Source organism: Nostoc sp. NMS8, assembly GCF_017115045.1.
In the GTDB taxonomy this organism is placed as follows: domain Bacteria; phylum Cyanobacteriota; class Cyanobacteriia; order Cyanobacteriales; family Nostocaceae; genus Nostoc.
Genome location: NZ_JABXKK010000030.1, coordinates 1 through 57,671, shown reverse-complemented (window position 1 = coordinate 57,671; position 57,671 = coordinate 1). Strand labels below are relative to the sequence as shown.

The following is a 57,671-nucleotide window of genomic DNA, read 5'->3' as shown; positions in this document are numbered from 1 at the left end:
TTACGTGCAGAAGAACCTTCGAGAAATTTATATTTAGCTGTACCATTGGTAACTTATAATGATTTTTTTAATTTGCCTTTTATTCAAACTGTAGTCAACGAAAACAAATTGAAATTAATTATTTATAACCTTGAGACTGAGGAAATAGAGCAATGGATAAGTTAAATGAATACCGCACAAAAGTTAGGCAATTATTAACTAAGTATATCGAGTACAAGCCTAGTTATGGAGATGTAGAGGTCGAACAGATTTTTGACGTAGAGTATGACCATTATCAAATTATTAGCATTGGATGGAACAATCAAAAACGGATCTATGGCCCAATAATGCACCTAGATATCAAAAATAATAAAATTTGGATTCAACAAAATACAACGGAAGTAGATATTGCTTTAGAATTGATAGAAATGGGTGTACCTAAACAAGATATTGTCATCGGTTTTCATACTCCTAAAATGCGTCAATTATCGGGATTTGCTGTGGAATAAACATGATACAAAACGCAGAATCTTTGCCACCATTCCGATTGAGGATGTATTAGTTAATAGAGAGCTATGAGGTAGTAAAAGGACTACTTTATTTTGTATAAATTCGGGTAAAATTTTGTTGTGATAGCCACAAGTTGTTAATCATGCGTTATTATTACAAACTCGTAGGACATACCCCTGTTGCTGTTAATTCATTGTCAGAGTGGCGAGATTATTTACACTCAGTACAAGATTCAGGACAACATCTAGTTGCCGAAACTATAGTTGGGGATGCCAAAGTATCAACTAGTTTTTCAGGATTCGATCTCACTTTTGGAGATCCCCCGTTGCTTTTTGAAACGATGGTTTTAGGCGGGCCTCATCACGGGAGAATGCAGCGTTATTCTACATGGGAGCAGGCACTAACCGGTCACGATCGTACCGTCGTAGAAGTCATGACTACCTCACCACCAGATAAGTAGTCTCAAATAAATACAGGGTTATATTTAATACTTAATAACTAATAATTTACACAAAACTGGATGAACTACAGCGCAGATTCTCTACCTGAGATCAAACTCATTCCCCTTGATCGTGAAGCTCTACATTTCACACAGCCAGGAGAAACTAGAAGACCACCAACCGATATTCGGTGGGTAAAAGTTCTGGAATTTTTACGCAGCAACAATCTCGCACCAAACAGCCGCAAGCTTTACGAACGAGAACTGAAGCGATTTTTGGCTTGGAGTGAGCTGCACTATCATGAACTGCGTCCACGTCATCTTGCGCTATATAAAGAATATCTCCGTGATGAAATACGGACTGATGCAGGTAAACCGCTTTCAAAAAGCAGCATTAATGCGGGAATTGCGGCACTCAAAAGCTTTTTCAAATGGATGTCTTACACATATCCTGAAATTATTGCTACTAATCCCACACTGGGGATAAAACTGGAAAAAGTGCCACTACCACCAGCCCAGAGTTTAACCCCTGAAGAAATGGAACAGGTTTGGTCAGCGTTGGAGTTATTGGGAGAAACAAAGCAACGAGATACAGCACTCGTCCACATTCTCAGTCATGGACTACGGGCTGGGGAAGTTGTACAGCTAAATGTTGGCTCATTTGATGGCAAGCTGCTATTTTTACCAGACACCAAAACCAATGAACCACGCTTAGTTCCACTGCGAAAAGAGAGCCGGGAAGTTTTAGCAGAGTATTTGCGATCGCGCCAACAAAGGAGTGAGGTGTTAAACAGCCTTAGCCCACTGATGATTTCACACCATGCTTCATACAAAGGTGAACGCTTGAGTTATCACGGCATTTACTTCGCTGTGGAAAAAATCGGTGAAATAGCTCACATTGAGGATTTGCACCCTCACTCCTTTCGCCACACCTATGCCACTGACTTATTGCTATTGGGAGTTGACCCCAGCCATGCACGAAAACTAACAGGACATCAAAGCGAGAAAGCGTTTCGGCGCTATACGCTTCGCAGCGAACAAGAAGCGGCGGTCGCTGCTTACTATCGTGCAATCGGAGAGGAAGTGGAGTAAAGTATGCCCAAGCCACTCGATCCCAAGTGTCAGTTATGTTCCAAACTACCAACTGCCCAAGCCAAGGTTTTACATGGAACAGCAGGGGACGGGTGTTGGAATCCCAAAGTCTGCCACAATCGCCGCTCATTCTATCGCCACCGCTCCCAGAAGAATTCAGCAGAAATTGATTCAGTAACAGTCGAACCACCAACAACATATTTTGCAGTGCTGTATTTGTATAAAGAACCGGGGGATAAACCATTACACGCCTTGGGTGCAGAACTCTGGCTTGGGCAAAAACCTGTTTGTCGCCTGGAACCAATTCACTGTTTTGGGCTAACGGCTGGTAAAATACGCGCCTATACAGATCAGGTGTTGCAGGCTTTTGCTAAACAATACAGTGTTTCACTATATCAATATAAGGATATGTTTGAGATTACCTCAAGCTACTGCCCAGTGCGGCCTTGCCCCTTGCATCCAGAATCGTAGAGATGACCACATACCGCCAATTAACAATCTGGGATGTGCTTGATGAGTTGTCCGAATCTCCACCAACTTCTTCCCTTGATGCTGTATGGGAGTGCTTGGATACAGAACTTCATGATTTACCTGTTGAAACACAATTATCAACCGCAGGTATTGCTTTCAATCAAATTGCGGATATTCTTAAGTCTCGTGCCGAAGTGCTGTTGCAAGATACCCACGATCGCAATAGTCTTTTGGGGCCAGTTGTTAGCGCCGATCTCTTTGCTGGTCTAGTGCGGACAACAATGCATCTAGATTTAGATGATTTGATTGAACCGGAAACACTACAAACCTTTAAACCACACGGCCCACACCAATTTTCATATCCTAACCAGGAGGGTGATTCTGTAGCAGCACCTGTTGAAAAAGCGAATGTTTTGGTAATGCTCGATGAGGTGACGAGTTTAGAAGATGTCCACAAGCTGGCGGGTGATGAACATGTGGAAAAATGGCTTAGTGCGATCGCTAACTACCTTGCACATATTAAAGGTGAGATTTCTTTAACTCAACTCCAAGGTGGATTAAAAATGCCTTTGGTAGAGGTTTGGCTGGGACTGTTGCTGGGTAATTTTACATTAGAGCAACGTGGAGATTTTTATAGCAGCCAGGATATTTGGGTAATTACAAACGCTGATAAACTTGTTATAAAATAGGGTTATAGCTAGGATAAAGTGGATAAAAATAGTCTATAAATTAATTTTTGGCTATTAAGTAGTAGAAATTTTTGTATGAACAATTCAATTATTTGCTGACAAAATTAAATTGATAATATTTAGAGAGCGAGAGTTAAGAAAGTAATTTGCTTTAAACAAACTCCGACGAATTTGTGCCAAATCGTAACTTTTAAAAATTACCCAAGGAAAATCAGGGTAGCCATTACCAATAGGAAGAAAATCATTAGCAGGGTATAAAGCTTTAATATAACGCTCTAGTAAAATACGAAAATCAGAACTCATAGGAGAATTTGCATCTCCTATGAATGAGGATTGAAGAATTTCATCCTTTAACAAAAAATGTAGGGGAATAGCTAAGTACTGATCGCTAAAATTACTGGAATCGCTTATTTGCTGAGTGTTACCCTCATTTTGGAGCAGGTGTTCTATAAAATCAATGGCAAACAAAATTTCATTTTTGATATTTTCTGAATAATCACCTTGACTGATATTTTTTAGTGCATTCCTAAAGTTTGTTGTTATATAAGAGCGAATTTGAGAATAAGGATCTATACTATAACGTGATGTTACAGTATGATTATTCATTGGGATAATCAATAATGAACCGTCCATGTAAACCTGCGGACTAATTTCTATTTCTAACAATTCAGCCATACAGGAACACTGGTCAAAGAAAAAATCCACTCCTAGCTCCAACAAGGACAGCAAGCTAATTTTTTTTCTAGCTGGTTGCTGGACAACAGAAGAATTGGATATGCGAGGAGATTGAATTAGAAACTCGGATGACTTAAATAAAGTAAACAGATTTTCACAAACAAGTTTAATATCCTGGTCATCTGGATGTAGCCGCTGGTGACTTCGTAGTAACTGCATCAAAGATTTAATCCGAGTGCTGAAAGTCTCACCGCTTGAATATATCGCTTTACCACCGACGGGAATCATGGCTACGTTGTGTCCACCTAAATTCCCAGCACCCAAAATTCGCGTCATTATCGCCGCCCGTAAGACGAGTAGAGAACCTATTAAATTCGCGGCGCGGGTACTTTTACTTTGTTGATTATTAGGTGCATTTGTAAAAACTTTTTCAATAATGTAAACTGTTATTTTCTTATGAGCGCGGTCATTATTTTGTCCCTCACCAAACTCACCTCTACCTCGATAAATTACCTGAATTATCTCCATCAGGTTATTTTCTATCTGAAATCTTGGTAGTTCAACAATTATGTGTTTAGCAAGGGGAAAAGAAATACCGCGAGCCGCAGATGATGTCATAAACACTACCCGTACCTTATTCTTGCGTTTGAGCAGCATTTCCAGATCAGCTACTTGGGAATGTATCTCTAGATAAATCTCATTTTTATCGAAGCCAAAAAGTCTCTTTTTGACTAGGGAAATTAATTGTCTTAGACGTTGTTTATCCTGGATATAAACAATTAATTGTCCTAATTCTGGGTGATTAACATAGTGGATTATTTCGTTTATTAAAGACTCATCTCGTGCTGATTGACCAGGTGTAAATTTAATGGAACCATCATCGTTGATTTTGTTCACTTCAAAAAACACTTGGTAAGTTAGTTCAATTTGTTTAGCTGGATATGAGTTAACATTAATAACAGCAGAATCAACATTGCCTGGCGGTGCAGAATAACCGCCAAAAGACAGATAACTAACTTCTAATGGTTCTTGCTTTTTATCAACAAAAGAACAATAGATTTTATCTGGTTCCGCTTCCTTTGTACCGAGATGTGGTTTAACAACATCAAGACCTGTAAGAGAAGCATCGGCAATAATCAACTTTGTATTGAAACCGTATGAAGGGTCAAATAACTCAAGTTTTTTTCCTAACCATTTCTTCATAGAGTGAAACCACTCAACTCCAGCATTGTCACCTGTTACTTCGTCAATCATGACAATGATATGCTTCAGGCGTGAAGATAATTCACTCATTAACTCCGGAATTACATCACCATTATTTGTAACTGAACGAAATAGTCTCTCGAAATTATCTAATGAGTCACCTCCACTATTCAATTTGCGGAGGGATTGAGTTGAGCAGGTAATGACAATTTTATTTTTTTGCTGTTTGATGAGAATATGACCTGCGTCACATAAACTTCTAATAACTCCGGTTCCGGATTTGTTGTTGTAGCCGAGTGAAGAGCGGGACTGACGATTTATTAAATTCTTTCGGTTGGTATTCCGTTTTTTATCATATTCTGCACCATGAAAAGTTACCCCTAAGCTTTCAAAAGTTTGGTTATTGCCATTAGAATAATATCTCACTGTAGGCTGGTTATTATTGGTAGCAATCAGAGCGTGACTCGTGGAAATACAATACAGGTCATCAGCAAACAAATTACCTGTTTTTGTATCTATAAATTTATTAATCGTGTCTTCGTTTACAGAGAGACGCGGACTAATGTAGAAAAACAGGAAACCCTCGTCAGCATGATCGCGGATAAAATTCACCACCGCTGTTGTTTTACCAATACCCGGATTCCCGGTTAGAAATAGATTACGATAATTACCTAACAGATGTTCCTGAATTATTTTTGCATGGGCATTTATTAAAGAAATTTGCTCAGTTAGATGGTATTTTTCACTGATTGAAGTATCTAAAAAATCTGAGGGATTATTAAAATTTGTAAGTGTTTCACTGAAACACACAGTTTTATCTTCTGTAACATTAGTATCACATAATGAGTCCACAAATTTGTGGACTTTTTGTTCATGAGAAAGTTTATCTGGCTGAGATTTTTCTATTAATTCTTCTTTTACCGAAATTCCTACTTGTTCAAGCGAACGTGAAAGACAATATACAGCATTTTTTTTAATTAAATTAAGCATCTTAAACAGCGCATTTTCATAAGTATTGATGGAATTTTCTCTATCCGACTTTTGCCGTCCCTTCATCGATTTATATGCCTCGGCGCAAAGGTCAAGAATGTGAAAGTCCTCCCGGCTAACATTTAAGGTGCTAATTCCTCGTGTAGTGTAACCTATCGTTGTCACTTGTACGGTCGCATCCTTGGGTATTCTATTTTCTGAATCAAGAAATTTGACGAAACTTGCTGAGTATGATGCTGCCTGTACCAACTTAACAAAATCTTTGTCGTAATAAGAAAAAGCTGTAAGATAATCCTGAATATATTGCCCTATTAATTGCTGATTAGTCCCTTTTTGGGTGTCAATTTTTAATTGATGATAAACACTTTTGGACATTAAATAACGCAGTTCTGCTTTTAAATATCCAAGAATAGACGAAGCGCTTGATAAATTCCACAACTCAAACTGTTCTTGTTCATGTCTTGACTCATCATTATCTTTCTGATAATTCAATTCATTATCCTGATTATTCTCCACAGTAAAGGCGGACAAATCAACACAAATAATGTAATATTCCTTGTTTTTTTCTCCGTCTTTCGACATCAGCATCAATGTATCCGCTTTTAAAAATTCTCCTGTGTCGGCATACTTATTTATATAAGGTGTAACCTTATCTGCGGTAATATCAAACTGCGAAAGAATCTGAGAGTATCGGTCATGTTGATGTTTTTCTAGCGTTCTCATACTGGCTTCATCTGAGAGGCAGCATTGCATATACAGTAGTTCCCAGTTTCTATTAGAAGCGGACGAAAACTCCAAAGAGTCCATCAATTCCTTCCATAAACCTAAACCACCGAGATGACCTCGTAAAAGTAAAAATTTACCCCATGCTGCCCATATTCTTTGACTCTCCGCATCAATAAATCCTTCTAACAGTTTCATCTCAACAAGTTTATTGACTACTCCTCGATGATTGATACGTTTCAGGTCATCAATGAATAAATCCATGTGGGCATATTTCATCCCTGATTGATGAATGGCTGTCAATATTCCTGCGTTGAATGCTAACTCGAAAAGATGTCCCTGAGCTTCTCTTATTTTCATTTTTAATTTATTATAAGAATTCTATTCAGCTTTTCAACAATAATTTGCTGAGTTCATCAAGGTGTAATTGATATAAATAAAAATAAAATGTGGTTCTTCAGTACCTGTTATGCCAAATTATTAGTTAAACATCAAAACTAGACTTTAAAATCAAGTTTAGAACGCTTAAGTCCCAAGAATAGCCTAAAATGTTAAAAATAATGCCTGCTTTTGTTGTGCAGCAATGGTTTTAGTTTTTTAGCAGATTAATTTAGCATACTAAGTACTGAAGAGCCTAAAATGTCTTATAATTCAATTAAAATTGAACTTGAACATTACCGTTTTCAATCTCCCAACGCTTATTTTCTAGTATCAAGTAAATTCGTTCTCGTAAAATTGGGTGGTTATAGTGCCTCACTAAGAAGTTATTATAATCTCTAGGGAGTTCTATCGATGGGTCTTTTATTTGGTATTTATCCAAAAAATCTTCAATCTCTTCAAGGAAGGCAAGTAGAATTTGAGATGAATTGGCAGAATCATTAATCACATCTTTTACATCTCTTGAGTCACTTAAGGCATTGTTAACTTCTGTCAACCACGCGAGATAATTCATTTGCACCCCAGGAATGCAATGCTTACCTCTTGCCGATGATCTGCCGATTGCATTATCGCCGATAATATCATTAAGCGGGTCAAGCTTAGGTAACAATTTCTCCGACTTGCCTTGTTTCTTTTCATATCTTGAATAATGCAATAGTGTCAAATAAAACGTAATATCATTTTTTAATTGACCTTCCTTAATTAGACCATTCATAACCTTCGTCATGTCGAGTGCATCACCTGGATGAGCATTCAAAAGTGTTGAATAAGTCGTTGCAGTGTTATAAAAAGTCCTATCTTTCTCTATGGTCTTTACTGTAAGCAAATTAAAAAATATTACCTGGGAGCGATTGGGGTCATTAAATAAGTTACTTAGTTGTCGTACATCCTGAATATATAAGGTTTCTTCTTGAGTTTGATCGTCGATGCACAAGGCACTGTAACTGTCATATAAAGCAGGATATATGATTATATCATCTGCAATATCTTTGAGGAACTTTATTATATCCGGTGACATAAAAAATAATTCATTTTGTTGGTCTGTCACCCGCAATTGTTCAGAAAAGGGAGTTTTAGCGATGTATAAAACATCCTTAAAACCCTTATCGTACATCTCATTAATTACATCTCGAAGCGCCCACGGAGTGCGATGCAATTCATCTAACCAGTAATTGCCTGCTAAAGTTTTAACTCGATTTATCTTTATACCAGTTTCGGTGTCCTCCACCGCTACTATTTCACCTGTCAAATTCGCAATATAATTATCTTCCAAACGTGACGAACGAGCATCACACTTGTTACTAGACACCATTACTATTAATAATTTTTTTAGTATCCGTTTATCGTTATTTTTGCTATGGTATTTTTGAGGTAATACAGAGTACAGTGATTTCTTGGCATTAGCAATTCTAAAACGGTCGATTTTCGGTAACACTATCCCTTGAGAACTGATGAACATAAAGTCAGTTAATAAGTGATTCCATTCTTCAACCGTTTGATGAATTAGTGCTTCCTGTTGTGTTGTTTCTTCTTCCGGTGTTTCATGCAGTATCCACTGCCCTACAAATAAATTTTTGTTTTTTTTCACCCTACTAGTGAGAAGTTCTAGGATTATAAATCCAAGGGTCTTTAATGTAAGCTCGTATTTGAAACGCCCTTCAACCGTAGCTTTTTCTAAAGGAACTTCCCCTATTTGAAACTCTATAATTGAGCCATCAAATACAACACTGCTGAGTAAATCACTAGCTTCGTCAGCATTGTTAAGTGTATTAACTTTCTTCAGAAAGTCAGGTTTTTTACCTAATAATTGTGCTAGCTGTTTTATATTTTTCTTATCGCGTTCAAATTGTTGTGCATTATTAGATTGTATAAACTTATGGAAGACAGTGAGCATTTGTATATCGTCAGTTTGATAAGCCATATCAAACTCACATTTTTTTGCTGCTCGATAGAAATTATCTGTCTCAAATTTCAGCTTTACGGGTAGCTGGATAATTGCTTCTTTTGTTACCCCCTGTAGGGAAATAAAGATATGCTTGAGACATTGTTTCAAATTACCTGAAGAAAGTTCTTCTGCAAAAAATCTATCTGTACTACTTATTTCTGTCAGTTCAGAAACCAGTAATTTCTTTGATATCCCAATACTTATTTGTTTCTCATCTGATAATAAAAATTTTGGATATTTTAAATATTTTTGGATAATTTTTACTATTGCTTTTAGGTTGTGTGAAACTAAATATTGATTAATATCACTAACAAACTGCACTAACAAGTTTTGCTTATTTGCATCACTCTGATTATCTGGGTTACTGAAAATAGGCAATACTTTGTCTGTGAAATCTTTAACTACATCAAATTGGAGAACATCTTGATAACAAGAATTTACTTCCGAGGGATTAGGACACGCAAATGCAAAATAATAAAGAATAAAATATTTAATTATTTTTTCAACCTGCCAATCTGTTTTTTGCGGGGGGTTATCATCAATTTGTTGATTATTTAATTTTGAATTTGGGTTAATTATGTCAAGTCCGTAAGCGAATGAAGTACCGTATTTAACTGGATTATTGACGCGCCCATTGAATTTAAATTTTAATCCAAAAGTTATTGACGTTATACCTAAACGTGGGTCATCTGTCTGCCCAATACAACCATTAATTTGCCCAATGATAGGCAATTCCGAAAAAGCATCCCTACGAGAAAATAATTCTTTAATATTTACAGTCACACCCTGATATACTACATCGTAATAACTATCAGCTTTATTCGGGTCATTGATGAATTTTTCTAATAATCTAATGCGTCTACTGTAGTCTCTCAAATAAAATGATGCCTCATGGGATGATATTTTACGTGAATTTTCTCCTGTACCATCCTCATATATGACTTCTCTGTTTTTACTTAAATCGTTACATTCTTCACTAATAACTTTTGCCCAAAATTCTAAAAAATTTATCTCCGCTTCTCTTTTTAATCTTCCGATTGTTTCTTGATTAATTAATTTTTCAAGTAATGATAATTCCTGAGAGCCATGAATCTTGATAGACTCCAGATTAGTTCTTACATTGCCAATTACATAATCAGATATATCTGACTCATCATTCATCTTCAGACGAACATAGTTTTCTAGTGCCGTTAATACAAGTTCGCGGAATCTAGTTGCACTATTTATTTCTATGGTGACTTTGTGGTTTATAATCGCAGGATTATCAAACTCAGACTCCAAGGCTAGTTCTTGGCTACTTAATCCAGGCGATTGAGGGAAATCCCAGGTAAATAAGGAAGAGTCTTTAGCTTTTTTTGCCAAGGGCGTAAGCATTGAATCAATTAATTCCTCAATGATATTGTCTGCGATTTGTGCATTGGAATTTAAACCTGTGCTATTCCTAATTTCATCTATTAAAAGTTTGGATAAAGTCGCTTTTATTTCTTTAGTTTTATCTTTAAATACTTCACGACAAGCATCGATCATATTTATTGACGCTCGATATGTTTTTTCGTCTTTTGACAACGGTAATCTTATATCTTTAGCTTTAGCTATCTGGTAAGCAAAGGCATGAATATCAATGATTAACCTTAATCTCCCGTTATTAGAGTCTTTTTTCAAAGAAAATATTTTTCCTCCTGACTCTCCATTCAATTCCTCATCTATTTTTGAAAGCAAATCTCTATAATCTGGTCGCGGTAGTTGATTTCTTTCTTCTCTTAACTGATTCTGATTTTCCACTCTGTGTTGCCCCTTTCTTAGTTAAGTGAAACCGGCTTATGTATTGCTTACCTTCCGATGATTGGCTCAATATAATACAACTAATGTTCCGAAAAAATCATTTTATATTCACAAAAATAGACCCTTTTCAGGGAAAGTATATAGCCATTGCATGGAACCAGCTGACTGCGGCATTTTCAAGCCACTTTGTGACAATAATATCTACACGGCAGCCAGATCCTGCAATGACTTATGCAGTTGCCATTGCCATTTGCCGACAAGAATCCGCGCAGCGACGGTACCAAAAGCAGTTTTTGAGCTTCTGTCCTTTGAGTTAGCTGGAAAAATGCTGCGGTTGTGCTTTCAGTAGCTTTGACTCTGCGTGTCACTGCTTTTGTATTGCTGTCTACCCTTGCAGGTGCGATCGCTCTTTCGGCTGCTACTTATCAATTACTTGGTGTACTTGGCCCTGGTATCGCTGGAAGTGTCGCCGCCTTCATTGGTGCGAGACAAGTTTTCTTTTTGGATGCTCTCAGCTTTGCGATACCTGCGGCGAGCGTAGCTATCGCGGCAGTCTTAATCTTCACCCTACCAGGTCAGCTCGTCGTTGCACAAAATCAACAGCCTTCCAGGACAACACGCCGAACATGGGGAGACATTAAAGACGGTACAACTCGCCTGCTTACAGATGCACCTATTCGTTACGCGCAATTGATGCAGTTAGTCGCATCAATTGCCGGAGCGCAGATATTAGTAAATACTGTTGGCTATGTTCAAGGTACACTCAAATTGGGAGAAGTGCAGTACGGCTGGGTGATGGCAGCTTTTGGGATTGGTGCAACCCTGTGTGCAGTTGCGGTTGGTACGTTCAATAGAAGTTTGCCACCGTATAGGCATCCAAATCACTCTCACCTGTGAAATTCAGCCATCACGTCTCACCTTCTTGAAACGCCAACTCCAACGAAAACGGTAGACACCCAGGATTGGCAGCTGCCCACTCATTGGCTTCTGCAATTAGAGTTTTGTTACCTGAATCGAGATAAAATTGCATTTTGGCACTCTGCTCCAGTCTTTCCCGTTCCTTGCCCCCAATTAAGCATCGTGCAATCAGGCAGTACTCTCTAGCTACACGTTTGGCGTAAGATGCTGCTTGGAGTCGCAACTTAGTCAGATTCTTCAGTTCTGACAAAGCGAGAGTTGCTGCTGAATCGCTTGAAGGTGTACTTTGTTCGCTAACTTCGGCTTTTTGTGACGTTTCAGGCGGCACAATTGCAGGTGTAGGCGCAGTAAGCGGAATAGTAACAGAATTGATTAATAAGTTTTTGTTATTGTAATTTTCAGCCGCGCTGGGGTTAGAAAGGTATTTGAAATTCTTATCTGAAGTACTTTCATTAAGATTTTCAGCTAATTCTATAATATTTGAAGAAACTAATGAATTATCAAAATTATTGACACCTGAAGTTAAAGACAGATCCTCTGGTTGCAATAAATTCAATTCTTCGGAATTCTTAATTTTCTCAGATTCATCTTGTACCTGTAGTACAAATAATTCTCCTTGAGACTCAGCAACTTCTTCAAAGATTGCTGCTGCCAACTGCCCTGTAGGGGCATCGGCAGCAGAAGATAAGCATTTACAAAAAACCTTCATATAGTAAAAATGACCGTCATTTTCCTTTTCGTAAGGATTTTGAGCAGTCTGCTTGGCAAATGAGTTTTCAAAACTATTAAATTGCCCGTCATTGCTTGATTGATAAGGCTTTGAGCTATTTTCTGCCCACAGGTCTAAGATGTAGCGTGTGGGATGCCACAAATGCAAGTGCTTTTGTAGTGTCTCTTGTGAGATAGTTTTGTGAAAGCGGCGCTTGTATTCAGCACGTATCACTTTCCCCCGTTCAGTAGCCCCTACTGGCAACCCACTATCCCACTCTATTGCCCTTACTACTATCTGGATGCGTTTTTGGGCTTGTTGGCTGCGTTCCCAGTTCTGTTGCTTACGACGGTCAAATGGGATTACATTGTCTTTGGGTTTATCAATGCTGCTAATGCCTGCTATGGCTTCTGCAAATGTGTTGGCGAATGTACCCAACAACCTTTCGGGATAACTCTGGTAAGGGCTATACCATTTGTTACAACTTGTCGATTCTACCCAATGCCTCACCCTGGCTTCGATTTCGTGTTGGTGTCGGCAATATTGGCTGTAGCCGGGGGCGTTAATTGCGGTAGTAAGGCAAAATTCGACTAATTTATCACTCTCTAAGTCTAAAAAGACGATTCCGTAGCCTACAAATATTTGTAGGAGGGTGTTTGTTTGTCCTTTTCCTGTCCAGCCTGTGGTGATGATTTCTTCCCAGTTGGTACGCCACTGTGCAACGTCAGTAGACTCTTGCTTCCGATATCTCTCCTGTGAAATTTGTTTTTTGGCTTTGTTCGCTACCCGTTTGAGTTTGGTTAAATCTTGCCGACTTGCCGCGCGATCGCAATGATCCAGGAAGATAGAAACTGAGTCACTAATTGGTTGTAGGTCATCGTCAAGTAAAAATGACCCGCTACCCGGTTGCATGGGGCAACGGATGGCTTTGTAGTTGGTTATTTGTTTGGCACTATATGGTTTGGTGTTGGGGAAGATTTCTAGGTGTCCTTGGCGGAGGATAAAGCCTGCATTTCTCAAGGTAATCTCTAGGGCACAGGCTAGGGCAAAGGTGGGCAGGGGGGAAGCAAAGGTTAGGAGCAGGTGATAGCCACCACTAAAGCTGGACTGGAGGATGATGATATCGACTATGCCGATGTCCTCTAGCACCGCTTTGATGCGATTTATGGATTCAATGTTATGGTAGTCGCCTTCTAGGTCTAAATCGATTGTGGCGTAACGAGTTGTGTCGTTAAAGCGCAGACCTACTAGTTTCGACTTGTCTTGGTGCAGGTTCCACAGTTGGGAGGGTTGGAGGTAATAATCGATAGTGCGCCATGCTGGTTTTACACCTTCTACTAAAGAAGGGGCAACTATCGCCCCAAATGGATGCCAAAAGCGCTCTACGTAGCGTTTGCCAACGGATTCTGCGGGCAGGTGGGGTTTGATTTTCTTTTTTGAAGGCTGTGAAAGGCTTAATTGGGACTTGTTCTCGACATCTGAAGAGAAATTTTCTTGGTACATGAGTGACTGTCCTGATGATTTTTGTGCATCAGGTAGTCTTGCTGTTGGTCAAAATGTGTTAGCCTAAATTTGAAATTTTATTTTGAATTAAGCGGTTGGTTATCCGCTTGTTGGAGGCGACTGGTAATCGTCTCATGGTTGAAAGCAAACAAAGGTTTATACTTGTTTAGGCTTAGACATACGTAGGCTTAGGCTAAGATTTAGTCCAACACGCTTCACCAACAACAATGCGACTACCCAACTTTTTTTTGGTAATTATTTAAATGAGGCAGTTAGAGCGAAGTTGTCACTAAATCGACAAAAGAGTTTTGGGATAACAATGCAAAGCTAGTAACACCCACAAGTGTCACCACACATTGGCTCTTGTTAGTACAACTGGTGAAGATGAAATTACTCATACTCCACCATCGAGTTTAAAAACAAAAAACAGTCAAATATCTTGATACGAGTTCAGCACCCAAAAAAGTGAACTCGTACTGTAATCAGTATTGAGATGCTAATCTAGTAAGTAATGTTAAATTGTGGGACAAATTCTCTGCTAGATTAACTGCTTACAGCTACCTATGCAGCACAAATCTTATCCTTTTTTCTATTTGTAGAAACTTCCATTGCTTTCATTTGGGTCTTATAATCTTCCCAAGTTTTTTCAAATACGTCAGACTCATACATCCGCAATAAAACCTCTTCTTTATCAGTTAAATTTGGTAGTTTTAACAACTCTGTCAAAGACACCTGAACTGGGAAAACATCACTAAACTTTTGCATTAAGTTAAGTATTCTCTTCCTCTGTGATGCAGATGGTTCATCCTGCAATTCTGCATCAATTTGTCGCGGACGTAGATTCACAATTTCTAGGCTCATATTCCCTAAATTCCTCAATCCAAACACAACAAACTCATTAGTTATACCAATAACCCGTCCCACAATTTCCAACTCGGGCCGCAGTCTCTTTTTGAATTGATATACTTGGTCAAGCTGGAAACGCCGAAACGGATTGCGCTCGCCATTCAGCATCCAAGCAATACCATCGCCTATACTACCTATCTCATCTGCCTCCAGAAGGTCTATTACCTGGTAACAGATATCTTGATTGCAAACAAACTTGTATGCTGCATCAATACTCCGGTTAAATTCCATCTCCAGTGCAACAACTGCCTTAAATTTTTCCAGTTCTCGTAATTGAGAAATTAATTCAAAAACTTTCTTACCCTTGTGATAACTACCAACACTTATATTTAGATTCTCCGAGACCTCCTGAATCACTCGCTTGCCCTTCTCTAATTGAGACTTACTCTCAGTTACCGAATGATTCAAATTTGAATCATTCGATTGATTCAAACGACGAGCGCTTTGGCGCTGTCTTTCTTTCGCTTGGGGACGAAGTACGCTCTCCCAGTACTGCCCCTCGTGAAATTTCTGGTAATGAGTCTTCCCACCTTCCCGGTGGAGATTAAAGTCAAGCACTAGTTTCAAATCTTCTTCAGGCGAACCAGACTCGACAAATTCCACTTTCACAGTGGAAATTCCTAACTGGCGAGCTATCTGCAAGCGACACTTACCTGCCAAGACGATATTTACACCAGTACGTGCAGATACCTTTAAAGATTCAAGAATCCCTTTTTCAGAGATACTTTTTTCTAAAGCCGGACGTTCCTCATTCTCACCATATATTTCTATCAGCTTCGGATGAACAACCAACTCCGCAGGTGAAATATATACAATTGCCGGATTCTTCACCTCAGACATATTTATACTCCGGGTCACAAATTGTCACTCAAAAGATAGGTTCCATCTTGAAAAACCTAAGCAGAAAGCAGAAAAATCTTAACCAGCAAGACTTATAGCACTTTCATCCCTTGGAAAAAGTGACAAGTTGAAAAAATAATTAAATCTTGTAAATGGCAAAGGATTAACTACCAGAAAAACTCTCGAAGAGAATTTTCTCGCGCAGTAAACTATTATTCCCAACCCATTGAAAACCAATACGACTGAAGAGAGATTTAAAGTACTGGCATTTAAAAAAAAGCATCTATCTAAAGATAGATTTGTAAAACTGGGTAAATTCATGATATGATGGCTCTAGATAACTAAATTGACAAAACAAAGTTCCGTCCTGTTTTAGTAACAGGTGGGGTTGTTTTTTCCTCAAAGCCCTGTTTGCAGCAGGGCTTTGAGTGAATCTTTAGGAAAAATGAACTCTACAAAAAAAGTATATCAGGCTTCATTCGATTTGGCAAAATTGTAGGTCTAAGCGGGGTAAATACTGAAATGCCTCATATTCAAGTATTGAATCCTATTGAAAAGCAAGTATTAGAGGATATAGCAGCCACCGGCAGCGATGAAATGATCAAGAGAGCAAACATCTTGCTAGAACTTAATCGTGGGGAAAATCATAAAAATATAGTAAAAAAACTTGGTATAGCGAAGCAAACAGTAACAAACTGGAAGAAAAAGTGGACATCTTGTACCATAACATCGGAAACCTTGGAAGATGCGATCGCAAAGATAAATAATGTATTAGGTGTGAACGCAGGCAGACCTAAGAAGTGCAAGAGCGCAGAGGCGAGCAAAATTGTCGAAATCAGCGAATGGAGCAAGAACCGAAAACCCAGTCGTTCAAAGCACCATTACCATATGCAAGTTGCTGAAGAAGCTACTCGCAGGGGGTTGCCAGCACTATCGCCAAGAAGTATAGGTCGGATCTTGGAAGCGCAACCCTAATAGCATCAAGCTCAAATCAAGCTAACGGGCAATCCTATCTTTTCATTACGCCAAAATAACAACCAAGTCGCCGAAACTATCAAGTTAAAAGGAATGCCTGAATTGTCGCCAACAACAATTGGTTGCCTCCTATAAGCAAAAGGACCAGTAAGGAAAATTGATAATTACCTTAAACCATTCCAACCACTGGGATGGTTTAATTTTTGCATCTATAAAAATTCAGTCAAAATACATAACGTAGTACAGTCAAGCGTTGGGTAACAAGCGAATAGCACTAATACCATAGGAGTATATTTAGCAACATTCAGATTGTGTTGGTTTAATGGAAGATTTATCGCGCCAAAGTGAGTGTAGTCGGGCAAATCGAGAGAGAATAGGTTTGATATCGAAAATTACCCTTTTCGCGCCCAATGCTATGTCTGATACTCCATATTCTCCCAGACGGGCATCCCCAAAAGCAAACGATGATACCGGATTTGACTCGGCGGTAGAGTCATTAAAAAAATCTCTCAAAGCCCCAATTGAGCGGTATTTTGCCGCAACAGAGGATGAACAGGATGTCATTGCTTTGATGCTCGCCAATATTCGCGCACCCAGCACCCGGCGCGAATACCAGAAAGATTTGCGGAAATTTTTTGTGGCGATGACTGGTATTGAGCCAAATGTTGACAGCGTGTTGGAATTTCTGCACCTGACCGAGAAACGGGCGGTGGCGGTGGTGCTGAAATATAAGGCCAAGCTACTGGCTATTGGGTTGAAGGAAGCAACGGTCAACCGTCGCCTCAGCAGCATTAAATCGTTGGTGAAGTTTGCCCGCAAGTTAGGTGTGTGCAGCTACACGCTAGAAGATGTAGAGTTGGAAAAGGTAAAAGCGTATCGAGATACTACCGGGGTGGATGCTCAAAGCATCAACAGTGTAATCCAGCTAATTGAGCGCTCAACTGTTCACGGCCAAAGAGATTATGCGCTATTGCGGCTGTTGTGGGAAAATTTACTGCGACGCAATGAGGTGAGTCAATTAAATATAAAAGACTTCGACCCACACGAAAGCAGATTGCGGATTTTGGGAAAAGGGCAAGGTACGAATGATGAATGGGTAAAACTGTCAGTAGCAACAGTTAATGCTATCTGTGATTGGTTGCAAGTTCGGGGTAATATTACCGCCTCCTCACCTTTATTTATCGCCCTTGATAACCGCAGCAAAGGGCATCGCCTCACTGGGGACGGCATCCGTAAAATTGTTGTCAATTATTTTGATGCAGCTGGTGTAAAAAAGTTAATGTCACCCCACCGCATCCGCCACAGTGGGATTACAACTCTTTTGGAAGCAACCCAAGGGGATGTGCGAAAGACGCAAAAAGTCAGCCGTCATGTCAAGCTGGATGTATTAATCCAGTATGACGATAACCGCAAACAAGGTCAGTCAGAAATGACAAATTTGTTGGCAGATATGATTGACTAAATGGATGCGTTAGCCAGGAAGTCACCCCCTGATTTGGCTACAAAAGCGATAACAGGCTTTGCTCAAATTGTGCGTGCGCCAACGACTCCTGAACAACTCCAACAGTGGCTAACTAACTGTTGCAGACAGTAGTAATCTGACTGCTTTTTGGTAGAGGCGATGACCTCCGGTCGGTCGGAGACCATCGTCTCCGGCGGGCGCACTCATGCGCTCGAAAATGATAGTGTCAAGGTAGTTATCTTTTCGGGATGACACGCTCACTCAGTCGTGTCCAGTCCAGATTTACCTAGACATTACCTAGACATGAGCCAAACAGGGAAAAACAAGAAACTGGCATCTTTTAACTGCGACCAAAAGATGTGGGAGCAGTTTATCGCCCGTTGTAAGTCGAAAGGGACGACGGCAACAGCCACGCTGACCCAATTTATCGAACTCTACCTAGATGATATAGATAACCTTGATGCAATTGGTGGCAATGATTTAGATAAACGCCTCGACTCTAAGATTAAGGCAAGTGTTGAGGAGTACTTGGTTGCTGGTAACAATAGTCACCCCAGTCTTACGAATGAAACGATATTAGCTATTTGCTCACGACTTGATAAGCTCGAGTCACAGTTTTCAAGTGAATCTAGCAACGAAACCGGAGCAATCCATAATCTCGCCGATTTATCAGAAAAAATTGAGGGGATAACAGCCCGAATGACACAGTTTACCGAGGCGATTATTAAAATTCAAAATCATCTCAACAACCAACCGAGGCGGGGCAATAAATCGTACAACAACAATTCATCCTTCAAAGTGCATACTCCCCGAATGCAACCATTAACCGAAGAAGGTTTAGCTTCAAGACTTGGTGTAAGTGTAGAAACTATACGCGAGCAGCGAAATAAGCTGCACCCACCGCTTTTTGTGGCATGGTGCAAGGGGAAGGATAAATCGGGTATGGGATGGGAATTTAACGAAAATACGGGTTCATATCATTCGGTAAGTTAGTATTTTTATTAATTTTAAATACGCCTACACACTTGTTGATTTTTGGCATAACACCAGTTTAATTTCTCTCACAAGTGCTATAATTTTCCTGCTCAAAAAAATAGCAGCTTTAAATATTAATATTATTGAAAGCGTAATAAATATTCTTTTGTACTTAGGAGATAGTTAGGCGATCGCTTTCTAGGTAAAGCAAAACTTCTGCCAGCACAGTGTTTGAGCTATTTTACCTAGATCATTACCTTGACACTATATATTTGGGAATTTCCAATATACGAGCTTGTAAACTTTCTAATTTTCCCTTTGCTCGGACTAGCTGTAACCATCTGTGTGCTGCACTTTTTAATGCCCATAGGCATTACAATCTAGGCGGAAGTCCTTTTTAGCCACGACCAAACACATCTGCGAGGTCGCACCTATCCCAAACCCTTATTAATAAAGTATTTTAGCTTGGCAATCAAAGTTTTTCTTAGTTTTCTTGCTTTCTTGCATCAATTATCACTAGTAAATAACTTATAAACTTTTAAAATCATTGATTCAAATCTATATTTGAGCTTGATGCCTTCAAACCCTCAAAAATTCAAATGTATCTAATACATACTTGGTAAATTCTTGGAATTTCGTTATAAATGTTACTGTAGTAGGAATTCTTCAATTATTAAGTTTTTAGAGTAAAGAACAGTAATGTGGTCTGATAATGAGTCTGAAGTTGATTTACTAGGGTTTGATCATCTTGTAAGCGTTATTACATCAATTATACGTAATGAATCTCTGTTGCCTGCGACAATCGGAGTATACGGAGACTGGGGAAGCGGAAAGTCCAGCCTTCTGAAAAGAACTGAGGCTGTATTAGAGACTGATGAGGATGTGTTAGTGCTCTCATTCAATGGCTGGCTTTTTGAGGGCTACGAGGATGCCAAAACTGCGCTGATGGGGACGATCCTTGATGAAATTGCCAGTAAGAGGACACTTGTTCCTGCGGCAAAACATCTGATTGTTAAGTTACTTAAACGTATTAATGTAATGGAGGTTCTCACCAGAACTGGCAAAATGGGTTTGAAAGCAACATTAGCTTATGCAGTTGGAGGATTACCTGCGTTGAGTCTGAGTGGTGCCAGTGATATCGCAACACTCACAAGTGAGCTAGGTGACAAAGTTAAAGAAGTTAAATTAGAAGATGCAGAATTAGATAAATTTATTAAAGAAGACGCTAGTCAAAATTTGCGACGTGGTATTCGTGAATTCCGAAAAGACTTTGAAAAACTGCTGAAAGAAACAAAACTTAAAACTCTTGTGGTGATCATTGATGATCTTGATCGCTGTATGCCCGATACGATCATTGAAACACTGGAGGCAATTAAGCTCTTCTTGTTTGTACCCCACACAGCTTTCATCTTAGGTGCTGATGAGCGTTTAGTGAAATATGCTGTCCGGCGACGTTTTCCTGAGTTACCAGGCGAGCGAGCAGAAGTTGGCCGAGATTACCTTGAGAAGCTCGTTCAATTTGCTGTTCGTGTTCCTTCACTTGGCCGATCTGAATTGGAGACATATATAAATCTCCTTTTTTTCGCAAAAACAACCAGTCCGACTTCAGACGCTTTTAAGAAAGCTCAAGAGTATATTACTAGTTCTAGTGCAGGTTCTTTTCTCGATGTTCGTTTTAATTATGGTATTGCTAAGAGCATTCTAAATGATGAAATTCCTCCAGAACTAGCGGAAGATTTGAACATAGCTCAACGTATTGCTCCGGTTTTAGCGGTTGGTTTAAACGGTAATCCAAGGCAGTGTAAGCGATTTCTCAACACACTGATGATGCGTTTGGAAATGGCAAAGGCTAAAAAAGTTGAGATGAAGCAGCGTGTGTTGGCGAAGCTGATGCTTTTAGAGTATTTTAAACCAGAATTTTTCAAACGTTTGGCTGAACTTCAAGCAGCACAACAAGGTCAGCCAAAAGAACTTGCGATAGCTGAACAGAACAATGCACCGAAAAATTCTACAAATACCACTACTTCTAATGGACAAACTGGCGATGATAAAGATGAAACAGAAACTAGCGATAAGAGCAAAATAGCATCTAAAGGTAAAGCTACAAGTGATGATATCAAAAAATCCTCTAGTGCTAAACCTAATCCATCTCCTCTTTCTTCTGAGGCATCAACATCATCAATTTCAACGTGGCTATCAGATAGTTGGTTTACCGATTGGCTTAAAAGTAATCCCCTGTTGGCAGATGAGGATCTTAGACCCTACTTCTTTTTCTCCCGCGATATACTTCAAGGATCGCTTGGTGGTGCGTTACAACGCATGACTCCCCAAGCGCAAGAAATGCTTAAAGAGCTTTTTCAAGAGAGCGAAGCAGCACGAAATATTGCCTTGAAAAAGGCAAAAGAAATGAGTCCAGGGGATGCTTCTGCTGTATTTCAAGCTATTAGTGAAAGGGTTAGGGAAGAAGAAGACTTAGGAGATGAAAAGTCTGCGTTGAATCGACTTAACGATTTAGTAGCCGCTCGTCCTGAATTATTCAGCCAGTTTATCGCTCTTCTTAATGGAATTCCCGATAGTATTTTGCCAATTACGATTTGTCTCAAAATCGTAAATTTAGCGAAAGAAAATGGAGAAATTAATTCAAGTTTAGAACTTTTAACAAAGTGGTCAACTAGTGCAACTTCATCGCAATTGAAAGCTGCTGCAACGAATGCGATAAAACGTTTAAAAGATTTGTAATCAGGTAAGAACGCAGAGTGGGAACTTCAAAGTCCTACGAAGGGCCAAAAGATAGGACTCCGCTACTACCATCATGGGCTTTCCCTGAGCCAGGTAGTGAGGAGTTAACACTGGAATCGCCGAATTCTCCGGTTGAATTACCATCAGTGCCTCCTGTAGAAGGAAGTATGAATTGGCGTTCAAGCAAGACAAGCCTTGGAAAAGCGGTATCGAGTGGAGGCGGGAGAAGTGTTTTTGCAAAGCCAGGGCGCAATTATGTGCGTGCATTAGGAGGAGCAAGAAAAGCAGCAAAGACTTCTCGAACTGGTCGCTCTACCACAGCAGCTATAGGTCAATTTCTCACGAATGTTGGAAATCGAGGAATTAACGGAGCACTTGAAAGTCTTGGATTGTCAACATTTGTGGGGAAAGATGCTGAAACAGTCTTTGCAGCAATTTCAAATGCTCTTGCACCTGTAGGTTCTTCGAGGGAAGAAGCGATTGCAAGAAAGGCTGTCAATGAAGCTCTTGAAAACTTATATGAGCAGTATGTCTTAGATGGTGGTGATATCACTAAGCTTGATCAAATGGGTGCTCAGGAAGTGGGAAAAGCCATTGAAACAGTAGTGAGTAGCTATATTTACAATCGTTGGCTTGGGGAGCTTGAAATTGTACTTGAGAGCAAAGCTGTTTCAATTAAGGATGCAATTCGTCTTGAGAGAGATATGAAAGAATATATACGTGAATGCGTGCGATTAGATATGCAAGGAGTAAACGTGCTCACTATGGATTGGAACGGTTCATCAGGTCAGCAATTTATCGAAAAGATATTTATTGAAGCCTATAGTATTCTTGAGGAGGCTCAGTGAGTTGGAACGTTATTGTTCGAGTTGGATATTTAGATCAATACACACCTGATATCCCAACAAATGAGCCAAGAATATTCACTTCGATTGATAATCCTGGTAGCCCTTTCTTAATAAAGAATAACCTACTCACCGAAATTTTAGATAAAGCATTTATAGCACCTTCCTCTGAAGTTGTTGACTTATTAAACTTAGGAATTGCTATATATACAGCAGATTTGAAAATTCAGCGTAATTTAAGCGAAGACCGCTGGACACGAGATTTTATAATCCACATACCAGTTCTGAATCAGGATCGCTGGACACAAACTCTTCCTCATTTGGAAGAGATGCTTAATTTTCTCACAGGTGATAGCTGGCAATTTCGACTAAGACAAAGACAGCAGTTGGATAACTGGGAAGGAATAGGAAGAAATTCCTCAAATGTAGATACAATAAGTCTTTTCTCTGGTGGGCTTGATTCATTAATTGGTGCGATCGATCTGCTTGAAGAAGGCAAAGATGTTGCACTTGTAGGTCATTACGGTGCTGGTATTACCAGATCCATACAACAATTATTACTCAGTAAACTTCAAGCCACCTATGGTAAGCGTATTACACCATTTCTATTTTATGTGCAGCCCCCAAAAAGAGGAAGTGGCAAGGGAGAGCCATCAATGCGTTCTAGGTCTATCTTATTCCTTGTATTAGGTACACTAGTAGCTAATCTTTTTCCAGGTCAAAAACCACTTGTCGTAGCTGAAAATGGACTGATTTCTCTCAATGTACCACTCACACATTCTCGTATAGGAAGCCTCAGTACCCGCACTACACACCCACATTTTCTTTCGTTATACCAAAAAATACTTTCAAGCCTTGGATTAGTTACATCTATAGAACTGCCTTATAAATTTTTTACAAAGGGAGAAATGCTTGCAAATGTAAAAAATAAGGAAGTGCTAGAAAGCACAGCAAACTTAAGTATGTCGTGTTCACATCCTGAAGCTGGCCGTTTTCGGCAGGGCAGTCCTAGTAATCATTGTGGCTATTGTGTTCCATGTATTATTAGACGTGCTGCTTTAGCTTCCGTACAGCTAGATAATTGCATGTATTCCGTTGACATTTTAAAAAATCCACCTGCTTTTGATAGTAAGATGGGGCGGGACTTTCGAGCTTTTCAAATGGCAATAGAGAGACTTCAATATGCCAAGCCTCATAGTGCGCTTTTCAATGTTTTAAGTTCTGGCCCATTACCACCAGATGATGTTAAGAATTATGCTGATGTGTATTTACGAGGGATGGAAGAGGTTCGCCATTTCTTTTCTTTGTAGTTAAAAGTCATAAAAATAAATTGTTTACTATGATAAAAGAAGTTTTAAATTATTTTTAATAGCTCTTAAAACGGCTTTCTCATCAATTGACCAGAGTTCAGCTAATTTCTGAATCAAATTGCATATATCCCTGGGATACATTACAGATTTACCTAACTTTACAAATGGCCCATCAGACTCGGTAAGAATTCGTTCCTTTGGTAGTAACTCTACTAATGCTCTTCTACGGGGAGATTCAAGCATCTTAATGTTTACAGAAAAGTAGCATCCCGCTTCAACTGCCCTTAACGCTTCTTTTGAGGAACCTGTAAACCAATGGAGAACTACACGCCCTTTATCTGCGGGAAGATAGTTTTCGATCATTTCAATAACTTCGCGGGTGGCTCGACGGCTATGAACTGTTAATATTTTCCCTTGAGCAGAAGAACACAGTTCCAAAATTTTCTGAAAGACTTTACGTTGAATCTCCAACGTATTAACGAAGTCAGAAGAACCATCTAGTCCTACCTCGCCTACATACCGAGTTTCCGGTAAGTATTTCTCAAACAAATTTATTTCTTCTGCTCGTACATGAGCTAGTTGAGGATGTAATCCTAAAGCTGCACGAATATGTTGGCAATCTTTAAGGAACATTTTATTTTGAGTCCAAACACAAGGAGCATTTGTTACTGTGAGCGTTTTAATGCGTAAATCTTCACATTCTCTGATAACTTCCAAGTAGTTAGGATACAAATCTAAGTGACAGTGAAAGTCAACCAAATCAGCAGAATTAATTGATGAATCTGTCATAAATAGGCAACTGTATAAGCTGAAAGTTATAAATAGACAAAAAAGGGTTATATCGATGGGCTACGCCTCACCGGAGGAGATCGCTGCGCCTTGACTCATCTATGCCAACTGGTGCGTACTCGACAACCTGAACAACTTGATCTTTGGCTGGCACAGGCTGACAATAGCATTCTTTCTCCTTTTCGCAACTTTGCTAAAAGTTTGCGTGAAGACTATGATGCTGTCAAGGCGGGTGTAACGCTTTCAGTGAGCAATGGCCCTGTTGAAGGTCACATCAACCGATTGAAGATGTTGAAACGACAAATGTACGGTCGTGCCAGGATAAATTTACTTGAGCGACGGTTCTTGCTGGCTAGATAAAGCGCGGGCAAGTGAGGGTGAAAAGTAAACTGTATTTTTGCGATCGCTCAACTGGGAGCATCCTCGAACAGGATCACCAAAAGTGTGTCTGGTGTCGATTGTCGTAATTAATGTAGCTTAGGGAGTATCCTACAATCATAAGAGCGCGATTTATGGCGCTCGTTAGCCAATGCTGAAACATTAAAAAATAAAATGCAACTGCCCTTTAACTTAGTTCTATCTATTAAATTTTATATTTATAAGAAGAATTCAGAACTCAGGAGTCAGAATGAGCGTATGAATTCTGTACGAGTGGGTAATGAATATTGGTTAAAACCTCGCCCCTGGTGGGCGAAAAAAAATTAAAATATTCTCGCCTTAAAACTCTATCCCTTTATGGGTAGAGTATTCTGAATTCTGAATTCTGAATTCTGACTCCTGTTTTATACCTATAACTAAATTGATTATGACGTTATTATTACGCCACACTTTTATAATGCAGTCTTTATACTCCTCAAAATGCTTTAAATTCTCTTTGAGTAAATCAATCATACTTTGCTTTCCCTTGCATTGCATAGTATCCATCGTCCATCCATAAATTCCCATATTACTGTCTGAAATTCAAGCTACACTATGATTCGTCGGTCAATCGCTTCAGTAGATTATCAAACAACTCATCAATCTTGTGCGAGTCAGAAACCAGCGTCCCTCGCTCGTCGCGGAAGGTGCGATCGCGCTCCCCTTTGAAAGATAACCAGTTAAAGCTGGTAGCGACTGCAAATTTGGTATCTGAAATGAGGATTTTGGCGTGAGTATCTCCAAGTCGTTTAAGTGTAAAGCTCTTGGAATATTGGCTTGCCAGCTTTTGCAGATTCTTCTCAGCTTGAATATCTGCTGAACTGCGCTTTTCGTCCTTCTCACCTAACCCATACCCAATGAAAATTTGCACTCCTCGTTTTAGCAGATTCTCAAATTGCTGGAGAAACCAACGGTTGACCGAGTTAGCCCGAATCCAAGGTGAGAAGATCATCAGGCGTTCTCGGCTATCCTTAAGGGCTTGTTCTAGCAAGGGGCGATGTTCGTACATGTCTAACCAGCGCATCGGTACTGTTGCCAGCACAGAATCGAGTTGAAATTGAAGCTGCTCAATTTGCTTTAACGCATCTTGAAGTTGTTGATAAAGCGCTTGTTTCTCTTCATCGTCCTCTGCCTGCTCAATCTTTTCCTGAGTTGTTTCAATCTGAGCTTGAATTTTGGCTTGAGCCGCAGTCGTCTCTTTTTTAAGAATTGCAATCTCGTCAACAGGTGACTGAGCGACAAACTCACGCCCTAGTATCTCTTCAGCCAGCCTTCGCGGTTCACTCTGACTTAGTGTCTCAGCAATTCGGAGTTTCTTTACCCCATCCGCACGAGCAAAGGCAGCCTCATGTTCGCTGGAAACAATACCATCAATGACAAATGCCACCTGAATCTCATCACTCTCTTTTGCTTTAAAGACCAGTGCAGTAGCTGGTTGAAAAAAGCGTTGTCTCCGATCAATCGCCTTCAAAGCCAGTAAATCTCGCTCCTGACGAACTCTGGCTTTACTATCCTTCTCAATCTGCTGAATAATTTCGTCAACATCCTTCAACTTGAGGTCGGACAATTCTGGAGGACGTTTTGGTGAAGGCTCAATTTCAACAATGCTAAAGTCGCGCAAATCTTTTGCCTTGAGCAAGCGTGAGTTTAATTGACCATACCAGCGCGGGATTCTCAAAAGTCCATCAAAGTTAATATCGAAAGTTCGTTCTTCTGGCACAATAATTCTGGCTTCTTGTAAAGTTTTCTCTCCCTTTTTCGTTAGCTTCCATACCTGAAATTGTGAAACATCAGGAGCAATTAGATCAATGTCTTCACTCACCCGTAGATTGACCATTGCTTCTCGGATCGTTAGTAATTCCAAACCCAGAAATCCGGCAATTTCTTCTTCGGATGAAAGACCAACATTAATCGCCTTCAGAACGTACTCCTCAATCGGCGGAATTGGTTTACGAACCTGAGTCAGAGCTTCAACAGTAATTTTGTAGACGGGCAGCCCAACTTCCTGGCAGCAAACCAGGTCAAACCCGGAACGATTATCATAGCGACGCAGGTCTTCTAGATGTAAAGACGTAAATTCTTCCCAGGTCATAAGTTTGGCTCCGTCTGAATACAATCTTCTGGGTGTTGTTCAATGTAGTGCAGGACACTATGTAGAGGACTGTGACTTAACGCTCGACAAAATTGATGATCGCCAACAATCAGCAAACCAACCCGTCCTCTAGATAGCGCCACATTTAGTCTGGCTTCATCTTTGAGAAATCCAATTTTGCCATCTTTGTTGGAGCGAGTGACCGAGTAAACAACGATATCTGCTTCTCGCCCCTGAAAGGCATCAACAGTGTTGCACTCGATTGTCAAAGCTTTTAGGCTACTTTGTTCTGCATCCAAGCCGCGATTGAGCAATTTCAGTTGGGCTGCATACCCGCTCAAAACTGCTACAGTGTAATGTTTTTGAGCTTCTTCTGCAACTCGGTTAAGTTGTTTAAGCCACTGAACAATAACTCTGACTTCACAGGAGTTCTCAAAGCTAGACTTAAGGACTTGTTCGCGGCTATTTTGTAGCTTGGAGGTAGTCAACCATGTGACAGGTCGTTGCAAAACCTGACTCAAAGTTTTATCTATTGCAGGCCCCTTACTACCCAACTGACCTTCATAAAAGCAGGTGCTGATCAACTTTCCTATCGGCTCAACCATTCGATGCTGAATTGCCAGCATCTTACGGCAAGCATCTGGCAAGGTTCTTAACAAGCGATCAAACAGGGTTTCTTGAATGTCCCCTGATGCCAATTCATACTCTTCCAAAAATTCGGAATTTCGGCTGGCTTCATCTTGAAACGGTGGTAGTTGTTTGGGATCGCCTACCAGTATCCATTTTTTTGAACGCGCCATTGGTACTAAAACTTCAGTCGCGGTTGCTTTAGAAGCCTCATCAACAATGCATAGATCAAATTCAATGTCAGAAATTTCTCTGGAGATGCCAATACAAGTTCCCGCAACGACTTGCGATCGCTTGATCAAAGGTGCATTAAATCGTTCATTGCGCCCAAACTGCTCGAACCATTGTGTTTGCAGACTAATTAGCTGTTGGAGGATTTTTGCATTAGGTGAGTTGGGATCAATCAAGCTCTTGCTCCTCTGCTCTAATTCTTCAGCTGATAGTCTTAGCAATTCATCAATAGTTTTGATGCGCGTAATTTCTTGAAGACGTTTTGCTTTGTGTTTCTGCTCATCCCGTGCAGCCTTTGCCTGTTTCTCTAGTTGTTCGATTTCCTCTTCTAATCGCTGAAACTCCTCCACCCTGTCCGTTGGTACATTTCGCTGTCGTCGAGATTTGGGTTTTCCTTCATCATTGAGTGCGGAAAAATTATCTTCCCTCTCCTGCTTACGGCTTGCCAGTTCTACTCTTAGAGACTCTAGGTTCAAGGCAATATTTTTCAACTCTTGAAATAGAACAGCTTTCTCCAAATCCTGCTGAGAAATTCCGCTACGTGCAGACCAATTAGCGAGGAACTGTTGCCCTTGGGCGATCGCATTTTCCCGCCACTTCCCCATTTGTTCTTCCAAAAGCAACGAGTAAACACCTTCTGATACCCGCTCATGATTGCCAATGCGAATCAGCTTCAAGTTGGAGTTTTTTTCTTGAATTCGTTCCAATGCGTTATCGAGTGCAACGTGAGTTTGAGAACTTAGCAGAATTCGCGCTTCAGAGTTCTGCTGAAGGGTTTGCAGGATGACTTCTGTAATAAACGTTGTTTTACCTGTTCCTGGTGGCCCTTGAACTAACAGAAAGTCTTGTATTGACAGGGCTGCTTTTACAACTTCCTTCTGAGACTCATTCAAAAATTGGATGAATTTAATCTCGATATCCAAGGTAGGGGCCTGAATTTCTTGAGGATTGGCTAGTAACTCTCGTAAGTCAGAGCGAACAGCACGATCGTACCGAATTGCATCTAGGGCATTTTTTTGGCGGTTCAGGGCAATTTCAGCCAAGCGAGTATCAAATCGCAGTTCCCCTGTTTGAGGTAAGCGATCTGGTTCACCGTATTTCACGTACAGAACCAGTTTGTCATCAACCACTTCCACTACGTCTCCACCCAAAATGCTAAATCCGTTGGAACGTGTCACATGGCGTGGTTGTCCGGTAATGTCTGACTCTGGTAATTCTGCAATTTGAAAAATGACACGACTGCCATCAGGTGTAACACTTGTGTATTTAATCGGCTCTTCTCGCTTCTGTTCCCAGTCTGTCTTCGCCCTGAGAATGTCCCACCACACTCGAAAGATACGTTGTTTCTCCTCTTCCGCTCGTGATTGCCTTAAATTTGCCTCATGCTCTTCAACCCCCAGTTGAAGTTCTCTAATGACATCCTCAGCTTCCCATTTAACGATTGGTTTTCCAAATTTGAATTCATAAGGCAGTTGCCAGGATCGTTCCCGGTTTTGTTCTAGGACAACACTAGAAAAGCTTTGAGCATTGATTATAACTAGACAATCTTGCTCTGCTGCAACTAAATAGCGGTAAGAGAAGCCAAAAATTGAATAATGATTATCAGCAGATTGTCCATTTGTGCCACTGCTTGACTTCTTAGCAATGCCACATCCAGCATTTAAGTCCTCAAGTAGAACCTTCTGAATTTCCGTCTCTGGTAACTGAAGCTCATTCTCAAGGTTTCTCACAGCATTACGAGTCAGTTGGAGATAACAGGAGTATTTTCGGGTTGTTTGCTTGCGCGATCGCTTCTGCTGAATTGCTTCTAACTCTGCTAATAATACTTCTGCGTTTGGTTGCCGTTCCGCAGGATCGTTCGAGACAGCACGTTCGATAATTTCGATGATTTCAGGGGGAGCATCAAGGGCAGCGATCGCACTCGAAAAGCTACTGTAATCGAGATCAACCTCAGTCAAGCATTTCAGCGTCATTACCCCAAAACTAAATACATCACGGGTATAAGGGTAAGAACCGTCATCTTCTTCTTGAGGTGTAAAGGGACGAGAGACAAATTCCCTTAACGTTACAGTTGGGCGAAAATAACCCCTGAGTTTGGAAATTCCAAAATCAGCCAGTTTCAACCTGCCATCACTACTAATTAGAATATTGTTTGGTTTGAGATCCCGATGAACGTATTTACGCTCGTGAGAAAATGCAAGTGCATTTAGTATTGGAAGAGCTAACCTCTCCCAATAAGAATCCCATCCTTCTAATGGAGTTTCTGTCAGCAGTACCGCTAAATCTCTCTCCATCCACTCTAAGACCAAGAAATATTCTCCAGTCTGTTTATCTCGTCCTGAATCAAAAAGCTCGACAATGCTGGGATGCTTTAACTCCCTGAGTGCCTGAGTTTCGCGTCGGAAGGATTCAACTAAGATGTCTACTTCAATTTGCCCATGTTTGAAAACTTTGACTGCTACCTGTCGCAATCCTTCTTTCATGTCAATGGCTTGGTAGACATCCGCCATACCACCAGAGCGCAGGTTGGCAGATAAAGCGTAGCGATCATTAATGATACGAGGCGACATGGTTGTAGATTTTACCTGATAAGCTAATTATTCCCTTTACCTAAGCAAAACTCACAAGTATCTCTTGGTATGGTCTACGAACTCAAAAATATCAATAGAATCTGACCACAGTTGGGAAGTATTAAATATATATTCAGGATCTCGCTGAATGGCTGCATCTGCTACCTCAAACTTAGCATCCGCAGGGCGAAAGGCAATTTGAATCTGAACTTCCTTAAAATCCTTGGTTAGCACTTTATGCCCTTTGAATACAGTAGTATATAAGCAAGTCAATCGTTGTTGCCCATCTACGATCAGTAGACGAGGGGTTTTAACCTGTTTGGAGGTAGTGCCTATATGTCGAGTATTGGTGAGATGGTCAGTTGCCCACAACAACAAGTAACCTACTGGAAAGCCTTGATACATTGAGTCAAACAAATCTCGTACTTTCGCAGCTTCCCAAACAAACAGACGCTGAATATCAGGTAAGCCAATCTCACCAAGTTCAATATCATGGATGAGACTTGTAAGCGAATAGGTGATTTGTTTGAAAAGAATTTTGGCCATTGTAGATGCAAGTTAATGTTCAGCTTGCATCCGTATAAATATTTCTACCAAAATAGAGAAATCTATATACTAGCAACTTGAGTAAAGTTTCGGATTTATATATAAATTTTATACATTGATTTTTACTACAAATAATCTAATGGGAAAGCCATTGATGTTTAGAGCCGTGTGGTTAGGATTTTTGGAGTAAATTAGCTTTGCATCATCAAAATAAAATGTGCGAATTTCTGATGCTTGAGGTAATCAATTTACCGCATGGTGGAATTAAACATTTACCTTCCACGGGCAATGGAAATTAAAATTCTACTTTTTTGGCTATTTTTAATATCGTTTTTTCTACGCCTAGCTTTTCTACTAACACAGGCACACCAAAAAACTCAAAGTCGCTACCAAACTACTAGAAAAAAATTAGTATGCAGGTCAGAACGCAAACAGCAATATTTACTTCAGTATTCCCAAAACAGGGAAATGGCAAAAGCTTTTGACTCTGGTTCAAGGCGACGTAGCTACTGCCAAACGATTAATTGAATTTGAGTAACGGCGCAATCCTACCCACAGCATTGACTGGTGTGTGGAAAAAGTACTGTGGCAATTAAAACGCGATCGCTGTTTCTAAGTTAGTCAAGTAGTCAAGCGAGTAACTAGTTTTATCCACATATATCAGTTATTCGCGGAGCATTCTGTATAATTTAGTACTTAGCGGTTTTCATCACTAATTACTTCATGAAGACTTTACTTTTCCTACTGAGCAAGAATAAAGCCACTTCTACCGTACTTGACCGAATACGGTTTACCTCGTATTCATTAGACAAATTTTTTACCAATCTAGTTATAGGAATTTCCAGGTTGCATTAATGAGTTATACAGAATACCAAAAAAAGTTTAATAAAGCACTTGACGATGAAATTAGAGCATTACGAAAAAGTGGTGGACAAAAAACCTTTTTGAGCGACGGTTCCTTTTTAGGTAAACGTGGTGGTCAATATATATATTCCCTTACCACAGATACTGAACTGCGTTTCCCTGATGATACTCCAGTAGATTTAGAGTATAAAAGCAAAAGATATAGTGGAATTTTAGTTTCTGTTGAAGGCTTTGATATTATTTTGGCATTACAGCAAAATTTAGGAGATTCAATTCCTACAGCTATACTCTATACCTCTCCCTGGTTTTTATTGGAAGAACTTAAAAAGCGATTGCTAGAAAGTTCTAATCTAAAGGGAGCTAATAGAAACCTAGCAGAAATATTACTAGGGGATAAAAGTGAAACCAACTCTTCAACAAGCAATAGCCAAAAACTGTTAAATCAAATTGAGCAACGACTACAAAAACCAATAGGTTGCAATGAATATCAGAAATCTGCTGTTGACAAGGTACTTAATCGCCAAGTTAGTTTTATTTGGGGGCCACCAGGAACAGGAAAAACTAAAACTCTGGGAATCACCGTAGCTGCATTGGTTCAAGCTGGTGAGTCAGTTTTAGTGGTAGCTCATAGCAACACTGCTGTTGATACAGCTATGAAAAGTGTAGCTGAGTATTTGCAAGGTGCGCCTATTTATGAAAATGGGCTAGTGTTGCGCTATGGAGTTGCCACCCCTGGCAGTCTAAACGAGTTTCCGCAGTTACACGTTAGAGGAGTAGCACGTTGGCAGAATCCAAACTTAATAGAGCAAATTGAACGGTTAGAAAAACAACGCAAAGATTTAGTCAAGCGATCGCGTCAGGAAAAGCTAACCCAACTGCAACGCCAGAGTATTCAAAATGACATTGCCACTGTCAAACAAGCATTGCAGCCCCTCAAAGAACAGTTGAAGCAGAAAGAAGCTGAACTGATCAAACAAGCAACAGTGGTTGGCTGCACCTTATCAAAGGCAGCGATCGCCAAAGAAATCTACCAACGCCGTTTTGATGCCATAGTAGTGGACGAGGCAAGTATGGCTTATATTCCCCACTGTGCTTATGTCAGCACCCTGGCCAATCGTCGTATTGCTATTTTTGGTGACTTTCGCCAGTTAGGGCCTATCTCACAAGCAGAGACAGAGGCAACGGAGCAATGGCTACAACGAGATATCTTTGATGAAGCTGGTATTACTCAAAAGGTAAATAATGGTCAAATTGACTCACGCATGGTGCTATTAAAAACACAGTACCGCATGAATCCAGCTATTTCTAAAATACCAAATCAGCTTTTTTACAATGGTCAACTGCAAGATGGCTCTGGTGTAGAGCAAAGGACAATGCCGATTGTCCAGAGTCAGCCACATCCTGGGTCAGCCCTAATCTTGTATGACTTGAGCCAACTTTCAGCTTTTTGTTTTAAAGAACAGCAGTCTCACAGCCGTTTTAATATTATCTCAGCTTTAGTAGCAGTCAATCTAGCTTACCAAAGTACCCAGACTAATTATTTCAGCGTCGGTATCATTGCTCCTTACAATGCCCAAGCACGTTTAATCCAACGTTTGCTGCAAGATTTGCACCTTACTGACAAGTCTGTAAAAGTAGCTACAGTTCATCGCTTTCAAGGGGCAGAACAGAATCTGATTATTTTTGATGCTGTTGAAGGTTCACCACAAGCTAAGGCAGGAAAATTGGTTACAGGTGGAACGCAAAGTACAGCTATGCGACTTGCCAATGTTGCTGTTAGTAGAGCGCAAGGTAAATTTATTGGTTTATTTAATTATCAATATATTCAGAAAACCCTTAACTCTTTTAATATTTTTCGTAAATTTGTTGACCGTATATATGCTCAAGCTAAGACCCAATCACTCACATGGGCTTTACAACCACTCAGCGATTTACCAGGAGTAACTTATTTTTCTAAAAGCCAAGATGCTTTAAAACAAATAAAGTTAGACTTACTTGCAACTAAGGAAGAAATCGCCATAGATTGGTCAAGCTCAACTAGCAACAATCAGTTTCCTTTGGACACATTGAAGCAGTGTAATTCTCGTAGTGTCCGATTTTTTATCACGGGTCAAAGCCGCAATTCTATTGCTACTGGGCTACAAAATACTCGTCTCTGGGATAATAAGGCTAATACGAGTATAGGTTTAGTTGGTATTGACCGTAAGTGTTTGTGGATATACTTAAATCCGAATTCACCATTAACACCAGTTATTCGGATAGATTTACCACAAACAACAAAATTATTGTATAGCTTTTTACATTTAGTACCTGAACAAGATCCAGGCTCCATAACAACTAAAATCAGTCAAGGCGAAAATCCATTTGGTCAATGCCCTGATTGCGGACAACCTCGCTGGTATAGCCGTACTGAATATGGATCTTATATTACTTGTTCTAAAGATACCAAACATTCTCGTAGGAAAATGAATGAAAAAGATACAACCCTTTTGATGAGATTCATGAATATTAACTGTTCAATATGTAAGCAACAAGCAAGTGCTTACAAAAGCTATAAAGGTATTTATATAGGCTGCTCACAACGAAATTGTAGCTGGTCAACATCACTAGAATCATTAATTTAAGTCTACGATTGCCTGATTTTTATGACAACTATTCAAAGAACTTTTGTAGTTTGTGACCTAAATCAGTGCCAAAATCTCATAATTGTGTATAGAATTAATCAATTGAAATAAGTAAGTGTATTTTTAAAAACACTAAGTTGTTGACGGTTGGTATTGACTGTCAACCCTCAAATAGTAACGGTCAATATATTTCTATGCTTCCGTCAGTATTCAAAACTTGTATTCCTAGAGAAGAAATTTTAGAGGGGGAACTCTCTTCTGACTTATTCGCCGCCAAGCTACGACTGGTTGTGGAAGGGAAAGCGCCGCAAGTCTACCAAGACCCCACAGCCTTTTTCGCTAATACATTTGCCACCGATGGTTTGAAAACCCTAATCTCGGAAGTGTTCGGGCGGTTGGTAGGTGCTGCTGTCGGCTCCCCCATTATTCGACTGGAAACCAGCTTTGGTGGTGGTAAAACTCACGATGAAATTGCTTTGTGGCATATTGCTAAACATGGACGAGAGATTCCTGGACTAGACCGTTTTACTGACAATATTAATTTAATTCCAGATCGACCGATTCAAGCAGCTGCTTTAGCTTGCCAAGACCTCGATCCAGTTAACGGTGTTTACCATGCGGACACTGGCGTTACCACTTATACCCTTTGGGGAGAAATTGCTTATCAAATTAATGGTGTAGCAGGTTATAGCTTGCTTAAAGGTTCTGACGAACAGCGAGTCAGTCCAGGCACAGTGGTTTTAGAAAGGATAATCCAAGGGCAACCCACAGTCATTATCATCGACGAAATTGCCTCATACCTGAGAAAAGCCAAGGCTACTCTAGTTGGTAATAGCAACTTAGCTGGACAGGTAGTTGCTTTTTTATTCGCCCTCATGGATTTAGCAGCATCTTGTAATAATTTAGTATTTGTTTACACGCTGGCTTCCTCCACTGACAGTTTTGGCGAAGAAACCACCGAAATCCGGGAAACCATTTCCGCTACCGCGAGGCAAGAGCGGATCATTAAACCCAGCACTGATATTGAAATTTACAATATAGTTAAACAGAGGATGTTCAGCAGCATTGAAGCTAACGCTGCCAATAATGCTTCAAAAGAATATTTACAAACTTATAAAGCTAGTCGGATTAATTTACCAGATGGTTGCAAAGATGCACGCTATGCCGACAGTATCGAGCAGAGTTATCCCTTCCACCCAGAATTATTTAATCTGCTGACTAAAAAGATTGCCTCCATCCCAAACTTCCAACGCACCAGAGGCGCTTTGCGGTTATTTGCTAGAGTTATACGTTATCTGTGGGACGATACTACTGCATGGATACCGCTAATTCATTCTCACCATATTCCTGTTGGTATTGAAGAAGAAATCACCAGCGATTTGACTGCCCGTTTGGAACGTCCTTTGATGCGGATTACGATCCAAGCAGACATTTACAATAAAGATGGTAGAGAGGCACACGCTCAGTTACAAGATGCAGAATGGATTGCTGCTGGTAAACCTCCCTTTTCAACCTGGGTAGCTCGGACTATTTTTTTACACTCTATTACTCAAGGTATATCTGCGGGTATTCGTCGCGCCGAATTAAATTTGTCTTTGTTGACACCAGGGCTAGAAATTGCTTTTGTTGATACTGCCTTAGAAAGGTTGAGTGAAGTTGCTTGGTACTTGGAAAATGATCCGATGACAACTCTGGCTCGTTTCAAGGAAGAACCATCAATCAATAAAATTATTGCCGAAGAAAAAGCTCAAGTTGGAATTACCGAGGCAAAGGATGATTTACGAAGTCGCCGCGATGCCATTTTTGCTAATAGACTACTCACCTTAGTTATTGCACCGGAATCACCAGCAGATGTGGATGACGTGTCCGATAGTATTGCCCTGTGTTTAATTGACTTTAACGAGGCGACTATTTCTGTAACTACCGAAGGGCCACCGCCAATGGTGGAGAAAATTTTTAATGAAACAGGTGAGTCGGGTAAATTCCGTACTTTTAGAAATCGTTTGTTATTTTTAGTTGCCAACAGGCAAGAATTAGAACGAGCAATTGACAATGCTAGGGAGTTTCGGGCTATTCAAAATATTCTAAATTCTCCCAATCGCTTGCAAGATTTATCAGAAAATCAGCAAAAACAACTCAAAGATAAAAAAGGTTCTCTTGATTTAGGGGTAAGAGTATCTTTAACAAATGCGTACCGCCATTTATTTTACCCTGCTAATGACCCAGTAAAAGCTCCCAAGGGTTTGATGCACTATACCCTTCCTGCCCAAGATTCTAGCGATGTGAAGGGTAAAAATAATCAACAAGATGTCATTTTAAAAGCACTGAAAGATTGTCAGAAAATTCGTGCTGATGACGCACCATTCTACGCCCCTGCTTATATTTTGCAGAAGGTATGGCTGTCTGGGTTAAACCATTGGACAACTAAAGCATTAAAAGAAGCTTTCGCCAAAGATTTGAGTTTAAATATATTCGTCGATGCCGAAATCTCAAAGCTGCGAGATACCATCCGCCAAGGTTTGCAGACTGGTAACTGGGATATGAAAGTAGGAGAAAAGCTGTTTATTAAAACCGATGACGGTAAAATTACCCTACCTGACTCCATAGAATTTTCTGAACGGATGGAACTCTACCGCCGGGGAATTCTGGAACCACCGAAACCGCGAGAAATTGAACTGAATGCTCAAGTCTTGTCCAGTACAGAATCGGTAAAACCTGTGCGGATACGGTGGAAAGCATCGGGGGCTTTGACGATTAAGCTGTATCAAGATGGGAATTTGGTTACAGGGGATTTTCGCCCTAGCGATGAACATGAGACAGCGATCGCTAAAACCACAACTTTCAAAATTGTAGCTGACTACGGCAATGGCGAAGTAGAAGAAAGGGAAACCCAAGCCAAGATATTGCCTTATGGTACTGGGACACCCAGCACACCAAGCGCAGGCGAAGATGGGAACGGTTCGTGGGATGATTCACCTCTATTTAAAGCCAAACCGGAAGAATTTGATTTGGAGGGAACACTAGATCGGGTATTTAATGAATTAGGCGATCGCATCCAAGATAATCAAGTTCAGGGTATCCAGTCGTTGGAAATCTCCGTTGGGCAAGTAATGGACTACCGCAAGTTGATGACGGCTTTCCCTATGTTGATCAAGCTACCCTTGCAAATCGACCAAACGGCAACTATTACTGTTAATGAACAGTTTATCAGGTTAGAGTACCAAGGGCCAGTTAAAGGATTTCAGAGTTTTCAGGGGGCTGTTAACACTTTGCTAAGTAGCCCGGATGTAAAAGCTGACGTGTCGCTGAAGCTAGTATTTGAATTTTCATCTCCAGTGCAACCAAACGGCGCAGAAATCAGTAATATCAAACAAGCCCTGAATCGTAATCCGGTTGACAGGCTGAATTTGACGGCGAAAGTAACGTACTGAGATGCAAGAGTTTCAATTGCGAGTGGTTCCTACAGATAACAATAACTTTGCCCTGGAGTTGTATCAATGTGCTTATAAAAAAGCCGGTGAAAAAAAGCGTCCTTCTGCTAAAAGAATTGGGCGTTTAAAGGGCAATGCTTTAATTCAGGTGAAACAGGCAATTTATGATTCTTTGAAGGCGAATAATTATGACCCCAAAACCCTAAGTCACAATCGCCAAACTCCTTATGTTTTGAATGAGGAATCAGGGATAAATCTGGCATTATTGTTTCAGACTTTGCAACCGCTTTCTAAAATAGAACGCATTGCGAATATTGCTCAAGGGATTAGAGCCATGAGTTATGAGGAATCGCACTACTGGTTTGCCAAGATTAGCAATGGGAAACGTAATCAGGCTTTGAAAGCGATTAGAGTCCTTTTGGGGGATTGATATTCTCGTTAATTATAGTCCGTCTGTGCGGACTTAATTTATGTGGCGGTGACTTATATTTATCTGTTAATTTTGCTACTATAGTAAATTCCAAATTTTACGTATTAATTTGAATTATGCCTAAACGCCCCGATGTTTTTATTGAAAAAATGATGCCTGTGCAGGTATTAAATGAGCAAGTTAATTTTGAACACGGGGGAAATCCATTTAAAGGTTTACATCGCTGGTATTCGCGTAAGCCATTGTCTTTTAGTCGCGCCAGTGTGTTGGCTTCGATATTACCAGCAGATATCACAATGCAAGAATTTGAATATTTGCTGGGGTTGGTGCCGGGGAAGGAGGTAAAGCTATATAAAACGCCGCCTAATTCTGTGCAAATTAAGAAGGTACAGGATTATTGCGAGAAGGTTTGGGGAACTCGCACACCCACAATTTTAGATGCGTTTGCAGGTGGTGGGAGTATTCCGTTTGAAGCGGCGAGATATGGGTTAAATGTGCTGGCTTCTGATTTAAATCCTGTGGCGGTGGTGACGATGAAGGCGGCGATGGAATATCCGCTAAAGTTTGGCCCAGATTTGCAACAGGATATTGATAAATGGGTGAAGTGGGTAGGGGATGAAGCGGAGAAAAGGTTAGCTGAATTTTTCCCTTCTTTACCTGGGGAAACTGTGCAGAATTATTTATGGGCGCATACAGTTGTTTGTCCTAATTGTGAGTCTGTTGTTCCATTGAGTCCTAATTGGTGGTTGTATAGACGTTCTGAAAAACAGAATTGGCATAGATGGTGTGCTGTGAAACCAATACCTAACCCGAAAAATAAGCGTGTTGATTTTGAATTAATTAAGGGTGTAAAAGGTAAGGGAACCACTATTAAAACAGATGATGAAGAATATGATCCAGATACAACAACAACACTAAGTAGAGGTGTTGGGAAGTGTTTTAACTGTGGCAATGTAATTCAAGATGATATAATTAAAAGCTATTCATCTATCTATAATTTAGGGCATCAATTATATGCAGTAGCTTATAAAAAGGGTAGTTCAGTTTTAGAATTTAGATTGCCAGAGCAACAAGATTTTGAAGGAATTGATAAGGCTGAAGAATATCTAAAACAAAAATATTCAGATTTGTCCATTAACAATCTAATTCCAAGCGAGCCTACTAGTACAGGTCTGCATGATTCACCTCGTAACTACGAATATGGATTACGCAAATATGAAGACTGTTTTAACCGTCGTCAGTTATTAATACTTTCGACTTACATTGAAATTATTAACGAGGCAAAACTACTAATTTTAGCTGACTACAATAGAGATAAAGCTGAAGCCATTTTAGTTTATTTATCTCTTATATTAGACCGCTGCATAGATAAAAACTCACGGTTATCACATCTAGATGCTGCAACTGGTTCAGTTAAGCCAGCAATGGGACAACATTCACTGAATTTATTTTGGAATTACCCTGAAACGAGTATTTGGGGTCTGTTATGGAATTATGAAGGTAATCGTACTGTTTCAGATTATTCTGGAATCTGTAATTTATTAGATACTAAATATATATTTAAAATACCTGGACTTGAACGACACGATCCAAAATCAATTAAAATCGATGCAGCATCAGCCGATAACTTAACTCACATTTCTGATAATTCCGTAGATGCAGTTATCACAGATCCACCTTACTACGCTACGATTCAATACGCAGAACTCTCAGACTTTTTCTACGTTTGGCTAAAACGCACCCTCGGCGATATCTTCCCCGAATTATTCTACCTAGAACTCACTGACAAAGACCGCGAAGCCGTTGCTAATCCTTCCCGCTTCCGCAACATGGGCGATAACCCCGAAAAACTCGCCAACCAAGATTACGAAGCAAAAATGGCGATGGCGTTCGCTGAATATCACCGTGTCCTCCGCGACGACGGCGTAATGACAGTACAATTCAACCACAAAGACTCCGGCGCGTGGGATGTCTTAGCCAAATCCCTCATCGATGCTGGTTTCGAGATTACCGCATCATGGGCTGTCAGTACCGAAAACCCGCAAAACTTGCACCAAGCGCAGAAAAACGCAGTATCCAGCACCGTGCTTTTAGTATGCCGCAAACGCGACCCTAACGCCGAACAAGCTTGGTGGGATGACGTGCGAATTGACGTGCGAAATATCGTCTTTGAAAAAGCACCAGAACTCGAAAAAAGCTTAACTGAAGATTCTCGTCCTGCTGCTGATAGAGTAGCAGATCCGCAACGCCGCATTAAACCCCCTGGTATAAACTTGTGCTTAAGTGCTTTCGGTTCAGCTTTGAGTGTGTTTACCAAATATAGTTCCATCCTCGACAGTGCAGGTAATCAAGTTGAACCCAAAGCAGCATTTGAAGAAGTACGCCAAGCAGTAGTCGAATACCGACTACAAAATCTGTTAGAAGGTAAAGACTTCAACGGTATCGACCCCTTAACCCAATGGTACATCCTGGCATGGGATACCTTTGAAGCGCGAGAATTCCCCTTCGATGAAGCTAGACAACTCGCTTTAGCAGTCGGTGGTTTTGATGTCTCCGATTTAGTCAAAAAACACAAACTACTCGATTCTGGAAGCGGTTACTGTAAATTACTCACCCCGCAACAACGCTTGAAAAAACGCGCCTTCTCCGTCACCGATACTGAATTTTCTGCCAGATATTTAGTTGATGGACTCCACGCCATTATCGCCCTTTACCAAGAGGAAGACAATACAGAACCAGTCCGTAGATTTCTCAAAAATACTGGCTTAGTTAGCAACGATTTATTTATGCGGACATTTGAAGTAGCGTTGAAAGTAATTCCGCGCATTGGTGATGAAAAGAAACGCTTGACTGAAGAAAAAGCGTTATTAGATTTGTGGTTGGCTATGGATGAAATCAAAGCTAAAGTGTCTTATGTGCAACCTGAGCTATCTTTAAATTATGGACAAATGAGTTTGAATTTAGAGACTGATGATTGAGGGCTGTTGACCGTTAACAGACAACTGTCATAATTAATTAATGGAGGAAATAACAAATGAATCAATATGATTTTAGTGTAGAGCTAAAATCTACAGGTCAAGCTGAGGCGTTAAAAGATTTAGAACTGGCGAAAAAAACAGCAGAAAGCAGAGGAATTTTATCAGAATACCCATCTAACAGAGAAATCGAATCTGTATCTATCCCATTAGAAATATCCGCTAAAATCAATCAGGAGATATTAGACCTGTCAGGAGTTGTCAGAATATCTAGAAGTAGTGGTATGTCTTTCAGATTTTATGAAGTTCCAGAGGGTAAAGATAAATTGATTCAAGAATGGTTTGATGCTTGTCAGCAAAATTTATCGGATAAAGTTTCTAAATTAATTATCCAATCTTAACAAAAGCTATATCATGACTTTCTTTGCTAACAATCATCAATCATCAGTCAACTAATAATTATAGGAGATAATCAAACATGAAGGTTAGAGGCATAAAACGTGGTCAAAATATTGAAATATTAGAACAACTTAATAATATTCCCGATGGGACAGAAATAATCATAGATGTAGAATTTATTGCCAATCAAATTACAGAGCCACAACTACTATTAACAGACGAGGAGAGACTAGCTAGACTAAATCAATTATTCGGGGCTTGGAAGAACCAACCTGAATTAACAGAAATATTTGCAGAAATTGACCAACAGCGCCATACTTATCAAGGCAGAACATTAGACTCACTTGATAATCGGGATAACGGCTAATGTATCTACTAGATACCAATATTTGTATTGCACTGCTGAACGAAAATCCCCAAGCTGTTACTAAATTTAATCGCTTTTTCAGCCAGTGCTATCTATCCATTATTGTAGTTTCAGAACTATATAAAGGCGTTTATTGTTCTCAACAGGTAGCCAAGAATCTAGAGATATTAGCACAGTTCACTGAACTCTTACCAGCAGAACCTTTTGAAATAGAAGCAGCTATCGAATTTGGCAAGATTCAAAGCGAACTCAGAAAAATTGGGAAACCAACCGGAGAATTTGATGCTTTGATTGCTGCTGTAGCTCGTTCTCGTGACGATATTCTTGTTACTAACAATATCAAAGATTTTATCAATATCCCCAACTTAAAATTAGATAACTGGTTAGAAAGTTGAAAAACCTGCGTGAATATCCCTGGAAAATTAGTTACACCAGCAACACCCACAACACCATAACTGATTTCTACATTCCTGCTTTAGAGTGTGCCATTCAATATGACCGGAAAGCAGGTTTTTTTAGCAGTGCCATTTTAAGTAAAGTTGCACGGGGTTTAGGTGCAATGCTGCACAACAAAGGGCGAATGCGGTTAATCATGGGTTGTCAGTTTAGCCCCCAAGATTTACAAGCAATTCAACAGGGATACGAACTGCGAGACGCATTGCTATCTCGTCTAGACGCAGACTTAAAACCACCAGAAAGTTTTGCCCAACTCAAACACTTAGAAATTCTCAGTTGGTTAATTCAAAACCAGTATCTCGATATTAAAATTGCTATTCCTCTCAAAGAAAATGGACTACCTGAAGATAGTACACAGCAACTAGACCCACAGCATATATTTCACGAAAAAGTTGGCATTTTTACTGATAGCAAGGGCGAGAAATTAGCATTTAACGGTTCCAATAACGAATCTATCGGTGGCTGGGAGAGGAATGTAGAATCCTTTCACGTTTATTGTTCTTGGGAGGGAGGGAGGGAACTAGATAGAGTTGAAGAAGAAGTAGCGAGATTTGAGCAACTTTGGTATGACGTATCGCCTAACGTGCGAGTCTTTGAAGTTCCAGAGGCGGTACAGAAAAAGCTGTTGCGTTACGCAAAATCTACTAAACCTGATTGGAATGCCCAGGCTGAATTTGACTCTAGACCTCTAACAAAAATAGAATTAACTGAATCAGAACCAGAAGCACAACCAGAACCGGAACTAAAACTAGACTCTTCAGCTATTTGTACAGAAGTAAGTGAAGAAGAACGGTTGGCATTTACTCAACTTGCCAATATTCATGAACATCCCGGCTGCTTGGACTTTTGTTTAAAATCAATTCCCATTCACCCCTGGCCACACCAAATTAAAATCCTGCGCCGCGTTGCTCAAAATTTTCCCCAAAGTTTTCTCATCGCTGATGAAGTTGGTTTAGGAAAGACAATTGAAACTGGTTTAATTCTGCGTTATCTGCTGTTGTCCAAAAAAGTGAAGCGGGTACTGATTTTAGCACCTGCTAGTGTCCAACCCCAATGGCAAGAAGAACTACGGGAAAAATTTAATCTGCATTTTTGGAGTTACACATCTACAGAATTTAAAGACCCCTACAAGCGGACTATCCCCGCAGCAGTTAATCCCTGGAATACTCAAGACTTAATTCTGGCTTCTTCTCATTTGGTGCGGAGAACTGACAGAATGCATCAGCTATTATCAGCAGAACCTTGGGATTTAGTAATCTTAGACGAAGCCCATCATGCACGTCGCAAGAGTCCTCAAGACCGCAAGGAAACGCCCAATCGCTTGTTACAGTTAATGGCACAGTTGAAGGAGAAGACAAAATCCCTGATTCTTTTGTCAGCAACTCCCATGCAAATTGATGCCATAGAAGTTTTTGATTTGTTAAACCTGCTGGGATTGCAGGGGCATTGGAGTTATGGCGATAACTTCTGCTATTATTTCGCCTCGCTACAAGCTGCTGTCAAGCAGGAAGTAATTAATTTTTGGCAAGTTATGTCTAGCGATTATTTTCAGCGCGGCGGACAACCTTGTTCTAGGTTAGAGCAGTTTTTGACCAAAAGCGATCGCATCCTCGCTTACAAAATGCAGGATACTTGGCAACGGGGTAAGAAAATTTCCAATCACAAACAACTATTGGCAGATGAAGACTTTATCGACACCTCACGCCAATACTTGACAGTGAACACGCCCCTAAAAGACTTGATGTTCCGCCACACCCGCGACACTCTCCGACAATACTATCAGAGGGGACTGTTAGAGCGGGATATTCCTACTAGAGTTGTGCAGGATAATGCTATTACGCTGGAACCCCAACGGGAAGTACCGCTTTATGTAGCTGTCAGCGACTATGTACGTCACTTTTACCGACTGGCACAAATAGATCAGCGTTCTTGTTTGGGTTTTTTGATGACCCTTTACCGTAAACGTTTGACCAGTTCATTTTATGCTATCAAATCATCTCTGCAACGTCGTTTGGATTATTTGTTAACTCAACGGGGAAGCGTTTTAAGTGACGACGATTTAGTAGATGTGGATAATGAGGATGATGCAGTGATTGCTGGTCTGGAATCTTTCTTTGAACCAGTAGACCCCCAGGAAATTCAATATCTTGAAGATTTACTACGGCAGTTTGAAAACACTGGGGAAGATAGCAAGCTTTCTCGCTTTATTCAAATTTTACGCCAAGAATTAACTGACCGAGAAAGTGCGATCGTTTTCACCCAGTACACTGACACGATGGACTATCTACGGGATACATTGAAGGAGTTGTACGGTAGCCAAGTAGCTTGTTATTCAGGTCGTGGTGGGGAATTGTACCAGAATGGGGAGTGGTGTCTAGTTCCCAAGGAAGAAATTAAACGCCGATTTCGCCAAGATGAAATCAAAATTCTCCTCTGTACTGAATCTGCTTCCGAGGGGTTGAATTTACAAAATTGCGGTGTGTTGATTAATTATGATATGCCTTGGAATCCGATGCGGGTCGAACAGCGTATTGGGAGAATTGACCGCATTGGACAAAGGTATCCGACTGTGCGAATCCACAATTTTTACTATGATGGCACTGTAGAAGCAAAGGTTTATCGAAAATTGCGCGATCGCATTAATGCCTTTGCCACTGTTGTTGGTAATCTTCAGCCTATTCTAGCCCAAGTCCCTACCTTTATTGAACGAGCTGTTATGAGTGCTGATCCAGAAGAAGAAGATGTTTTAATGTCTCAATTCGATTCTGTGTTAGACAGTCCACCACCTCGTTTGGCAATTGAAGAAATGGTAGCGATGGACTTAGACGCTGATTTAGCAGAAATTCAAAAACCAATTCCCTCTACTCCTTTTACGCCAGAAATTATTGAGCAGTTATTCACCAACTCAGCAATTTTAAAAGCCAGTGGTGTGCAGTTTGAGAAAAGGAGCGAACGTACTTGGCAACTGAATTACAAAGGGCAGGATTACACAGTTACTTTTTACCCTAATGTTTTTGATGAAATGCCTTCCCTACGTTTAATGAATTTTGGCGATTCCTTGTTTGAAAAAATGCTACAAACTATTAATTTTTGAGCATACAATTTTAACATTTATATTACTGGCGTAGTGGCGTATGGTGTGGAAAATAAACGAAAATATGGGATCATATCATCCCATAAATTAATATTTTTATAATTTTCAAACCTTCTCAAAACGAACCGTTCAAAGCTTCATTTTCCCGTGGCATATTGACGTTTTGAGCATTAAAAATGATTTTAAAAACAATATCTCTGCCAGACTGCTTCAACACTTGCAGATAAGCAACAGCATCATCACGTCGGCGAAATCTTTTCACAACAATATTTTCTTGATTGGGAATACCACGGACAATACACCACGGTTTTAATTGCTCAGAATAAGTCATATTCTACCCCTTAAAAATGCTGTAAAATAACCATGCTATGTGCTTTAAAATCGCCAAATTTTACCTTAAACGAGGAGGTATACTCAAAGACAGGTCAAATTGATATTGACAATTAGAATTTCGTGTGTATTAGATTGATTGGAGAGATATATAGCATTACGACTGGAATAAAAAAGTGTACTGAGTCTGAAAACCTTTCAGTAATCAAACCGGATTGCTATATGTAGAATAGAAATGTTATTGATATCAAGGCGAATGAGCCAGACATAGCAATTGCCAAATTTGTTCGGGAACTTCTTCAAAATGTTCAAGTAAAAAGTCCATGAATGCCAAATGTCGTAAATCATTATGCTGAGGATAGCGTCTAAACTTACCTTGCTTAAACCAACCTCTGACCGTAGAATCAGAACGACAGCATATTAAGGCAATTTGTTCATAACTCACATCCCATTTGGCATAAAATTCTTCTGGTTTCATACTAAATTCCCAGTGACTGTAGAGTGAAATTAGATGAATTTCTCTTGCCCCTAAAATCCGGGGATTAGACATTAATACACCTCAAATATGTAAATATTTGAACTCATTTCTTACATCAGGTATTTGTCAGTCACAGAGTTTATAGACACACAAATAAAACCCAATTAAGCGGGTTTTAAACTCTGGATTCACTCTAAATCTGCGTTAGCAGATATAGTTAAAATAGTTCCGTTATTTATAATGGCTAGAATACCGATTCAGAAATAGCCAGAAATAGTGGGTAGGGTGCAATACGCTTGGGTTAAGCCTTTTTTCTCCCCCTGCTTCCCCTGCTCAATAACAGTCCGCCCTAACAGATAAATGTCCTTAAACAAACGGTATTGGGATAGTGCTTCGAGTCAAAAAAAAACGCCCTCTGACCACATTTTTGCACGAGCTATACTGTGAGGAGGGCAATTGAGTTTTTGACTAACCTTCTCAGAATAGCTTGACTGCAAATCCAACTTCAGTCGTACTGGGTAAGTTGGGGTAGTTCACCAGCTATTTGATGTTTTAATATCTATAACAACTGGAATAGGGCTGAGAAACTTTTGGGCAGCAGCAACCATACAATTGTGTAATATATGGTTAACTTGGTCAACTTCAGTCTCTGGACATTCCAGTACAATTTCATCATGTCTTACACAGATGAGTTTTGTTCTGAATTTAGTTAATGGAGTTGAAAGTTTTACCATAGCTAATTTGTTGATGTCGGCATTTAAACCTTGTACTGGATGATTAAATAGCTCTGATAATCGGGGCTTGTTTACCCATCTCCGTCGTCTGTTTGCTAGTGTACGACTTTCCTTAATGCCTTGGATGTATTTACGTTTGATGTTTTCATGCCACTTAGCTATTCCAGGATAAGCTTCAAAGAATCGTTTTCTGAAAGCTTTTGCTTGTTCTAATGTCATTGCCACTCCATATTTTACTTGGGCGTAAATTTGGAGTTTGGCAGCGCCCATACCGAAAATTAATCCAAAGTTTATTGCTTTTGCTAGTCTGCGGTCTTCTTCAGTCACTTCATTGATATATTTTCCAGTTACTAAAGATGCTGTTAATCGATGTAAGTCAGCCCCCTGGCGATAGACTTGGCACATCTTTGTATCACCACTAAGCCGAGCCATAATTCGTAGTTCTATTTGGGAGTAATCGGCTTTGATAATTTTATAGCCAGGGGCAGCAATGAAGCAGCTACGGGCTGCTTCATCACGGGGAATATTTTGTAGAGGTGGTTTGCGGCAAGAAAATCTACCGGATTTTGCTCCTAATTGATAATAGTTGGGATGAATTCTCCCAGTTTTTGGGTGGATATGCTGGGGTAGTTTTTCGGTAAAAGTGCCGATAATTTTAGATAGACGGCGGTAATCTAGCAATGCTTGAATTATGGGATACTGTGCAGCTAAAGAAACTAATTTACTTTGATTAGTTGAGTTGATTTTGATACCAATAGCTTGTAGAGCAGCCAAAACTTGCTGAGGTGAATTCGGGTTTACTGTATCTGTTAGTTCTGGCAGCAATGATATCTGAGAGCTAGCAATACGGAGTTGCTTGAGTTGGCTTAAAGCCTCTGTTTTTTCAGCTTCTAGTTTTGCACCCAGTATCTGCCATCGGGACAAGTCAAATAGCATTCCGTTAAGTTCCATTTGAGCTACAACAGGCATACACTGAAATTCCAGTCGGGCAATTTTGAGTAACTTTGCCTGCTTTAACTTGTTGAGGAGAATTGGGTAAAGGTCAAGTAATATGGCAGCATCTACGGCAGCATAGTGCAATTGAACCTTGGTAAGAGGTTTACACCAATCGCTGATTTGTTGAGTTTTATCTAGTTGAAGGTGTAGTAGCTTTTTAACTATATTTTGTAAGGATGAGCTTGTTTTTAATCCTGCGGTTAGAACTTTATAAGCAAGTTGGGTATCGAAGAATTTACCGGAGGGTTGAAGTCCTGCGAGTGTGAGAAATTGCCAGTCGAATTTGGCATTATGAGCAATTTTGACAGCAGAGTTACAAAGCAGTTTTTTGAGTAGTGGGCGATTGCTTTTGGGAATAGCTGGTAAATCAATTAGCAGTACTGGATGGTTTGGTGCAGCTATTTGAATCAGTCTAATAGAATCAGTTAGAGGGTCAAGTCCTGTTGTTTCACAATCTATGGCTAAAACTTCTGCCTGAAACAGACCTTGGAGAGCCGAATTAAGAGTTGAAACATTGGAAACAAGAGTATATTGTGGGGTATAAATACTGGGATTGTTTGTATTTATTAAGCCTGTATTCATAATGAATTTAATTTGAATTTCTCACCTAGAAGCGATAGCTTGTATATGTACCAACTTCAAAATATTTAGTTTTATACAAAGATTTGAAAACCTATTAAAGAGAGGTAATACTATAGCGGTGTGCAGTTGAGGGAGATACAAAAACTTTGCTAGAAAGATTGTACAGCAAGTACTTTTGTCTTCTCATCCGAGCGATAACCGCCATATCGATATTCCTCTCTTTATATGATTAACTGACTTTACGTTTACCTGTTTTTGCAATGTTAGAATGCTGAATATTCTCTCGAACAGATGTAAAAGCAGTAGGAGCCAATTCTCTAATAATGGGTGTGACAATTTCTGGTGCAAGTTCTAAACGATGCTTTATCTGTGCTTGCAACCAGGCTAAAGGAACACATTTATTGTTGACTTTTTGTTTGATAATTAAGTCAGGATTGGATTTTGAAGCTTTTTTTATGGCAGTGGCAATTTTTCTGGCTGTCCGTAAATCAATTTTGTCTACATCAATGCTAACAAAGTTGTTTGGTTGAGGTTCTGGTTTTGATGTAATCCGGTTAGTTAATTGATTTTGATTTTCCAACTTTAGAGATTTCTTAATATCACTAGATTCCATCTGTGATTGTTCAGATGTTGTGTATTCGATGTTGAGCGTAAATTTCTGCCACAGATGGACTATTCCCACAACGAAATCAACGAGTATCACAATGGTATATAAGGCTGTAATTCCAATGATGAGATGATTTAAAATCTCTTGAATTTCTTGAGTATTCATGATGACTAACTTGAAAATTTATGTTCATAATTAAAGAAGCGATCGCTTCCATTTAACAGAAAAATCCTCAGATGAAAATTTGAATAGACTGAGGATTTCTGGAAAATTCAGAACAAGCTAATTTGCACAGTTGAATTTGATGAAGGTTTGGGAGTTGGAGTGCTTTGGGTCGAGTCTAAGTTAGGCTTGGCATTGACATGACGCTTACCCCATCCTTCTTGTGCTGCGTGTTTAACTATGCTGCGTCGAATTGACCTGCTAAGATAGTTGAATTCATTTTTTACCTGATTAAAATGAATGATACGATTATTGCTGGCATTGCTCGTATCACCATCACCTATAAATTCATAAAAACTCTTGCAACCCTTTGGTAATTTATCGTATTTGGTTAAAACTTCATTACCTACCCAAAGATAAAGGTCAGCGTAGTCCCTATGTAAAGGTGCTTCGTAAGTTGCAGGCATCATGTAGGTAAGAACTTCTGTGGCTGTGCTGGAAACACCAACCTGATCCTGTTCGTATTCAGTGAAGATAAGTTCCAATCGCTCCTGAATACAAGCAAACTTCAGCCATTGGGGAATCGTATCACTCCAAGGACTGCGATGAATTACCAATGGCCCTGCAAGGTAGCGAACATGATGTAGGGAAAATTCAGCTATTTCTAAGAGACTTGCTAATAATTCTTTTGGTGTATTTAAACTTGCCAGAATTTGCAGCATTTTTTGGGTGTTGTCTGGCAGTTTGGTACTATTACCATTACTGATTTCTGCCATTATTTCTGGTGAAATTAAATTCATTTGCTCCATTTTTCATCTCGATATGAGCGCATCACCCAAAATAGCCAATCGGCTAAAAAATTAATGTCCAATAGGTGAAGGCTGATACTAGATAAATCTTTTTATGCTGGCATTGCTACAGTTTTTTTAGGTAATGTCAATGAATAACGAACCCACAATTAACCAAAATCTTGATGCTGACGACAGTAGTAATTATCAGTCTGGCAGTGGCTATCAATCTGAAGGTTACGGTGTTGAGCAATTAAGTTCTGGAGATAGTAGTAATCCCTTGCAAGCAGACCAATTTAGGGATGGTTATCAAGAGAATATTTTTGAAATCAATCTTGGGGATACACCTTACACTGAATCGGCTGCTAATCCCAATCCTCAATTACCAGGATATGGCTCTGGTTCAGGTTACAAGTCTAAGAAAAGTCAACAGTCAGCAGAAGAGGAGCTAGAGTTATAAGTCATATTTTCACTCTCTTTCTATACCCCATAAGCCAATACGGTTCAGTTAAGCAAATTTATCTGTTAAGGCAGGCAGGGGGAGCAGGGGAGGCAGGGGAAGCAGAGGGAGAGAATAAAAGCTTAACTGAACTGTATTGCCCCATAAGCAACAAGTAATTGGGTTTTTGGCGTTGCTGATCAGTGGGATGATTTTTGTCGGGCTTACGCCCCGCAACTCTTAGAGACGCTCCGCGTAGCTTGCTTAAGAGCAGGGGTACGCTAACACGCAGAGACGCAGAGACGCAGAGAGTAAGAGTTTGAGAGATTGAATTTTTAATTTTCATTCCTTCATTCAGCAACGCCGGGTTTTTATTCAATAAATTACTTTGCTTGTTGGGGTATAGTTGCTGTCATTTTTAAACCTGGAATTATGAAGATACCAAAAGCATGGATATCTCTTCTGGTTGTCATAACTTGTATTATTTATAGTATCGCTGCACAAGCCACAATCAACACATTTGGTGATGGCAATTTACCGACTCGAATTGTAGAAGTTGCAAATCCTCAGTCTCGACTACCTGCTACTAAAGTTTTGCTGCCAGACTGGAGCCGCATTTCTCTGGCCCAGCTACCAGGTATCAGTCAATCCGGTGCAATTGATGGCAGTCCCTACAGTCAAACACTAGGTTATGACCTGAGTCGCACTTGGAATGTGGGTATGACTCCTGACCAATATTTGAAGTTAGGAGATATCAGTGAAGCATTGCAGGCAGAGGAGTTTTCTTTGCAGGCGATCCAGGCGATCGCTCTGGGCAGAGTACCAGAGGCAAACACAGACATTAACAGTATAGATTCAAACAAAATTGCCTTGAGTGAATTTCCCCTGATTGGGGAACAGACATTGAGCCATTTGGCTCAGGTTGTTCCAGAATTAGCTAAGACACAAGTAAACAATATTACACCTGTTGCAACCTTACTAAAATCAAAGGGAATTGCTGCATCTAATTTAACACTAGCTCAGGTACTAACACAGTATGAAGTTGGGCAAATGAAGCTGGGAGAAATCGACTTGTCAGAGTTTTCTATTTCTTCAATTCCTAACTTAGATGCAGTACAGCTACAACAATTTACAGGTTGGATGAATAGCAATGTTTCGGATATTCCTGGTTTGGGACAAGTACCTTTAGGATTAATGCCTAATCCCATCACTGAAATTGGTAGCTTGGTAATGCGGATTGATGTAGTTCATGGGCCAGCAGAAAACCGCCGTAACAATACGATTTCTGGTTCCGATGTGCAAGGGTTTTCTGTGCCTTGTAGTGAAAAAGACTGCGCTTACTTAGAATTGGATGATTTGGAGAATACAGGTCGTAGCGATCGCAGTAAGTTGGAAGGTAAACAGTGGATTTCCGGGAAATACCAAGAAGTCGAGGGCGGGCGGGGTATCCTGAAAGCAGTGAACAACGGTCGGGAACCAACAGGAAGGATACCGTTTGGTAAAGCTTTTAAGGTCGTGGTAATGGAGCCGGATGAAACGACTGATACGGTAGATACGGCTTTGTTCTTTCGGTTCTGTGCTTGGCGAATGGGTTGTACACCTTATTTTATCGGGCCTGTTCCTTTTTTCAGCTACAAGGTTAACTCCCTGATATTTGTAGGCAATTTGAGTGAACAGAGGACAAATACTGCATCTTTACCAACTGGAGCGACAAGAGAGCCTAAAGCTAGCACTACCAAGCGTACTGGAGTAATAGAGAAGATTAATCCATGCGCGTTCAGCAATGGTAGTCGGTCGATAACAGATCAATCATTCTCCGGTATTGATTTGCGATCGCTCTCAAATGCGATCGCGGAAATTGAGAGTGCTGGTAGCGGGGATTACAAAGCAGTTGGCATACATACCTGTGCAGATGGGGGTTTAAATTGTGGTCGCGCTCTCGGTCGCTACCAGTTTATGAGTTATAACCCTTATGCAGTGAAGTTAATTGCTGCCAAGCCTGGAGGTCAAAAGTTCTTGAGTCAAGTGGAGCAAGGGCATCAACCAACAGAGGCTGAACTATTTGAGTTTTTTCCTCCAGCCGACCAAGATAGGGCATTTATGGCTGATATGGCTAACAAAATTCAAGTGACACAAGAGCAAATCGATCCGGCTACAGGACAGCCATTTACGGGCGATCGCCTAATTGAACGAGTGGCTCAAAAGCATTTTGGTGGTGATTACAGCAAAGTTGATGGAAATGGCTCAGATGCCCTCGGCCGTCTCAGTCTCAAAGATTACGGCAAAACCGCTTTAGCTAGTTATCGCAACAGTAATAGCGATAATGGAACGCGGACCTGTTCTCCCAATGTAAATTCTAGCTACATCAGCACTGCTAAAAATACTGAAAATGGGAGGTAGAGTATGACAGATTTATCTAAAACTTCTATTACTTCACCCTATGAGATAAAAGAAATACTGGATACTGAGCTGCATTCAAAAATACACCTTGGGGAAACAGGGGAAGGAAAGGGAGTTTATTCTTCTTCCGCCTCCTCTACTCAGTCTCAACCACTGAAGACAACTGCATATCAATTACCAGCACCGACTATGAGGGTACGCTACTGGGTTCATTGGTTTCGCATTGGTTTGGGCATCTTTTTGTTGCTGTCGATTCTCATGAGCTTAGGGGGCTGTAGCTTAAATGCGGCAACCGTTACTTGGAACAAAGCTGCTAATGTTGTGCCTGCTAGAGTCGTTGAACAGGTGATTGTAGAAAATACAGAGTTGAATGCCAAAGTATCTGCTAAAAATATACTGGCTTGGAGTGTGGAAGGAAAAGACGGCAGGTTCGCAGTTTTCAACTTGAATACGCCTGATGTCTGTGGTGCTTTGGGATGTCTGTATACTGGTTACTGGCTCAGAAAGGACAAACCAATTACTCAGGTATTCTTGAGTTACTTGAATCCCAATCTGCCAACAGGTAAACATTTGTTGTCAGTGGGAGAGAACCGAGGTCAGGCATTACCGTGCATTAGGGTACTGCAAACCGAGCAAGAGCAGCTACGCCAATTGAATTTTTGTTTCAATGGCACCGGCTATCAACTTGCTGATAGTCAGCTTTTCACTACTGGTAAAAAATCCCAAAGTTGATAACTTGAAAGCTGGAAGAAAACTCTGCCATAGTTATCTTAGCTACGGCAGAGTTTTCTTCTAAAACCTCTAGGAAATTCCCATTAAATCGGTATCTAGGTCAGTGGTGGATGAAGAGTGCTGTACATGGATAGCCGGGCGTTTAGCCCGTGTTCAGTTAAAAGACCGCACACAAGTGGAGCAACTGCTGTGTGGGGTATATACCAAGTACATAAGTACTGAGTGACTTTTAATCTACTCAGGACTCATGACTCAGCACTAAGTAGTGGGTAGTTTACCAGCACAGACGCTATAGTTGCATTGGACTATTCCTCATCATCCAGTTCATCGTCTTCTTCCTCAAAATCATCATCGTCTAACTCAGCTTCTAAATCGTCGGTTTCATCGAGGAAGTCGTCATCGTCAATAAGTTGAATTTTGCGAGGTGGCTTGGTCGCTGGTTTCGATTTCCGAACGCTTTGAGTTTTGTTCCTATTTTTATGTGGTGGCAATACTTCTACGTCTACAGATACCGATTCTCCTGGCAAAGCAGGTAGGGATTGAGGTTCATTAAAACCAGCGATCGCATCATGTTGTTGCCAAATGAGGGCTTTAGCTGTGGGCTGACCCAAATAAAATTGAGACAGATTTTCAACGGTGGGTTTGGTATAATCTACAGTCTTACAACAGTCGTGTTTATTCTTACCTTCACCTTCTTTGACAGCTTTGAACTCAACTGACAGCACACCTAAGCTACGCCACCTATCGTTTTTGCCGCTAAATGGCACTTGGAAATAGTCAGCAAAGGTTTTCTCCAAAGAACGGTAGAATTCCTCACGCACTGACTTAAAACTCCAGAGAGCTACATTCTTAAAGCGGACAACGACAGGAGTAGTATGCAGGGGTTGATTATCCTCATCCAGAAACACTAGTGCATGTTCTGAACACACATCCATTGTTTTCTTGTCAAGGTTATGCTTGTATTCATCATAAAGCCCAACAAAAGAACCACCTAAGTCTTCAACATCTGATTTATAACGGATATACTCTGGTACAAAAGCTAAAACTAGTAAACGTGCTTGAGTAATTAAAAGTCCAGTAACATCTTCAGTTAAGGTGACAATAGTTAGGTCGTCCTCCTGTGGCATATCAAGCCAGCCAGCCTTTTCTAGCTGATCTTCTGGAATTAGAAGTCCGGCGGGTTTGTCATTAACGACAATGCCGTAAGGCAGTAACGGTCGTCTAACTTGGTTATAACTGTCGCTGAGAAGTTCTGGGTCAATATCGTCAATATCAAGGTCTGACAATTGAGTGTTAGGAGCTTTAGATTTAGCTGCTTGAGTTTTGGTATTAGTTTTGGGATTAGAAGCAGCAGTTTTAGCAGTAGATTGATTGGAGCGATTAGAGTTGTTTGAAACCCTAGATTTAACCATTGGAGTACATAAATATGATTGCCCAACGCATGAGGCGTTAGCCTCAAAACTTATTTACCAATCGTTGTTTATGAGGCAATTACTCTCCACCACAGATTTAAACTACGCCATCAAATAAAGTATCTTGAATGCTAATTTACAAACCAGCGAAAATATATATGAGGATGAAAGGAGGTTAATCATGAAATTATCACCACTATATATACCCACTATATATACAGTGAAAGCAAGAGGCTCAAAAGTAAAGGTAACGTATAGTTGTAGAAAATTTATTAACAGTTCGATTTGATACGCTGGATGAACAATTAGCCACAATTATTCAGACTATTCTAGAGTTACCTTCACAAGAGTATGCTTTTTTACTGTTGCAGTTATCGAATCTCTCCCGTGAGGATTTATTGGCGAGGTTTAACAGCAACCACTCATAAAGCTGTTATGTATCTGACACTCCTCTAGAAATAGAGTTTCTAACATTTCTAAAAAAATGTCCATAAGGTCAATACCCTAGCTTTCACTTGGTAGCTAAAATTTCTGCTAAATGCCTACTTAACTGCTATGAAAATTTACCAGAAAAATCTACCACACAACCAGATAACTGCTAACTCGACATTAATTGAAGTGTCATCCTTTCAAGCACAAGAGGCTAGTATTGACTTTGGCAAGTTGTTTCAGCAGTATAACAATCCCCAAGGTTGGATGATGGTAGGTGGAATGCTCTTCGTTTTACTGTTGTTGCAAATCAGTGGTACTGGTAAGGGAAAAATTACCACTGGTAAAGTCTCCGGTATTAGCGAGAAACTAGCAGCAACTAACCTAGCACTCAAGCAAATCAAGGAGCATAAACACAATAAAGTTACCCTGTGGTCTGGAACTCCTCGCTATTGGGTAAAAGGTAAATGGCGGGGGTTACTGGCTAACATACAAACTATGCTTGGTGCTGCACCTACAGTTTGGTTTCCCAATGCCGAAAGCGGAACACTGGTAATAGGTGCGCCTGGGTCTGGTAAAACCTACTCTACCATAGACCGGATGTTAGAAAGTGCGATGCAGCAAGGTTTTCCGATTTTACTCTACGACAAGAAGGGCGACCAACTACGACTCCATGCACCCTTAGCAGCCCGTTATGGTTACAAAGTACGAGTATTTGCCCCCGGTGAACCCTTTAGCGGTGTAATTAATCCTTTGGATTATATGCGTGATGCACGGGATGGGGTAATGGCAGGAGAAATTGGACAAGTGATTAACCGCAATGCTTCCAGTGGTGGTAAAAGTGATGAGTTCTTTGCTAAAGCTGGTGACTTGTTAGCTAAAGCACTTTTACAGTTAGTCAAGGGTTCACCTTACCCAGATATGGCGATGCTTTATGCTGTGCTGCGGTTGCCAAAACTTGTACAGCGCCTTGACCATGCAGTACAGTCAAAAAGGTTGGATGAATGGGTGGCGACTTCATTTATTCAATTTTTGAGTGCTAAGGACGCAGAGAAGACTATTTCGGGGATTTTGACCACAGCAGCAGGTACTTTCTCATCTTTCATCCAAGCTGATTTGCTGCGAGCATTTATAGGGAAATCGGATATTCCTACTAAGCTTGAAGGTAGAGAGATGGTGGTGTTCAAGCTAGATGATGAACGTCGCAGTGTGGTTGGGCCTCTGCTGGCGGCTGCAATGCACTTGATGATTGTTGGTAATTTAAGCCGTCCCCGCAAAGATCCGTTGATTATTTCTTTGGATGAATTACCATCAATTAAGCTGGACAGATTACCACAGTGGATTAATGAATATCGTTCTAATGGTGCCTGCTTTATTCTGGGTATCCAAAGTTTAGAGCAACTTTACGATATTTATGGAGATAAAATGGGGAGTGCGATCGCATCAGCTTGTAGTACTCATGTTTTGTTCAATCCTGGTAACTACAAAACGGCTGACGATTACTCAAAGCGTTACGGTGAGAAGGAAGTGCTGATTAAAAATCGTACCACAG

At 40.2% G+C, this 57,671-nt stretch carries 39 protein-coding genes and 2 pseudogenes (1 of these 41 running past the window's edge); 26 read left to right on the top strand and 15 right to left on the bottom strand.

Annotated features, from left to right (window positions below):
• The 6 genes from HWQ39_RS03520 to HWQ39_RS03495 all read left to right on the top strand — a co-directional run.
• Nucleotides 1-165, top strand: partial view of an element excision factor XisH family protein gene (locus tag HWQ39_RS03520; RefSeq protein ID WP_193919711.1) — the end only. Its footprint begins 249 nt before the window's first position; the window shows 165 of its 414 coding nt (coding positions 250-414); its start codon lies beyond the left edge, outside the window; it ends in the stop codon at nucleotides 163-165.
• Nucleotides 153-488: a XisI protein gene (locus tag HWQ39_RS03515; RefSeq protein ID WP_193919712.1), complete on the top strand. Its 336-nt coding sequence runs from the start codon at nucleotides 153-155 to the stop codon at nucleotides 486-488. The genes HWQ39_RS03520 and HWQ39_RS03515 overlap by 13 nt, the downstream gene beginning before the upstream one ends.
• A 143-nt stretch (nucleotides 489-631) precedes the next feature.
• The gene (locus HWQ39_RS03510) at nucleotides 632-949 is read left to right on the top strand and encodes a hypothetical protein (protein WP_292841650.1); all 318 of its coding nucleotides are present in this window, start codon (nucleotides 632-634) and stop codon (nucleotides 947-949) included.
• Nucleotides 950-1,009: 60 nt separating this feature from the next.
• Nucleotides 1,010-2,020 carry a site-specific integrase gene (locus tag HWQ39_RS03505; RefSeq protein WP_292841647.1) on the top strand — a complete coding sequence of 337 codons (1,011 nt, stop codon included), beginning with the start codon at nucleotides 1,010-1,012 and terminating at the stop codon, nucleotides 2,018-2,020.
• Between the two features lie 3 nt (nucleotides 2,021-2,023).
• Nucleotides 2,024-2,491: a hypothetical protein gene (locus tag HWQ39_RS03500; RefSeq protein ID WP_292841644.1), complete on the top strand. Its 468-nt coding sequence runs from the start codon at nucleotides 2,024-2,026 to the stop codon at nucleotides 2,489-2,491.
• 2 nt (nucleotides 2,492-2,493) lie between these two features.
• Complete coding sequence (locus tag HWQ39_RS03495; RefSeq protein WP_292841641.1) at nucleotides 2,494-3,180, top strand: hypothetical protein; 687 nt, start codon at nucleotides 2,494-2,496, stop codon at nucleotides 3,178-3,180.
• Between the two features lie 84 nt (nucleotides 3,181-3,264).
• Here HWQ39_RS03495 and HWQ39_RS03490 read toward each other — a convergent pair whose 3' ends face one another.
• On the bottom strand, nucleotides 3,265-7,131 hold the full coding sequence (locus HWQ39_RS03490) for an ATP-binding protein (RefSeq protein WP_292841639.1): 3,867 nt from the start codon (nucleotides 7,129-7,131) through the stop codon (nucleotides 3,265-3,267).
• Nucleotides 7,132-7,426: 295 nt separating this feature from the next.
• Nucleotides 7,427-10,936: a hypothetical protein gene (locus tag HWQ39_RS03485; RefSeq protein ID WP_292841636.1), complete on the bottom strand. Its 3,510-nt coding sequence runs from the start codon at nucleotides 10,934-10,936 to the stop codon at nucleotides 7,427-7,429.
• 298 nt (nucleotides 10,937-11,234) lie between these two features.
• On the opposite strand from HWQ39_RS03485, the pseudogene HWQ39_RS03480 reads away from it, so the two are divergent.
• Nucleotides 11,235-11,800 (top strand): annotated as a pseudogene (locus HWQ39_RS03480) (MFS transporter); the annotation flags it as partial.
• Nucleotides 11,801-11,843: 43 nt separating this feature from the next.
• Here HWQ39_RS03480 and HWQ39_RS03475 read toward each other — a convergent pair.
• A complete protein-coding gene (locus HWQ39_RS03475) occupies nucleotides 11,844-14,066 on the bottom strand; it encodes a hypothetical protein (protein ID WP_292841632.1) in 2,223 nt (740 codons plus the stop codon).
• 561 nt (nucleotides 14,067-14,627) lie between these two features.
• Nucleotides 14,628-15,812: a hypothetical protein gene (locus tag HWQ39_RS03470; protein ID WP_292841630.1), complete on the bottom strand. Its 1,185-nt coding sequence runs from the start codon at nucleotides 15,810-15,812 to the stop codon at nucleotides 14,628-14,630.
• Nucleotides 15,813-16,334: 522 nt separating this feature from the next.
• Between HWQ39_RS03470 and HWQ39_RS03465 the strand changes: the two genes are divergently transcribed.
• Entirely contained in the window at nucleotides 16,335-16,787 is a 453-nt protein-coding gene (locus HWQ39_RS03465) for a helix-turn-helix domain-containing protein (RefSeq protein WP_193917723.1), read from the top strand.
• A 322-nt stretch (nucleotides 16,788-17,109) separates the two neighbouring features.
• Nucleotides 17,110-18,249, top strand: coding sequence for a tyrosine-type recombinase/integrase (locus tag HWQ39_RS03460; protein ID WP_292841625.1), 1,140 nt, complete (start codon nucleotides 17,110-17,112; stop codon nucleotides 18,247-18,249).
• A 108-nt stretch (nucleotides 18,250-18,357) separates the two neighbouring features.
• Here the strand turns inward: HWQ39_RS03460 and HWQ39_RS03455 are convergent, their stop codons facing one another.
• Nucleotides 18,358-18,504 (bottom strand): hypothetical protein, encoded by a 147-nt coding sequence (locus tag HWQ39_RS03455; protein ID WP_190241088.1) that lies wholly within the window; start codon nucleotides 18,502-18,504, stop codon nucleotides 18,358-18,360.
• A 48-nt stretch (nucleotides 18,505-18,552) separates the two neighbouring features.
• On the opposite strand from HWQ39_RS03455, the gene HWQ39_RS03450 reads away from it, so the two are divergent.
• The 4 genes from HWQ39_RS03450 (at nucleotide 18,553) to qatC (ending at nucleotide 24,118) form a co-directional block, all read left to right on the top strand.
• Nucleotides 18,553-19,242, top strand: a complete 690-nt coding sequence (locus HWQ39_RS03450; protein WP_292841622.1) for a hypothetical protein — start codon at nucleotides 18,553-18,555, stop codon at nucleotides 19,240-19,242.
• A gap of 681 nt (nucleotides 19,243-19,923) precedes the next feature.
• A complete protein-coding gene (locus tag HWQ39_RS03445) occupies nucleotides 19,924-21,963 on the top strand; it encodes a P-loop NTPase fold protein (RefSeq protein WP_292841619.1) in 2,040 nt (679 codons plus the stop codon).
• 167 nt (nucleotides 21,964-22,130) lie between these two features.
• A complete protein-coding gene (qatB, locus tag HWQ39_RS03440; protein ID WP_292841616.1) occupies nucleotides 22,131-22,811 on the top strand; it encodes a Qat anti-phage system associated protein QatB in 681 nt (226 codons plus the stop codon).
• Complete coding sequence (qatC, locus tag HWQ39_RS03435; protein WP_292841613.1) at nucleotides 22,808-24,118, top strand: Qat anti-phage system QueC-like protein QatC; 1,311 nt, start codon at nucleotides 22,808-22,810, stop codon at nucleotides 24,116-24,118. The genes qatB and qatC overlap by 4 nt, the downstream gene beginning before the upstream one ends.
• Before the next feature lie 27 nt (nucleotides 24,119-24,145).
• Here the strand turns inward: qatC and qatD are convergent, their stop codons facing one another.
• Entirely contained in the window at nucleotides 24,146-24,907 is a 762-nt protein-coding gene (gene qatD / locus HWQ39_RS03430) for a Qat anti-phage system TatD family nuclease QatD (RefSeq protein ID WP_292841610.1), read from the bottom strand.
• Nucleotides 24,908-25,015: 108 nt separating this feature from the next.
• Here qatD and HWQ39_RS03425 point away from each other — a divergent pair.
• Nucleotides 25,016-25,267: pseudogene (locus tag HWQ39_RS03425) on the top strand (transposase); the annotation flags it as partial.
• A 610-nt stretch (nucleotides 25,268-25,877) separates the two neighbouring features.
• On the opposite strand, the gene HWQ39_RS03420 reads toward HWQ39_RS03425, so the two are convergent.
• From HWQ39_RS03420 to HWQ39_RS03410, 3 genes are read right to left on the bottom strand one after another with little or no spacing between them, the layout of a single operon-like run.
• A complete protein-coding gene (locus HWQ39_RS03420) occupies nucleotides 25,878-27,416 on the bottom strand; it encodes a hypothetical protein (RefSeq protein ID WP_292841607.1) in 1,539 nt (512 codons plus the stop codon).
• Nucleotides 27,413-30,844 carry a serine/threonine-protein kinase gene (locus HWQ39_RS03415; protein WP_292841604.1) on the bottom strand — a complete coding sequence of 1,144 codons (3,432 nt, stop codon included), beginning with the start codon at nucleotides 30,842-30,844 and terminating at the stop codon, nucleotides 27,413-27,415. The genes HWQ39_RS03420 and HWQ39_RS03415 overlap by 4 nt, the downstream gene beginning before the upstream one ends.
• A gap of 51 nt (nucleotides 30,845-30,895) precedes the next feature.
• The gene (locus HWQ39_RS03410; protein ID WP_292841601.1) at nucleotides 30,896-31,390 is read right to left on the bottom strand and encodes a DUF262 domain-containing protein; all 495 of its coding nucleotides are present in this window, start codon (nucleotides 31,388-31,390) and stop codon (nucleotides 30,896-30,898) included.
• Between the two features lie 854 nt (nucleotides 31,391-32,244).
• On the opposite strand from HWQ39_RS03410, the gene HWQ39_RS03405 reads away from it, so the two are divergent.
• From HWQ39_RS03405 to HWQ39_RS03370, 8 genes are all read left to right on the top strand, one after another.
• Entirely contained in the window at nucleotides 32,245-34,878 is a 2,634-nt protein-coding gene (locus tag HWQ39_RS03405) for an ATP-binding protein (protein ID WP_292841598.1), read from the top strand.
• A gap of 194 nt (nucleotides 34,879-35,072) precedes the next feature.
• Complete coding sequence (locus HWQ39_RS03400; protein ID WP_292841595.1) at nucleotides 35,073-38,309, top strand: DUF499 domain-containing protein; 3,237 nt, start codon at nucleotides 35,073-35,075, stop codon at nucleotides 38,307-38,309.
• 1 nt (nucleotide 38,310) lies between these two features.
• A complete protein-coding gene (locus HWQ39_RS03395; RefSeq protein WP_015130210.1) occupies nucleotides 38,311-38,739 on the top strand; it encodes a hypothetical protein in 429 nt (142 codons plus the stop codon).
• A gap of 116 nt (nucleotides 38,740-38,855) precedes the next feature.
• A complete protein-coding gene (locus HWQ39_RS03390; protein WP_292841584.1) occupies nucleotides 38,856-41,717 on the top strand; it encodes a DUF1156 domain-containing protein in 2,862 nt (953 codons plus the stop codon).
• Between the two features lie 56 nt (nucleotides 41,718-41,773).
• Nucleotides 41,774-42,115 (top strand): hypothetical protein, encoded by a 342-nt coding sequence (locus HWQ39_RS03385; protein WP_292841581.1) that lies wholly within the window; start codon nucleotides 41,774-41,776, stop codon nucleotides 42,113-42,115.
• Nucleotides 42,116-42,192: 77 nt separating this feature from the next.
• Nucleotides 42,193-42,480: a hypothetical protein gene (locus HWQ39_RS03380; protein WP_292841578.1), complete on the top strand. Its 288-nt coding sequence runs from the start codon at nucleotides 42,193-42,195 to the stop codon at nucleotides 42,478-42,480.
• Complete coding sequence (locus tag HWQ39_RS03375) at nucleotides 42,480-42,875, top strand: type II toxin-antitoxin system VapC family toxin (protein ID WP_292841575.1); 396 nt, start codon at nucleotides 42,480-42,482, stop codon at nucleotides 42,873-42,875. Before HWQ39_RS03380 ends, HWQ39_RS03375 begins: the two co-directional genes overlap by 1 nt.
• Nucleotides 42,872-46,030 (top strand): helicase-related protein, encoded by a 3,159-nt coding sequence (locus HWQ39_RS03370; RefSeq protein WP_292841572.1) that lies wholly within the window; start codon nucleotides 42,872-42,874, stop codon nucleotides 46,028-46,030. The genes HWQ39_RS03375 and HWQ39_RS03370 overlap by 4 nt, the downstream gene beginning before the upstream one ends.
• Nucleotides 46,031-46,145: 115 nt before the next feature.
• Here HWQ39_RS03370 and HWQ39_RS03365 read toward each other — a convergent pair whose 3' ends face one another.
• The 5 genes from HWQ39_RS03365 to HWQ39_RS03345 all read right to left on the bottom strand — a co-directional run bounded on the left by HWQ39_RS03365 (nucleotide 46,146) and on the right by HWQ39_RS03345 (nucleotide 50,719).
• Nucleotides 46,146-46,361, bottom strand: a complete 216-nt coding sequence (locus tag HWQ39_RS03365; protein ID WP_292841569.1) for a hypothetical protein — start codon at nucleotides 46,359-46,361, stop codon at nucleotides 46,146-46,148.
• A 246-nt stretch (nucleotides 46,362-46,607) separates the two neighbouring features.
• Nucleotides 46,608-46,910, bottom strand: coding sequence for a hypothetical protein (locus HWQ39_RS03360; protein ID WP_292841566.1), 303 nt, complete (start codon nucleotides 46,908-46,910; stop codon nucleotides 46,608-46,610).
• A gap of 461 nt (nucleotides 46,911-47,371) precedes the next feature.
• Nucleotides 47,372-49,150 (bottom strand): bifunctional 3'-5' exonuclease/DNA polymerase, encoded by a 1,779-nt coding sequence (locus tag HWQ39_RS03355; protein ID WP_292841564.1) that lies wholly within the window; start codon nucleotides 49,148-49,150, stop codon nucleotides 47,372-47,374.
• A gap of 229 nt (nucleotides 49,151-49,379) precedes the next feature.
• Complete coding sequence (locus tag HWQ39_RS03350) at nucleotides 49,380-49,922, bottom strand: hypothetical protein (RefSeq protein ID WP_292841561.1); 543 nt, start codon at nucleotides 49,920-49,922, stop codon at nucleotides 49,380-49,382.
• A gap of 107 nt (nucleotides 49,923-50,029) precedes the next feature.
• Nucleotides 50,030-50,719, bottom strand: a complete 690-nt coding sequence (locus tag HWQ39_RS03345) for a hypothetical protein (protein WP_292841558.1) — start codon at nucleotides 50,717-50,719, stop codon at nucleotides 50,030-50,032.
• Between the two features lie 139 nt (nucleotides 50,720-50,858).
• Between HWQ39_RS03345 and HWQ39_RS03340 the strand changes: the two genes are divergently transcribed.
• The 3 genes from HWQ39_RS03340 to HWQ39_RS03330 all read left to right on the top strand — a co-directional run bounded on the left by HWQ39_RS03340 (nucleotide 50,859) and on the right by HWQ39_RS03330 (nucleotide 54,278).
• The gene (locus tag HWQ39_RS03340) at nucleotides 50,859-51,167 is read left to right on the top strand and encodes a hypothetical protein (protein ID WP_292841555.1); all 309 of its coding nucleotides are present in this window, start codon (nucleotides 50,859-50,861) and stop codon (nucleotides 51,165-51,167) included.
• Between the two features lie 411 nt (nucleotides 51,168-51,578).
• A complete protein-coding gene (locus HWQ39_RS03335; protein ID WP_292841552.1) occupies nucleotides 51,579-53,546 on the top strand; it encodes a M23 family peptidase in 1,968 nt (655 codons plus the stop codon).
• Between the two features lie 3 nt (nucleotides 53,547-53,549).
• Entirely contained in the window at nucleotides 53,550-54,278 is a 729-nt protein-coding gene (locus tag HWQ39_RS03330) for a hypothetical protein (RefSeq protein ID WP_292841549.1), read from the top strand.
• 305 nt (nucleotides 54,279-54,583) lie between these two features.
• Here HWQ39_RS03330 and HWQ39_RS03325 read toward each other — a convergent pair whose 3' ends face one another.
• Complete coding sequence (locus tag HWQ39_RS03325; RefSeq protein WP_292841545.1) at nucleotides 54,584-55,690, bottom strand: DUF5895 domain-containing protein; 1,107 nt, start codon at nucleotides 55,688-55,690, stop codon at nucleotides 54,584-54,586.
• A 555-nt stretch (nucleotides 55,691-56,245) separates the two neighbouring features.
• Between HWQ39_RS03325 and HWQ39_RS03320 the strand changes: the two genes are divergently transcribed.
• Nucleotides 56,246-57,671, top strand: a 1,426-nt coding sequence (locus tag HWQ39_RS03320) for a type IV secretion system DNA-binding domain-containing protein (RefSeq protein WP_292841542.1), incomplete at its 3' end; no start/stop codon positions are given.

Bases quoted from the DNA above. Each gene is read 5' to 3' on its own strand.
- HWQ39_RS03515 (WP_193919712.1), top strand. From the start codon at position 153: ATGGATAAGTTAAATGAATACCGCACAAAAGTTAGGCAATTATTAACT.
- HWQ39_RS03510 (WP_292841650.1), top strand. From the start codon at position 632: ATGCGTTATTATTACAAACTCGTAGGACATACCCCTGTTGCTGTTAAT.
- HWQ39_RS03505 (WP_292841647.1), top strand. From the start codon at position 1,010: ATGAACTACAGCGCAGATTCTCTACCTGAGATCAAACTCATTCCCCTT.
- HWQ39_RS03500 (WP_292841644.1), top strand. From the start codon at position 2,024: ATGCCCAAGCCACTCGATCCCAAGTGTCAGTTATGTTCCAAACTACCA.
- HWQ39_RS03495 (WP_292841641.1), top strand. From the start codon at position 2,494: ATGACCACATACCGCCAATTAACAATCTGGGATGTGCTTGATGAGTTG.
- HWQ39_RS03490 (WP_292841639.1), bottom strand. From the start codon at position 7,131: ATGAAAATAAGAGAAGCTCAGGGACATCTTTTCGAGTTAGCATTCAAC.
- HWQ39_RS03475 (WP_292841632.1), bottom strand. From the start codon at position 14,066: ATGTACCAAGAAAATTTCTCTTCAGATGTCGAGAACAAGTCCCAATTA.
- HWQ39_RS03470 (WP_292841630.1), bottom strand. From the start codon at position 15,812: ATGTCTGAGGTGAAGAATCCGGCAATTGTATATATTTCACCTGCGGAG.
- HWQ39_RS03465 (WP_193917723.1), top strand. From the start codon at position 16,335: ATGCCTCATATTCAAGTATTGAATCCTATTGAAAAGCAAGTATTAGAG.
- HWQ39_RS03460 (WP_292841625.1), top strand. From the start codon at position 17,110: ATGGAAGATTTATCGCGCCAAAGTGAGTGTAGTCGGGCAAATCGAGAG.
- HWQ39_RS03450 (WP_292841622.1), top strand. From the start codon at position 18,553: ATGAGCCAAACAGGGAAAAACAAGAAACTGGCATCTTTTAACTGCGAC.
- HWQ39_RS03445 (WP_292841619.1), top strand. From the start codon at position 19,924: ATGTGGTCTGATAATGAGTCTGAAGTTGATTTACTAGGGTTTGATCAT.
- qatB (WP_292841616.1), top strand. From the start codon at position 22,131: ATGAATTGGCGTTCAAGCAAGACAAGCCTTGGAAAAGCGGTATCGAGT.
- qatD (WP_292841610.1), bottom strand. From the start codon at position 24,907: ATGACAGATTCATCAATTAATTCTGCTGATTTGGTTGACTTTCACTGT.
- HWQ39_RS03420 (WP_292841607.1), bottom strand. From the start codon at position 27,416: ATGACCTGGGAAGAATTTACGTCTTTACATCTAGAAGACCTGCGTCGC.
- HWQ39_RS03415 (WP_292841604.1), bottom strand. From the start codon at position 30,844: ATGTCGCCTCGTATCATTAATGATCGCTACGCTTTATCTGCCAACCTG.
- HWQ39_RS03410 (WP_292841601.1), bottom strand. From the start codon at position 31,390: ATGGCCAAAATTCTTTTCAAACAAATCACCTATTCGCTTACAAGTCTC.
- HWQ39_RS03405 (WP_292841598.1), top strand. From the start codon at position 32,245: ATGAGTTATACAGAATACCAAAAAAAGTTTAATAAAGCACTTGACGAT.
- HWQ39_RS03400 (WP_292841595.1), top strand. From the start codon at position 35,073: ATGCTTCCGTCAGTATTCAAAACTTGTATTCCTAGAGAAGAAATTTTA.
- HWQ39_RS03395 (WP_015130210.1), top strand. From the start codon at position 38,311: ATGCAAGAGTTTCAATTGCGAGTGGTTCCTACAGATAACAATAACTTT.
- HWQ39_RS03390 (WP_292841584.1), top strand. From the start codon at position 38,856: ATGCCTAAACGCCCCGATGTTTTTATTGAAAAAATGATGCCTGTGCAG.
- HWQ39_RS03385 (WP_292841581.1), top strand. From the start codon at position 41,774: ATGAATCAATATGATTTTAGTGTAGAGCTAAAATCTACAGGTCAAGCT.
- HWQ39_RS03380 (WP_292841578.1), top strand. From the start codon at position 42,193: ATGAAGGTTAGAGGCATAAAACGTGGTCAAAATATTGAAATATTAGAA.
- HWQ39_RS03375 (WP_292841575.1), top strand. From the start codon at position 42,480: ATGTATCTACTAGATACCAATATTTGTATTGCACTGCTGAACGAAAAT.
- HWQ39_RS03365 (WP_292841569.1), bottom strand. From the start codon at position 46,361: ATGACTTATTCTGAGCAATTAAAACCGTGGTGTATTGTCCGTGGTATT.
- HWQ39_RS03360 (WP_292841566.1), bottom strand. From the start codon at position 46,910: ATGTCTAATCCCCGGATTTTAGGGGCAAGAGAAATTCATCTAATTTCA.
- HWQ39_RS03355 (WP_292841564.1), bottom strand. From the start codon at position 49,150: ATGAATACAGGCTTAATAAATACAAACAATCCCAGTATTTATACCCCA.
- HWQ39_RS03350 (WP_292841561.1), bottom strand. From the start codon at position 49,922: ATGAATACTCAAGAAATTCAAGAGATTTTAAATCATCTCATCATTGGA.
- HWQ39_RS03345 (WP_292841558.1), bottom strand. From the start codon at position 50,719: ATGAATTTAATTTCACCAGAAATAATGGCAGAAATCAGTAATGGTAAT.
- HWQ39_RS03340 (WP_292841555.1), top strand. From the start codon at position 50,859: ATGAATAACGAACCCACAATTAACCAAAATCTTGATGCTGACGACAGT.
- HWQ39_RS03335 (WP_292841552.1), top strand. From the start codon at position 51,579: ATGAAGATACCAAAAGCATGGATATCTCTTCTGGTTGTCATAACTTGT.
- HWQ39_RS03330 (WP_292841549.1), top strand. From the start codon at position 53,550: ATGACAGATTTATCTAAAACTTCTATTACTTCACCCTATGAGATAAAA.
- HWQ39_RS03325 (WP_292841545.1), bottom strand. From the start codon at position 55,690: ATGGTTAAATCTAGGGTTTCAAACAACTCTAATCGCTCCAATCAATCT.